Source organism: Bacillus sp. GW823-FHT06A11 (assembly GCF_058795355.1).
On the sequence record NZ_JBXAHS010000002.1, the window covers coordinates 130286 to 186263 of the forward strand.

General features: G+C 36.4%; 64 protein-coding genes, 1 pseudogene and 1 other annotated feature (1 of these 66 only partly in view). Of the genes and pseudogenes, 46 read left to right on the forward strand and 19 right to left on the reverse strand.

Translation table 11 applies throughout. The features are described 5' to 3' along the window. The 9 genes from AC1Q8L_RS09120 to AC1Q8L_RS09160 all read left to right on the forward strand — a co-directional run. A partial coding sequence (locus tag AC1Q8L_RS09120; RefSeq protein ID WP_492339429.1) for a DNA translocase FtsK occupies window positions 1-1711 on the forward strand: 1711 nt, incomplete at its 5' end. A 61-nt stretch (window positions 1712-1772) separates the two neighbouring features. Beyond that, window positions 1773-2891 (forward strand): nicotinate phosphoribosyltransferase, encoded by a 1119-nt coding sequence (locus AC1Q8L_RS09125; protein WP_000658372.1) that lies wholly within the window; start codon window positions 1773-1775, stop codon window positions 2889-2891. A gap of 252 nt (window positions 2892-3143) precedes the next feature. Next, window positions 3144-4454 carry a UDP-N-acetylmuramate--L-alanine ligase gene (gene murC, locus AC1Q8L_RS09130; protein ID WP_000219469.1) on the forward strand — a complete coding sequence of 437 codons (1311 nt, stop codon included), beginning with the start codon at window positions 3144-3146 and terminating at the stop codon, window positions 4452-4454. Between the two features lie 121 nt (window positions 4455-4575). Beyond that, on the forward strand, window positions 4576-4989 hold the full coding sequence (locus AC1Q8L_RS09135; protein WP_000276604.1) for a MerR family transcriptional regulator: 414 nt from the start codon (window positions 4576-4578) through the stop codon (window positions 4987-4989). Further along, the gene (locus AC1Q8L_RS09140) at window positions 4979-5884 is read left to right on the forward strand and encodes a DMT family transporter (RefSeq protein ID WP_098311926.1); all 906 of its coding nucleotides are present in this window, start codon (window positions 4979-4981) and stop codon (window positions 5882-5884) included. Before AC1Q8L_RS09135 ends, AC1Q8L_RS09140 begins: the two co-directional genes overlap by 11 nt. A gap of 57 nt (window positions 5885-5941) precedes the next feature. After that, entirely contained in the window at window positions 5942-6490 is a 549-nt protein-coding gene (locus tag AC1Q8L_RS09145) for a GNAT family N-acetyltransferase (protein WP_000494676.1), read from the forward strand. After that, window positions 6487-6990: a GNAT family N-acetyltransferase gene (locus AC1Q8L_RS09150; protein ID WP_001003160.1), complete on the forward strand. Its 504-nt coding sequence runs from the start codon at window positions 6487-6489 to the stop codon at window positions 6988-6990. The genes AC1Q8L_RS09145 and AC1Q8L_RS09150 overlap by 4 nt, the downstream gene beginning before the upstream one ends. Window positions 6991-7054: 64 nt before the next feature. Beyond that, the gene (locus tag AC1Q8L_RS09155) at window positions 7055-7459 is read left to right on the forward strand and encodes a PH domain-containing protein (protein ID WP_001010620.1); all 405 of its coding nucleotides are present in this window, start codon (window positions 7055-7057) and stop codon (window positions 7457-7459) included. Beyond that, the gene (locus AC1Q8L_RS09160) at window positions 7456-7638 is read left to right on the forward strand and encodes a hypothetical protein (protein WP_023523191.1); all 183 of its coding nucleotides are present in this window, start codon (window positions 7456-7458) and stop codon (window positions 7636-7638) included. The genes AC1Q8L_RS09155 and AC1Q8L_RS09160 overlap by 4 nt, the downstream gene beginning before the upstream one ends. Window positions 7639-7686: 48 nt before the next feature. Here AC1Q8L_RS09160 and AC1Q8L_RS09165 read toward each other — a convergent pair whose 3' ends face one another. Then, the gene (locus AC1Q8L_RS09165) at window positions 7687-8802 is read right to left on the reverse strand and encodes an aminopeptidase (RefSeq protein ID WP_000654729.1); all 1116 of its coding nucleotides are present in this window, start codon (window positions 8800-8802) and stop codon (window positions 7687-7689) included. A gap of 187 nt (window positions 8803-8989) precedes the next feature. Here AC1Q8L_RS09165 and AC1Q8L_RS09170 point away from each other — a divergent pair, with 187 nt between their 5' ends. From AC1Q8L_RS09170 to ccpA, 7 genes and pseudogenes are all read left to right on the forward strand, one after another. Further along, the gene (locus AC1Q8L_RS09170; RefSeq protein ID WP_001197721.1) at window positions 8990-9502 is read left to right on the forward strand and encodes a DUF948 domain-containing protein; all 513 of its coding nucleotides are present in this window, start codon (window positions 8990-8992) and stop codon (window positions 9500-9502) included. Then, entirely contained in the window at window positions 9502-9828 is a 327-nt protein-coding gene (ytxJ, locus tag AC1Q8L_RS09175; RefSeq protein WP_001057469.1) for a bacillithiol system redox-active protein YtxJ, read from the forward strand. Before AC1Q8L_RS09170 ends, ytxJ begins: the two co-directional genes overlap by 1 nt. 117 nt (window positions 9829-9945) lie before the next feature. After that, complete coding sequence (locus AC1Q8L_RS09180) at window positions 9946-10968, forward strand: CamS family sex pheromone protein (protein ID WP_000738029.1); 1023 nt, start codon at window positions 9946-9948, stop codon at window positions 10966-10968. Window positions 10969-11133: 165 nt separating this feature from the next. Then, entirely contained in the window at window positions 11134-11256 is a 123-nt protein-coding gene (locus AC1Q8L_RS09185; protein ID WP_000168213.1) for a chorismate mutase, read from the forward strand. A gap of 3 nt (window positions 11257-11259) precedes the next feature. Further along, entirely contained in the window at window positions 11260-11439 is a 180-nt protein-coding gene (locus AC1Q8L_RS09190; protein ID WP_000819174.1) for a chorismate mutase, read from the forward strand. 21 nt (window positions 11440-11460) lie between these two features. After that, window positions 11461-12089: pseudogene (locus AC1Q8L_RS09195) on the forward strand (bifunctional 3-deoxy-7-phosphoheptulonate synthase/chorismate mutase). Window positions 12090-12571: 482 nt separating this feature from the next. Continuing rightward, on the forward strand, window positions 12572-13570 hold the full coding sequence (ccpA, locus tag AC1Q8L_RS09200; protein WP_001103303.1) for a catabolite control protein A: 999 nt from the start codon (window positions 12572-12574) through the stop codon (window positions 13568-13570). A gap of 34 nt (window positions 13571-13604) precedes the next feature. Here the strand turns inward: ccpA and AC1Q8L_RS09205 are convergent, their stop codons facing one another. Beyond that, window positions 13605-13967, reverse strand: a complete 363-nt coding sequence (locus AC1Q8L_RS09205; protein WP_025118080.1) for a DUF4288 domain-containing protein — start codon at window positions 13965-13967, stop codon at window positions 13605-13607. Window position 13968: 1 nt separating this feature from the next. After that, entirely contained in the window at window positions 13969-14205 is a 237-nt protein-coding gene (locus tag AC1Q8L_RS09210; protein ID WP_000637898.1) for a DUF3949 domain-containing protein, read from the reverse strand. A gap of 453 nt (window positions 14206-14658) precedes the next feature. On the opposite strand from AC1Q8L_RS09210, the gene AC1Q8L_RS09215 reads away from it, so the two are divergent. Next, on the forward strand, window positions 14659-14931 hold the full coding sequence (locus tag AC1Q8L_RS09215) for a DUF3917 domain-containing protein (RefSeq protein ID WP_000636585.1): 273 nt from the start codon (window positions 14659-14661) through the stop codon (window positions 14929-14931). A 48-nt stretch (window positions 14932-14979) separates the two neighbouring features. On the opposite strand, the gene mscL is transcribed toward AC1Q8L_RS09215, so the two are convergent. The 3 genes from mscL to AC1Q8L_RS09230 form a co-directional block, all read right to left on the reverse strand. Next, on the reverse strand, window positions 14980-15378 hold the full coding sequence (gene mscL / locus AC1Q8L_RS09220; RefSeq protein WP_000267003.1) for a large-conductance mechanosensitive channel protein MscL: 399 nt from the start codon (window positions 15376-15378) through the stop codon (window positions 14980-14982). A gap of 128 nt (window positions 15379-15506) precedes the next feature. After that, a complete protein-coding gene (locus tag AC1Q8L_RS09225; RefSeq protein ID WP_001039712.1) occupies window positions 15507-16433 on the reverse strand; it encodes a Gfo/Idh/MocA family protein in 927 nt (308 codons plus the stop codon). Between the two features lie 79 nt (window positions 16434-16512). After that, window positions 16513-17193 (reverse strand): ankyrin repeat domain-containing protein, encoded by a 681-nt coding sequence (locus tag AC1Q8L_RS09230; protein WP_000474108.1) that lies wholly within the window; start codon window positions 17191-17193, stop codon window positions 16513-16515. Between the two features lie 149 nt (window positions 17194-17342). On the opposite strand from AC1Q8L_RS09230, the gene AC1Q8L_RS09235 reads away from it, so the two are divergent. From AC1Q8L_RS09235 to AC1Q8L_RS09245, 3 genes are all read left to right on the forward strand, one after another. Then, a complete protein-coding gene (locus AC1Q8L_RS09235) occupies window positions 17343-18797 on the forward strand; it encodes a HAMP domain-containing sensor histidine kinase (RefSeq protein ID WP_000023857.1) in 1455 nt (484 codons plus the stop codon). Between the two features lies 1 nt (window position 18798). Continuing rightward, complete coding sequence (locus AC1Q8L_RS09240) at window positions 18799-19488, forward strand: response regulator transcription factor (protein ID WP_003271808.1); 690 nt, start codon at window positions 18799-18801, stop codon at window positions 19486-19488. Between the two features lie 120 nt (window positions 19489-19608). Continuing rightward, on the forward strand, window positions 19609-19896 hold the full coding sequence (locus tag AC1Q8L_RS09245) for a hypothetical protein (RefSeq protein ID WP_098311925.1): 288 nt from the start codon (window positions 19609-19611) through the stop codon (window positions 19894-19896). Between the two features lie 66 nt (window positions 19897-19962). Here the strand turns inward: AC1Q8L_RS09245 and AC1Q8L_RS09250 are convergent, their stop codons facing one another. The 4 genes from AC1Q8L_RS09250 to acuA form a co-directional block, all read right to left on the reverse strand. Next, the gene (locus tag AC1Q8L_RS09250) at window positions 19963-20838 is read right to left on the reverse strand and encodes an alpha/beta fold hydrolase (RefSeq protein ID WP_115609912.1); all 876 of its coding nucleotides are present in this window, start codon (window positions 20836-20838) and stop codon (window positions 19963-19965) included. Window positions 20839-20994: 156 nt separating this feature from the next. Next, window positions 20995-22161, reverse strand: coding sequence for an acetoin utilization protein AcuC (gene acuC, locus AC1Q8L_RS09255; protein ID WP_000092833.1), 1167 nt, complete (start codon window positions 22159-22161; stop codon window positions 20995-20997). Beyond that, on the reverse strand, window positions 22158-22802 hold the full coding sequence (locus AC1Q8L_RS09260) for an acetoin utilization AcuB family protein (protein WP_000634583.1): 645 nt from the start codon (window positions 22800-22802) through the stop codon (window positions 22158-22160). The genes acuC and AC1Q8L_RS09260 overlap by 4 nt, the downstream gene beginning before the upstream one ends. Window positions 22803-22819: 17 nt before the next feature. Continuing rightward, the gene (gene acuA / locus AC1Q8L_RS09265) at window positions 22820-23452 is read right to left on the reverse strand and encodes an acetoin utilization protein acetyltransferase AcuA (RefSeq protein WP_000581393.1); all 633 of its coding nucleotides are present in this window, start codon (window positions 23450-23452) and stop codon (window positions 22820-22822) included. A 176-nt stretch (window positions 23453-23628) separates the two neighbouring features. Here acuA and acsA point away from each other — a divergent pair, with 176 nt between their 5' ends. The 7 genes from acsA (at window position 23629) to AC1Q8L_RS09300 (ending at window position 29150) form a co-directional block, all read left to right on the forward strand. Further along, entirely contained in the window at window positions 23629-25347 is a 1719-nt protein-coding gene (acsA, locus tag AC1Q8L_RS09270; RefSeq protein ID WP_000862059.1) for an acetate--CoA ligase, read from the forward strand. A gap of 80 nt (window positions 25348-25427) precedes the next feature. After that, window positions 25428-25988 carry a maltose acetyltransferase domain-containing protein gene (locus tag AC1Q8L_RS09275; RefSeq protein WP_002026426.1) on the forward strand — a complete coding sequence of 187 codons (561 nt, stop codon included), beginning with the start codon at window positions 25428-25430 and terminating at the stop codon, window positions 25986-25988. 66 nt (window positions 25989-26054) lie between these two features. Continuing rightward, entirely contained in the window at window positions 26055-26510 is a 456-nt protein-coding gene (locus AC1Q8L_RS09280; RefSeq protein WP_000066429.1) for a hypothetical protein, read from the forward strand. Next, on the forward strand, window positions 26491-27036 hold the full coding sequence (locus tag AC1Q8L_RS09285) for an RNA polymerase sigma factor (protein WP_000057198.1): 546 nt from the start codon (window positions 26491-26493) through the stop codon (window positions 27034-27036). Before AC1Q8L_RS09280 ends, AC1Q8L_RS09285 begins: the two co-directional genes overlap by 20 nt. Further along, window positions 27017-27262: a hypothetical protein gene (locus tag AC1Q8L_RS09290; RefSeq protein WP_001293784.1), complete on the forward strand. Its 246-nt coding sequence runs from the start codon at window positions 27017-27019 to the stop codon at window positions 27260-27262. Before AC1Q8L_RS09285 ends, AC1Q8L_RS09290 begins: the two co-directional genes overlap by 20 nt. 77 nt (window positions 27263-27339) lie before the next feature. Beyond that, window positions 27340-27567: a binding site (T-box leader), on the forward strand. A 70-nt stretch (window positions 27568-27637) separates the two neighbouring features. After that, window positions 27638-28894, forward strand: a complete 1257-nt coding sequence (gene tyrS / locus AC1Q8L_RS09295) for a tyrosine--tRNA ligase (protein ID WP_000512081.1) — start codon at window positions 27638-27640, stop codon at window positions 28892-28894. A 127-nt stretch (window positions 28895-29021) separates the two neighbouring features. After that, entirely contained in the window at window positions 29022-29150 is a 129-nt protein-coding gene (locus AC1Q8L_RS09300; protein ID WP_000050940.1) for a hypothetical protein, read from the forward strand. An 87-nt stretch (window positions 29151-29237) separates the two neighbouring features. Here AC1Q8L_RS09300 and AC1Q8L_RS09305 read toward each other — a convergent pair whose 3' ends face one another. Beyond that, complete coding sequence (locus tag AC1Q8L_RS09305) at window positions 29238-30386, reverse strand: type I restriction endonuclease (protein ID WP_098311924.1); 1149 nt, start codon at window positions 30384-30386, stop codon at window positions 29238-29240. 212 nt (window positions 30387-30598) lie between these two features. Further along, on the reverse strand, window positions 30599-31201 hold the full coding sequence (gene rpsD, locus AC1Q8L_RS09310; RefSeq protein ID WP_000135315.1) for a 30S ribosomal protein S4: 603 nt from the start codon (window positions 31199-31201) through the stop codon (window positions 30599-30601). Window positions 31202-31601: 400 nt separating this feature from the next. Between rpsD and megL the strand changes: the two genes are divergently transcribed. Further along, window positions 31602-32777 (forward strand): methionine gamma-lyase, encoded by a 1176-nt coding sequence (gene megL / locus AC1Q8L_RS09315; RefSeq protein WP_000726576.1) that lies wholly within the window; start codon window positions 31602-31604, stop codon window positions 32775-32777. A 62-nt stretch (window positions 32778-32839) separates the two neighbouring features. On the opposite strand, the gene AC1Q8L_RS09320 is transcribed toward megL, so the two are convergent. Further along, a complete protein-coding gene (locus tag AC1Q8L_RS09320; protein ID WP_000494338.1) occupies window positions 32840-33319 on the reverse strand; it encodes a GAF domain-containing protein in 480 nt (159 codons plus the stop codon). Window positions 33320-33466: 147 nt separating this feature from the next. Here AC1Q8L_RS09320 and refZ point away from each other — a divergent pair, with 147 nt between their 5' ends. Further along, complete coding sequence (gene refZ, locus AC1Q8L_RS09325; protein WP_000814914.1) at window positions 33467-34105, forward strand: forespore capture DNA-binding protein RefZ; 639 nt, start codon at window positions 33467-33469, stop codon at window positions 34103-34105. 11 nt (window positions 34106-34116) lie between these two features. Here the strand turns inward: refZ and AC1Q8L_RS09330 are convergent, their stop codons facing one another. Then, window positions 34117-35061, reverse strand: a complete 945-nt coding sequence (locus tag AC1Q8L_RS09330; protein ID WP_001036051.1) for a DMT family transporter — start codon at window positions 35059-35061, stop codon at window positions 34117-34119. A 124-nt stretch (window positions 35062-35185) separates the two neighbouring features. Here AC1Q8L_RS09330 and AC1Q8L_RS09335 point away from each other — a divergent pair, with 124 nt between their 5' ends. The 8 genes from AC1Q8L_RS09335 (at window position 35186) to AC1Q8L_RS09370 (ending at window position 44754) form a co-directional block, all read left to right on the forward strand. Next, entirely contained in the window at window positions 35186-36025 is an 840-nt protein-coding gene (locus tag AC1Q8L_RS09335) for a LysR family transcriptional regulator (RefSeq protein ID WP_000362523.1), read from the forward strand. A gap of 210 nt (window positions 36026-36235) precedes the next feature. Continuing rightward, a complete protein-coding gene (gene ezrA, locus AC1Q8L_RS09340; RefSeq protein ID WP_000377315.1) occupies window positions 36236-37948 on the forward strand; it encodes a septation ring formation regulator EzrA in 1713 nt (570 codons plus the stop codon). A gap of 230 nt (window positions 37949-38178) precedes the next feature. Beyond that, window positions 38179-39321, forward strand: coding sequence for a cysteine desulfurase family protein (locus tag AC1Q8L_RS09345; protein ID WP_000638982.1), 1143 nt, complete (start codon window positions 38179-38181; stop codon window positions 39319-39321). Between the two features lie 6 nt (window positions 39322-39327). Next, window positions 39328-40542, forward strand: coding sequence for a tRNA uracil 4-sulfurtransferase ThiI (gene thiI / locus AC1Q8L_RS09350; RefSeq protein ID WP_000989274.1), 1215 nt, complete (start codon window positions 39328-39330; stop codon window positions 40540-40542). 80 nt (window positions 40543-40622) lie between these two features. Beyond that, complete coding sequence (locus AC1Q8L_RS09355) at window positions 40623-40820, forward strand: alpha/beta-type small acid-soluble spore protein (RefSeq protein WP_000091640.1); 198 nt, start codon at window positions 40623-40625, stop codon at window positions 40818-40820. Between the two features lie 173 nt (window positions 40821-40993). Next, a complete protein-coding gene (gene mbcS, locus AC1Q8L_RS09360) occupies window positions 40994-42580 on the forward strand; it encodes an acyl-CoA synthetase MbcS (RefSeq protein ID WP_000817726.1) in 1587 nt (528 codons plus the stop codon). 102 nt (window positions 42581-42682) lie between these two features. Next, window positions 42683-43114: a VOC family protein gene (locus AC1Q8L_RS09365; protein ID WP_000600352.1), complete on the forward strand. Its 432-nt coding sequence runs from the start codon at window positions 42683-42685 to the stop codon at window positions 43112-43114. 71 nt (window positions 43115-43185) lie between these two features. After that, window positions 43186-44754, forward strand: coding sequence for an amidohydrolase (locus AC1Q8L_RS09370; RefSeq protein WP_061660079.1), 1569 nt, complete (start codon window positions 43186-43188; stop codon window positions 44752-44754). A gap of 193 nt (window positions 44755-44947) precedes the next feature. Here the strand turns inward: AC1Q8L_RS09370 and AC1Q8L_RS09375 are convergent, their stop codons facing one another. Beyond that, the gene (locus tag AC1Q8L_RS09375; RefSeq protein ID WP_000785186.1) at window positions 44948-45751 is read right to left on the reverse strand and encodes an NAD kinase; all 804 of its coding nucleotides are present in this window, start codon (window positions 45749-45751) and stop codon (window positions 44948-44950) included. A 205-nt stretch (window positions 45752-45956) separates the two neighbouring features. On the opposite strand from AC1Q8L_RS09375, the gene AC1Q8L_RS09380 reads away from it, so the two are divergent. From AC1Q8L_RS09380 to ackA, 5 genes are all read left to right on the forward strand, one after another. Continuing rightward, a complete protein-coding gene (locus tag AC1Q8L_RS09380) occupies window positions 45957-46595 on the forward strand; it encodes a DUF2953 domain-containing protein (RefSeq protein WP_002094156.1) in 639 nt (212 codons plus the stop codon). 12 nt (window positions 46596-46607) lie between these two features. Then, window positions 46608-47003, forward strand: a complete 396-nt coding sequence (gene ytfJ, locus AC1Q8L_RS09385) for a GerW family sporulation protein (RefSeq protein ID WP_000350007.1) — start codon at window positions 46608-46610, stop codon at window positions 47001-47003. A gap of 134 nt (window positions 47004-47137) precedes the next feature. Then, a complete protein-coding gene (tpx, locus tag AC1Q8L_RS09390; protein ID WP_000024527.1) occupies window positions 47138-47638 on the forward strand; it encodes a thiol peroxidase in 501 nt (166 codons plus the stop codon). Window positions 47639-47837: 199 nt separating this feature from the next. Next, window positions 47838-48824, forward strand: coding sequence for a class I SAM-dependent methyltransferase (locus AC1Q8L_RS09395; protein ID WP_000084363.1), 987 nt, complete (start codon window positions 47838-47840; stop codon window positions 48822-48824). 299 nt (window positions 48825-49123) lie between these two features. Then, on the forward strand, window positions 49124-50317 hold the full coding sequence (gene ackA / locus AC1Q8L_RS09400) for an acetate kinase (protein ID WP_000034575.1): 1194 nt from the start codon (window positions 49124-49126) through the stop codon (window positions 50315-50317). Window positions 50318-50340: 23 nt separating this feature from the next. Here the strand turns inward: ackA and AC1Q8L_RS09405 are convergent, their stop codons facing one another. Both AC1Q8L_RS09405 and AC1Q8L_RS09410 read right to left on the reverse strand, forming a co-directional pair. Further along, the gene (locus AC1Q8L_RS09405; RefSeq protein WP_000283498.1) at window positions 50341-50775 is read right to left on the reverse strand and encodes an NUDIX hydrolase; all 435 of its coding nucleotides are present in this window, start codon (window positions 50773-50775) and stop codon (window positions 50341-50343) included. 70 nt (window positions 50776-50845) lie between these two features. After that, on the reverse strand, window positions 50846-51481 hold the full coding sequence (locus AC1Q8L_RS09410; protein ID WP_001054296.1) for a DUF1796 family putative cysteine peptidase: 636 nt from the start codon (window positions 51479-51481) through the stop codon (window positions 50846-50848). A gap of 137 nt (window positions 51482-51618) precedes the next feature. Between AC1Q8L_RS09410 and AC1Q8L_RS09415 the strand changes: the two genes are divergently transcribed. Continuing rightward, window positions 51619-52452, forward strand: coding sequence for an EcsC family protein (locus AC1Q8L_RS09415; protein WP_001256853.1), 834 nt, complete (start codon window positions 51619-51621; stop codon window positions 52450-52452). A gap of 33 nt (window positions 52453-52485) precedes the next feature. Here AC1Q8L_RS09415 and AC1Q8L_RS09420 read toward each other — a convergent pair whose 3' ends face one another. Next, window positions 52486-53148, reverse strand: a complete 663-nt coding sequence (locus AC1Q8L_RS09420) for a YitT family protein (protein WP_001244515.1) — start codon at window positions 53146-53148, stop codon at window positions 52486-52488. Window positions 53149-54002: 854 nt separating this feature from the next. Between AC1Q8L_RS09420 and AC1Q8L_RS09425 the strand changes: the two genes are divergently transcribed. Continuing rightward, window positions 54003-54197, forward strand: a complete 195-nt coding sequence (locus tag AC1Q8L_RS09425; protein ID WP_000910278.1) for a hypothetical protein — start codon at window positions 54003-54005, stop codon at window positions 54195-54197. Window positions 54198-54225: 28 nt separating this feature from the next. Here the strand turns inward: AC1Q8L_RS09425 and AC1Q8L_RS09430 are convergent, their stop codons facing one another. After that, window positions 54226-54543 (reverse strand): hypothetical protein, encoded by a 318-nt coding sequence (locus AC1Q8L_RS09430; protein WP_000417220.1) that lies wholly within the window; start codon window positions 54541-54543, stop codon window positions 54226-54228. A 166-nt stretch (window positions 54544-54709) separates the two neighbouring features. On the opposite strand from AC1Q8L_RS09430, the gene AC1Q8L_RS09435 reads away from it, so the two are divergent. After that, on the forward strand, window positions 54710-55915 hold the full coding sequence (locus AC1Q8L_RS09435; RefSeq protein WP_000412336.1) for an argininosuccinate synthase: 1206 nt from the start codon (window positions 54710-54712) through the stop codon (window positions 55913-55915). After that, window positions 55912-55978 carry the 5' end (the start) of an argininosuccinate lyase gene (gene argH, locus AC1Q8L_RS09440; protein ID WP_000041261.1) on the forward strand. It continues 1322 nt past the right edge of the window, so 67 of the gene's 1389 nt are visible here — the first part of the coding sequence; its start codon is at window positions 55912-55914; its stop codon lies off the right edge, out of view. The genes AC1Q8L_RS09435 and argH overlap by 4 nt, the downstream gene beginning before the upstream one ends.

Below are 55978 nucleotides of genomic sequence, written 5' to 3' on the forward strand. Positions count from 1 at the left end.
AATGCAGCAAGTAGTAGCAGAACCACAAGTGGAAGAACAACCAATGCAGCAAGTAGTAGCAGAACCACAAGTGGAAGAACGCCCAGTGCAGCAAGTAGTAGCAGAACCACAAGTGGAAGAACAACCAATGCAGCAAGTAGTAGCAGAACCACAAGTGGAAGAACAACCAATGCAACAAGTAGTGGTAGAGCAAGTACAAAAGTCAATTTCAAGTACAGAACCAAAAGAGAAAGCATATGTTGTAAATCAAAGAGAGAACGATATGCGAAATGTATTGCATACACCACCGACGTATACTGTTCCGCCATTAGCGTTGTTGTCAATTCCACAGCAATCAGCGCTAGATAATACAGAATGGTTAGATGAGCAAAAAGAATTATTAGATACAACGTTTAATAATTTTCATGTTGGAGCACATGTTATTAATGTATCGCAAGGGCCAGCAGTAACTCGTTTTGAAGTGCAACCAGACCCAGGCGTGAAAGTAAATAAAATTACAAATTTAAGTGATGATATTAAGTTAAGTTTAGCTGCGAAAGATATTCGTATTGAAGCGCCGATTCCAGGGAAGAGTGCAATTGGAATTGAAGTTCCAAATAAAGAAAGTAAGCCAGTATTTCTTCGCGAAATTTTAAGAAGTCCTGTATTCACAAAGAGTGAATCACCGCTTACTGTTGCGCTTGGACTTGATATTTCAGGGGATCCAATTGTAACGGATATTCGAAAAATGCCGCACGGACTTATTGCGGGTGCAACGGGTTCAGGTAAAAGTGTGTGTATTAACGCGATTTTAACGAGTATTTTATATAAAGCGAAACCACATGAAGTGAAGTTAATGTTAATTGATCCGAAGATGGTTGAGCTTGCACCATACAATTCTGTTCCGCATCTTGTAGCACCTGTTATTACGGATGTAAAAGCAGCGACAGCTGCGTTAAAGTGGGCAGTTGATGAGATGGAGCGTCGTTATGAATTGTTTGCGCATGCTGGTGCTCGTGATTTAACTCGCTATAATACAATTGTAAGTGAGCGAGATATTCCAGGTGAGACATTACCTTATATCGTTATCGTTATTGATGAGTTAGCCGATTTAATGATGGTAGCACCAGGTGATGTTGAGGAAGCAATTTGTCGTATTGCGCAAAAAGCACGTGCTTGTGGTATTCATTTATTAGTTGCGACGCAGCGTCCATCTGTAGATGTTATTACAGGTTTAATTAAATCAAATATTCCAACGCGTATTGCGTTTACTGTATCATCTCAAGTTGATTCACGTACGATTATCGATATTGGGGGCGCGGAAAAATTACTTGGCCGTGGTGATATGTTATTTTTAGGGAACGGTACATCTAAGCCAGTTCGTGTACAAGGTGTATATGTATCGGATGATGAGATTGAAAAAACAGTTGATCATGTGAGAAAGCAAATGAAGCCGAATTACTTATTTAAGCAAGAGGATTTATTAGCGAAAACAGAACAGGCTGAGTCGGAAGATGAACTGTTCTTTGATGCATGTCAATTTGTTGTAGAACAAGGGGGAGCGTCCACATCTTCTGTACAGCGAAAATTCCGTATTGGTTATAATCGCGCAGCACGTCTCATTGAAGAGATGGAATCGCAAGGAATTATTTCTGAAGCGAGAGGAACTAAGCCGAGAGATGTCCTTATTTCTGAGGATGAATTTGCTGCTATGCAGGAAACGAATGTATAGTCCACGGTTTTGCTGTATACTAATAGAAAATGTTGGATAGTAAAGTAGGGAGTAAAGCGACATGAAAGAAATTGAATTAAAATTAAAAGGTGAAATAAATCGACTAACAAATAAAACATTTAAATTTGACGAACGCGTTGGGGAAGGTTGGTTCTCCGCCGTTTACTTTTTAAAAACTAGAGAAATTATTGAAGAATTTCGCCCAAAAAGTGTTGTAACGATGCAATTTTTCCAAAAAGAAAATGCAGTTCTTTGCGGAACAGATGAAGTAATTGCATTGCTGCAAACATTCGCTAAAAATCCTGAGGAACTTGAAATTAACTCTTTAAAAGATGGCGATAAAATTAGTCCATTTGAAACAGTGTTAACAATTCATGGTCCTTATGAGAATTTCGGATTTTTAGAAGGTGTTATTGATGGGATTTTAGCTCGTCGTACATCGGTTGCAACAAACGTATATAATGTTGTCCAAGCTGCACGTAGTGTAGATAAAGAAAAACCAGTTATTTTCATGGGAGATCGTGACGATCATTATACACAACAAGCTGGTGACGGTTATGCAGCATACATCGGAGGTATGAGCGCACAAGCGACGCATGCGATGAATGAATGGTGGGGCAGAAGTGGTATGGGAACAATGCCTCACGCATTAATTCAAATGTTTAATGGTGATGTTGTAGAAGCGGCAAAAGCATATCATAAGAAATTCCCAGAAGATGAATTAGTTGTACTAATTGATTACAATAATGATGTTATTACAGATGCACTTCGTGTAGCGCGTGAGTTTGGATCGACATTAAAAGGTGTGCGTGTAGATACGTCTCGCACAATGATTGATCAATACTTTATTCGCCACCCAGAAGTACTTGGAACATTTGATCCACGTGGTGTAAACCCATCTCTTGTATTTGCACTTCGCAAGGCGCTTGATGAAGAAGGATTCCAGCATGTAGACATCGTTGTAACTGGTGGATTTGATGAAAAACGTATTCGTGAATTTGAAGCTCAAAAGGTACCTGTTGACATATACGGGGTAGGAAGTAGCTTGTTAAAAATGAATATTGGCTTTACTGGTGATAATGTAGAATTAAATGGGAAACCAGAAGCAAAAGCTGGTCGTAAATATCGTCCAAACCCACGTTTAGAGCGTGTTCAATTAGAAAAAAGAGAAGATATGTAAAAGAGAGAAAAACTGATAGGTGATTGACCCTATCAGTTTTTCTGTTATCATAGTATAGCGGCTTCTTTTTTGCTATAATGGACTTGTTATGGACATATAAAGAAGTACGTACGAGTTTATCCTGATAAGTGAAGGGAAAGAATAACTTCACTACATCAAAAATGTATGATGATTACCAAAATAAGAAAAGATTCATATACTGTCTTATAGATAGGCCGTTGTATTAGTTCGAAATGTTGGAGGTTCTTTAAGATGACAGTTTACCATTTTGTAGGAATTAAAGGAACAGGAATGAGTTCATTAGCGCAAATTCTTCATGATATGAAGCATACTGTTCAAGGGTCTGATTATGAAAAGCGTTTCTTTACACAAACAGCGTTGGAAAAGCGTAGTATCTCGATCCTTCCTTTTGATAAGAATAATGTAGAAGAAGGACAAGTGATTATTGCAGGAAATGCATTTCCTGATACGCATGAAGAAATCGTAGCAGCAAAAGAATTAAACATCCCAGTCCATCGTTACCATCACTTCTTAGGTGACCTGATGAGCCAATACACAAGTGTTGCTGTAACTGGTGCACACGGAAAAACATCAACAACAGGTTTGTTAGCCCATGTAATGCAAGGTGCACACCCGACATCTTACCTTATTGGAGATGGAACAGGGCATGGGGTAGAAAATAGTAAGTATTTTGTATTTGAAGCTTGTGAGTATCGTCGTCATTTCTTGTCTTACAATCCAGACTATGCAATTATGACGAATATTGATTTTGATCATCCAGATTATTTTGCAGACATCAATGATGTATTCAGTGCATTCCAGGAGATGGCATTGCAAGTGAAAAAAGGCATTATTGCATGTGGAGATGATGAAGAACTTCAAAAAATTCAAGCGAAAGTACCTGTTATTTTCTATGGATTTGGAGAAGATAATGATTTCCAAGCACGTAACATTCAAAAGAGAACAGATGGCACGATATTCGATGTATTCGTTCGTAATACGTACTATGACACGTTCAAAATTACAGGATACGGCAACCATAGCGTATTAAATGCATTAGCAGTAATCGCGCTTTGTCATTATGAAAACGTTGATGTAGAAGCAGTAAAACATCAATTAACAACTTTTGAAGGCGTAAAACGTCGCTTTAATGAAAAGCCGATGGGAGAGCAAGTAATCATCGATGACTACGCACACCATCCGACAGAAATTAATGCAACGATTGAAGCTGCTCGTCAAAAACATCCAGAGCGTGAAGTTGTCGCTGTATTCCAGCCACATACATTCTCACGTACAGAAAAGTTCTTAGATGAGTTCGCAGAAAGCTTAAGCAAAGCTGACCAAGTATACTTATGTGATATTTTCGGATCAGCACGTGAAAACAAAGGTGAATTAACAATCGAAGATCTGCAAAAGCGTATTGACGGTGCAGAATTAATTACAGATACAACAACGGATGTATTAAAGAAACATAAAAACGGCGTTCTAATTTTCATGGGCGCAGGTGACATCCAAAAATTCGAAGCAGCTTACGTAAAAGAAGTTCAAGTTGCAGAGAAATAATAGAAAAGACGCATAGCGGTGGCTGTGCGTCTTTTTTGTTGTGTTCAACTTTTATTTATGTATTGACCTAGAGCTAACTCTAGGTTGTAAGATGAAAATGTAAAAACAAGGGGGAGAGAACATGTATAAAATCGGTGAAGTAGCAGAATTAACAGGGATGGGCATTCACACTTTGCGCTACTATGAGAAATTAGGTTTATTACCACCACCAACGCGATATAGCGGTATTCGTCAATATACAGAAGGCGATGTACGTTTATTAAAATTTTTATATTCATTAAAACAAACTGGGATGTCATTAGAAGAGATGGCTGAGTTTGCAAGTGATGGGTGCATTATAGAGGAAATTAGGCAGAAGAAAGAGGAAGTACCAGCGAAAGTAAAAAAGAGAATTTCCATTTTAACAACGCACTTGGAGCGATTAAAAGAACAGCAGGAACAATTGCAAAAAGTTGTTCAGCTAACGGAGGAGAAGTTAGAAATTTATTACGGTTTTCTAGAAGATAAGGACTTGGAGGCCGGCAATGAAAAATAAAGTATATACGCAGTTATTAGGTTTTGCGATATTTACTGGTGGGACATTTAATGCGTCGAAATATGCGGTGCAGTATTTCGACGTAATTCATATAGCAGCATGGCGTTTTGGGATTGCTGCATTTGTGATGTTATGTTTGTTAAAAATACGAAAAGATTTTGATTTGAAAGTATGGATGCAGAATAGGACCTATTATCTTTTGCTAGCTATTGTTGGTGTATTCGGCTTTAACTTCTTTTTCTTTTTAGGAATGAAATATACAGAAGCTGTTAATGGTGCACTTATTATGGCGACAAATCCTCTCGTTACGACGCTGTTAGCAAGTGTCATTTTACGAGAGAAAATTGTGAAGCGCCAAGCTATTGGAATGTTACTTGCACTAATTGGCGTTGTTTTTGTACTTACACAAGGTTCGTTTACAATACTACAACATTTATCATTTTCAAAAGGGGATTTTTATATTTTATTAGGGAATATTTGCTGGGCGTTATACGGCGTGCTAGGCAGACGGTTTATTAAAACTGGTAATCCAATACAAACGACGACATATACGATGACTATTGGTGCACTTGCCTTTATTATCATATCTTCTACACAAAAAAGTATAGTACCAGTTTTAGAAATTCCTTTGTTGGCATGGGGAGCAATTCTCTTTATGGCAATTGGAATGAGTGTGCTTGGTTACTTATGGTGGAATAATGGAATTGCTCAAATTGGTGCAGCAAGGACATCATTATTTTTTAATCTAGTGCCTGTTGTTACAATACTTATTTCTTTTATTGAAGGAGTCAATATAACATCTGCACAATCTGTAGGAATGATATTAGTTATTACGGGAGTATCGTATTCTTCTGGTTTTATACAAAGAAAATCAAAAGAAAGTGTTAATATTTAACTTTTTACACCTAAAAATGTTAGAATAATAAGAAAACTAAAAAGGGGACTAAAAAGCATGTTCACACTCCGAGTAGATGACGAAATCGAACTACAATTACTAGAAAAACATCATAAAGAGGAATTATATCAATTATTAGATCAAAACCGTAATCATTTACGAAAATGGCTCCCTTGGATAGATGGGACAAAATCTGCTGATGCTTATGATGAGATTTTTCCGATGTGGTTAAAGAAATTTGCAGAGGGAGACGGTTTTGAAAGTGGTATACGTTACAAAGGAAAGCTCGTTGGGATGGTAGGTATTCATCCAGTGAGCTGGGGGAAGAAAGCCGCGAGTCTTGGGTATTACCTTGCAGAAGATACTGGAGGAAAAGGCGTTATGACGCGTAGCGTGAAGGCTGTGCTTCAATATGCATTTGAGAATTTAAAATTAAATAAAATGGAAATCCGATGCGGTGTTGAAAATGTGAAAAGTCGCGCTATTCCAGAGCGTTTAGGGTTTAAGTTAGATGGTATTTTACGAGATGAAGAATGGTTATATGATCATTTCCATGATGTCGCTGTATATAGTTTATTAGCTTCAGAGTGGAAAGAAATTCGATGAACGAGAAAATTCGTATTGTTCCGTATGAAAGTACGTTTCAAGAGGAAGTAGTAGATCTTATCGTTCATATTCAGCAAAAAGAGTATAATGTTCCCATTACGAAAGAAGAGCAACCTGATTTACTTGAAATAGAAACATTCTATCAAAAGGATCACGGAAACTTTTGGGTAGCAATTTATGATGGTAAAGTAGTTGGAACAGTAGCTTTATTAGATATTGAGAATCATCAAGTAGCGCTAAGAAAAATGTTCGTACAAAAAGAGTTTCGCGGAAAAGAATGGGGCGCATCACATATGTTGCTTCAAACAGCAATTTCATGGGCTGAGGATAAAAAATTGAAAGATATTTACTTAGGAACAACAATAAAATTTTTAGCGGCACATCGTTTTTATGAAAAGAATGGTTTTCAAAGTGTGAGTATAGATCAGTTGCCGAAAAATTTTCCAGTGTTACAGGTAGATAAGAAATTTTATAGGTACATTGTGAAAAAGGTCATTTAGAAATGGCCTTTTTCTATGAACTAAAATGGAAATAGTGGTATAATTTGGATTAGGGGGTGTAGGTATGAACTTTCCAATTCAAAGAAGTAAGTCAGTAGTCATTTTTGTTTGTCTTACGTTAGCTTTTATGTGTATATATCCAATTGTCATGCTTTTCACTAATAAAGCGCATTGGATATCGGCGTTGATTGGGATGGGTTTATGCTTCATTGTAAATGTACCACTTGTTTGGGAAGTATTTATTAAAAAACATAAAGTAGAAAATGGCGTATTAAAGTACGGTGTTTTAAATGACGATATTGTATTGAAAGAGATAAGAATAATTCGTCAAGTTGGGAAATCGCTTGAAATTACGACGAATGCATATAAAGTACATATAATTGCGATGCCGCAAAATATGAATGAATTTTTGGCGCTTATCGAGAAAGAAAATCCACATGTGAAAATAGAAATGGTAGGTAAGAAATGAAATATGTAAAACCTTTGTTTTGTTTGGAAATTTTGCTTGTGTTTGCTATTTGCACTAGAGTATATATGAAATGGGATCTGCCCTTATATGAACCGATATTAATAGGTACTATCGCAGTGGCGCTTTTATATTATTTTCATTTTCAGCAAACAAAAAGTAAGAACAGTAGATCAATATAGGGTGAGGATAATAAAAAAACGCTCGGATATAATTCCGAGCGTTTTTTATTATTTTAAGTTCTCTGGGTTTAAAGCTTCTAATTCAGGTACAACGAAGCGTCCGTCTTTACGGATTAGTACGTCGTCGAAGTAAATTTCACCGCCACCGTATTCAGGGCGTTGGATGCATACTAAGTCCCAATGGATGTTTGAGTTGTTACCATTCCATGCATCGTCGTAAGCTTGTCCAGGAGTGAAGTGGAAGCTGCCATCGATTTTTTCATCGAATAGGATGTCTCCCATTGGATGTAAGATGTATGGGTTTACGCCGATTGCGAATTCACCAACGTAGCGTGCGCCTTCGTCTGTATCGAAGATTTTATTAATGCGTTCTGAATCGTTTGCAGTTGCTTCAACGATTTGGCCGTTCTCGAACTTAAGTTGTACATTTTCAAATGTATAACCGTTGTAAGGAGATGGTGTGTTGTAAGAAACTGTACCGTTAACAGAGTCACGAACTGGTGCAGAGTATACTTCACCATCTGGAATGTTTAAATGACCTGAGCATTTAATTGCTGGAATGTCTTTAATAGAGAATGTTAAGTCAGTTCCAGGACCAGTTAAACGAACTTTATCTGTTTTATTCATTAATGTAACAAGGCTATCCATCGCCTTATCCATTTTACCGTAGTCTAAGTTACATACTTCAAAGTAGAAGTCTTCGAAAGCTTCTGTACTCATTTTAGCAAGCTGTGCCATAGAAGCATTTGGGTAGCGAAGAACAACCCAGCGTGTTTTTGGAACGCGAATGTCTCTATGAACTTTTTTGCCAACTGTTTGGCCATGAACTTTCATACGCTCACTTGGAACGTCAGCTTGTTCATTAATATTATCGCCAGAGCGAAGACCGATATAAGCGTCCATGTCTTTCATTACGCTTGCTTCATATGCAGCGATTTGTTCGAAATGTTCTTCAGTAGCACCCATTAATAAAGAGCGATCTACTTGATGATCTTTTAAAGAGACGAATGGGAAACCACCAGCTGCATATGCTTCTTTTACAAGTGCAGTTACAAGTTCTTTTTGTAAGCCAAAGTTTTCAATTAATACTTTTTCACCTTTTTGTAAGCGGATAGAGTAGTTAATTAAATTGTATGCTAACTTTTCAATACGTGGATCTTTCATATGTAAAGCCTCCCTACTAATTATGTATCCTCTCCTATTGTAACCTACTTAGTGGAATTTGTTGAATGATTTATGTTACAGTTAACGAATAAGTATGAAAATTCTAATGATGAGATAGGGATTAGAATGAAACGGAAAATGATTGTATAATAGGGGAAAGTATGAAAAAGATAAAGGAAGTGATGAAATGCAAGTTCTTTTATATGTAAGTGCGGCTATTATCGCGGTTGCTTTCGCAGTATTAGTAGTGTATGTATGCAGAACGTTGTTATCGGTTCAGAAGACGTTAGAAAACGTTGCAAGCACGTTAGAAGGTTTAGAAAAACAAATGCAAGGAATTAGCGTAGAGACAGAGCAATTATTACATAAAACGAATGCGTTAGCTGATGATATTCAACAGAAGTCACAGTCATTAAATAAAGTGGTAGCGGGTGTAGATGGGATTGGAACGACAATCCAATCCTTAAATACGAAGCTTCGTAATGTATCAGACTCTGTAACGGACGAAATTGAAAATAACGCTGATAAAGTAGCGCAAGTTGTACAGTGGAGCAGTGCGGCGATTGAAGTATACAATCATTACCGTGCGTCGAGACAAGAGAAGAAGGTTGAAAAAGAAGAGCGTAAATTAGAAAGAATTGAGAAAAACGCTGAAAAGAAAGAGAAGCGCTCTAGATTTCGTATGAGAGGTGAATCGTGATGAATATGACAAAGCTTGAAACAATTGAAGAGCTTGAAGTCTTAGTAGAAAAGAATGAGCCGTATGTTCTTTTTAAACATAGTACGACATGCCCGATTAGTCACGGTGCATACACAGAATTTCAAGCGTATTGCAGTGAAGAAAGAGAAGTGCCAGCGTATTACTTATACGTACAAGATGCAAGAGATGTGTCAAATCGTGTTGCAGAACAATACAGTATTAGACATGAATCCCCGCAAGTATTATACATAAAAGATGGTATGGTAGTATGGAATACATCTCATTGGAATATTAAAAAAGATGCTTTAGAAGAGAATATAAAGTAAAAAGAAGCAAGCTAAAGGTGCTTGCTTCTTTTTTTTGTTTTTGTTGAAATATATTTAATGGTACACTATTAATAGTTCAAACTAAATAACTAGATTGTTGAAAGTAGGTTTTAAGTAATGAAGAAAATGGCATTATCCTTCGCAGTCGTAAGTTTATTACTGGGAGCTTGTAGTAACAATAGTAATACGATTAGTAAGAAGGATGAAGTTATACAAAAAGATACAAAAGAAAAAAGTATGATTCCGAGAACTGCTGTTTCTAAAGATTATTATAGAACTGTTATTCCTTTAAAAGAACAAAAGGTTATTAATACAGCTAATATAAAAACAAATTCTAAATTAGATTTAGCAGAGTATGAAAATGGTTTAATAAATATTGCAACGCAGCAATTTGATACAGAGAGCCACGTACTGCAATTAAATCAGTATATTCCAGAGAAACTAGTTGATGAACTAGTTGCGAAAGTAGAAGCGCCAGTTTTGACGAATATTATAGAACAAGACTATTTCGGAAAACAGAATTCAAATGAATTAAGTTTATCTGGTGTTATGATTGGCTTAGCTATGTCTTCAAGTGTATCGAATGAAGAAGCTATGTCTAAAGGGTCTGAAGTTGCTAAACAACTTATTGAAGCTATTAACAAAAATGATAAATATAACAAATCTCCAATTACGTTTGCTATCTTTAAGCAAGAAAGTACAAGTTCTTTAAAAAATGGTACGTATATTGCTAGTGCTACTGTTCAAAAGAATGATACGAACCTTGGAAATTGGAGTACAATTGATGAAAAGTCGTATTCATATCCTTCTGATGAATTTACACAAGCACATGGAGAAGATAATACAAAAATAACTAACTTTGCTAAGGAAATAAAAGGTTTTTCTACTGGAGATTTTATTCCAGTCAACGCAAAAGTTTCTTATAAGAAAGATCAAATGGATACATTAAATATGAATATTGTTATTAAATATAACGGTAAAACAGAATTAATGGCTCTTACCCAATTGGCTGCGCAAGGTATGTTGGACAAATTGCCTAAAGATGCGAAAGTACAATTACAGATCAAGTCCGAGAGTAAAATTGAGGCCGTTATTATAAAAGAGAAAAACAGTGATAAACCGTTTGTTTCCTTCTTGTAAAAAAGACAGTATGTAAACTGTCTTTTTTTTATTTTAAATGAAAATATACAATGTTTTTTGATGATAATTCATTGCTGTATATCGTGTGACAATCGTATATGTATCAACTATAATAAGTTATCTTAAAAAAGTAATATATAGGAATTTGAAAGAGGTGGCTTTTTTATGGCATCACAACAATTAGGTCGTTTACGTTCTGAAATTGATCAACTTAATTTACAAATATTAGAGTTATTAAACGAAAGAGGTCGTCTCGTACAAGAAGTTGGTACTTTAAAAGAAGTATAAGGTGTGAAACGTTTTGATCCTGTACGTGAAAGAAATATGCTGGATTTAATTGTAGAGAATAATAATGGTCCATTTGAAACTTCGACTTTACAACATATTTTCAAACAAATTTTTCAAGTTGGCTTAGAGTTACAAGAAGAGGATCATCGTAAAGCACTACTTGTGTCTTGTAAGAAAAAATAGAAGATACGATTGTTGAAATTAATGCGTGGTGGTGCTTTCAAGCCACATACTTCACCGTATGATTTTCAAGGTCTTGGATTAGCAGGATTACAAATTTTACGCCAAGTAGCAGATAAATATGATTTGGCTGTTATTAGTGAAATTTTAAATCCAAATGATATTGAGATGTCATTAGATTACGTTGATGTTATTCAAATTGGCACTCACAATATGCAAAACTTTGATTTGCTAAGGGCAGCTGGTGCTGTAAATAAACCAGTATTATTAAAACGTGGTCTATCAGCAACGATTGAAGAATTCATTAATGCGGCAGAATATATTATGGCAAAGAGAAATGGGAACATTATTTTATGTGAACGAGGTATTCGCACGTATGAAAGAGTGACGCGTAAGACGCTTGATATTTCCGCTGTACCGATTTTAAAGAAAGAAACACATTACCTGTTGTTGTCGATGTAACGCATTCTACAGGGCGACGTGACCTTCTCTTATCAACTGCAAAAGCAGCGATGGCAATTGGTGCAGACGCAATTATGGCTGAAGTACATCCAAATCCCGCTGTAGCTTTATCAGATGAGGCGCAGCAAATGAATATTCCGCAGTTCAATGATTTTATGAATGAATTAAAATCATTTGGAAGTAAATTATAAAAACTTTTAATGAGCTGTTCCAATAAGGCGTTTTGGGGCATCTGTATAGAGACTGTCATTGTCGATTTTTGTTGGTAAGTTGATATATTTAAAAAATCGCTGATATAATTAGAGTTGTGGTAGATATATTTGGAAAATCGCTGATATATTTCGAGTTACGGTTCATATATTCGAAAAATCGTCGATATAAATTTCATTTACTATCGTACCGCTTAAAATAAGATTTCTACTTAGGAAACATCTATTTTTTTACAAAAAATGCTCTTTTTTCATAAAAAATACGAAAATACGAGAAAAGAAGCGAATTTTTTCGAAACTTTTGCGGGAAAATATTGTATGAGCCTGCGTTTTTATCGTATCATTAGTAAAAGGAAGAACTCGGGACGATTGGTGGCATCTGCAAATAGAGTTGATGTCTTTTTTTCATTCAAGTAACCGATACATAAAAATAGATAACAAAAATAGAAGGAGTGTGCGATGAGATGAACGTAACAATCTATGATGTAGCGCGCGAAGCGAACGTTTCAATGGCTACCGTATCACGCGTTGTGAACGGTAACCCAAATGTAAAGCCTACAACAAGAAAGAAAGTATTAGAAGCAATTGATCGTTTAGGGTACCGCCCAAATGCGGTAGCACGTGGACTAGCAAGTAAGAAGACAACTACAGTAGGTGTTATTATTCCTGATATCTCAAATACGTTTTATGCAGAACTTGCACGTGGAATTGAAGATATCGCAACAATGTACAAATATAACATCATTTTAAGTAACTCTGACCAAAACAAAGAGAAAGAGTTCCATTTATTAAATACGATGCTTGGAAAGCAAGTGGACGGAATTGTTTTCATGGGTGAAGATATTACAGACATTCACATTGAAGAATTTAAAAAATCTCCAGTACCAATTGTATTAGCAGCGTCATTCGATGAGCAAAATGAAACGCCATCAGTAAATATTGATTATACACAAGCAGCTTACGATGCAATGAAGCACTTTATTGAGCAAGGACATAAGCGTATCGGTTTCGTCTCTGGTCCATTCATTGATAAAGCGGGAAGCGCGAAGAAGTTACAAGGTTATAAAAAAGCTTTAGAAGAAGAAGGTATTTCATATGATGAAAATCTTGTAATCGATGGAGATTACACATATGACTCAGGTATCGAAGCATTTGAAAAGCTTTGGAGCAATGATGAAAAGCCAACAGCAATCTTCGTATCGTCTGATGAAATGGCACTAGGTGTAATCCACGCAGCACAAGACGCTGGATTAAACGTACCAACTGACGTAGAAGTACTTGGTTTCGATAATACACGCCTTGCATTAATGGTTCGTCCGCAACTTTCAACAGTTGTACAACCGATGTATGATATCGGTGCAGTAGCAATGCGTCTATTAACAAAGTATATGAACAAAGAAAAAGTGGAAGATCACACTGTCATCTTACCTCACCGTATCCAATTTAGAGATTCAACGAAGTAAGTATAAAAAAGCTCACAGCGATTGCTGTGAGCTTTTATTCATATTCAGGATAATATTTTTCAATTACTGTATCTACGGTTTCATTTTTCTTAACGTGTAAAAATCTTGCGTACAATTCTTTTCCAGTTTCAAATGGGGTATCGTCTAATTCAAACACATGTAACACTTTTCGGAACGTCCATGTGATTTGCTCATCATATATATTATCGTATGTGTGCTCCGATTGTATAGCTATATTTTCACCTAGTTCATGAGCTTCTTCTAAACTGTTTGCTTTAACAAGAATAATACTTTCTTCAAAAAGTGTATCGTGATTCTCTTCATAATGCTCATCAATTTTCGTAGGATCAGGCTCACCAGCATGAACAGACTCAAACAATAATTTTACAGCGTACACATTATGCTGCATGTTTCACTTTATAAATAATACTTGCGACAAGCGAAGCAGGTATTGTAAATAAGTTACTTTGATAATGGTAATGCACTTGGGATTCTTCATAAGACATGTTGTCATATAGTTCGTTTTGTGAGACATTCATTTTTTTCTGTTTTTCTTTGAGCATTTTAATGTAGTTGTACTGTATTGGGACGAGAATGATGAAATAAGCTAATACGATTAGTGAAATCCAAATCATTATGAACACTCCCTTACAAAGAATATTTGTATATGGTAATTATATCAATTTATATGAAAAATATCCATATTTTCCTAGTGGTCAATTTCTTTTCAAAAATGCAAAAAGTTCTTCAGCGCTTCGTAAATTATGTTCAAGGCATGTTTGGGCAGTGCGTTTTAAAACTTTGTATTAACTGTTCTAATCTAGAAGGATCATATTGTTTCACATGGCCAGTAATAATGGTTTCATCTTTGTCTAAGTCAATTGTAATTTAATCGAATCGCTCTACTTGTTTAAAATATCCTACAATATCATCTTCCAATTGAAATTCTCCCTAGTTTATAGCTTATTTAGAAGATTTCTCTATAAATTGTATGATTCCTTGTTATATGTCACATAAGTGCAAATTTACCTATTATAGGGCAATGTCATGTATAATAGAAAGAAAAGGCTTGTGAGGGGGGAGAAGAGATGATCGTTCTTTGGATAATTACGCTTTGTATGACTGCTATTTTTGCATATATGACGTTAAAACAAAATGGCTTAAAGCGATTTGCTCCAGGAAGTATTCTTGCAGGAATTGCCCTTATCACGTATGTAATTTCTATTTTTATTGAAAGTGTATCAGTAGATATGAGCACAAGTTTAATGTTTATTGGTATTACACTATTTGCAGGTAGCATTATGGTACTTATGGTTGCTGGTATTATTTTATTTATTCATATGAATTCGGAAACGTTATAGCATATAGAAAAGGCATGTCCCGAGGGACATGCCTTTTTATCCGTTCAATTATGCTCTATCTTTAGAAGAGTTTTGCTGTTTTAGTAAGTCGCGAATTTCGCCAAGAAGTTCTTCTTCTTTTGTTGGTTCTGGAAGTTCTTCCTCTTTTTCTTCTTCTCTTTTAGATGTTAGTTTGTTGAAAACTTTAACAAACATAAAGATAGCAGCTGCAATAATTAAGAAATCAAAAATAGTTTGGATGAAGTTACCATACATAATAGATGATTTACCGAATGTAATTTTTAAATCTGTAAAGTCAACGCCACCTAATACCATACCAAGTAATGGTGTGATGATATCTTTTACTAAAGAACTAACGATTTTACCGAATGCAGCACCGATTACAACCCCGACAGCTAAATCGATTACATTACCTTTGAATGCGAATTTTTTAAACTCGTTCCACATGTGTTAATCCCATCCTTTCCACGATTCAATATGAAATTTATAATTCCTATCAACATATTCTATAGAAATTTACGAGAGAAATAAAGAGGAAATGGGAATGAAAGTAAATTCTGAAAAATGTATCCGTTTTACATTTTGTTTACATCATCTAGTAAAGATTGTAGCATTTGCTGAGTTTTTAATCCTTCTAATCCATCTACAACAGGCTTTGTATCGCCTTGTACACACTCAATAAAATGATGAACAGCATCTTCAAAACCACGTTGTTTTAACGTCGTATCCCATGATGGGGAACCACTTTGTGAAACTGAGTTTTCCTGTTCAATTTCAAATGTATTCATATTTTTTACGCGAATGATTTTCCCTGGCGTTACAAGTTCAATTTGTTCTAAATTTGTACCGGCATGGCGATGCATTGCAGTAGAAAGTAACAGTCCACTTGGAGTTGTATATGTATGATGTCCGTAAAGAAGTTCATTCTTTTCATTGATTTGCATCATATTGTGAACGACGTTAAGGTCATTATTAGCTAACCAGCGAGCTGTATCTACAATGTGTAAATAATCATCTAACATAGTGAAATCGTACGTATATGGCCCGACTTTATTTGTGCGATGCTTTTCAATTCGAATCCATGAAATATCATTAGCCTGTTCTTTGGCAGCGACATACATAGGAACGAATCTGCGATTAAATCCGACCATTAATTTTCGGTTGTATTTCTCGCTCAACTCGACTAGTTGCTCAGCTTGTTCCACTGTAGCTGCTAGCGGCTTATCAACATAAACGTCGATCCCTTTTTTCAGAAGTTCAGAAACGATTTCATAATGTGATGCAGTTGAACTATGCACGAAGATTGCATCGCATTCCGAAGCTAACATTTCAATAGAATGAAAGTCTTGAATCCGGTATTGCTGGCAAACTTGTTTTCTTTTCTCCTCGTTAGGTGTAAACGCCCCTACAAAGTTCCAATCTGTTTCTTTTGTAAGTGTTGGAAGATAGGCCTTTTGCGCAATACTTCCAAGTCCAATCATCCCAATTTTAGGTTTGTTCATTTTTAATCCCACCCTATTAATATTAATGTAACGGCTTAAATGTAGCATAGGGTGGGGGAGGAAGGCAAAAATTAGCTTTTTACTTACGGCCTTCTAACAAAATCTTCTCTATCTCTTCAAAGTGATAAGTGCGAGCATGCTCTAGCGGGGTAACACCATCATTGTCTGGAATATTTACATCTGCACCGTGCTCAATAAGAAGGCGAATGACTTGTTGCTGTGTTTCGTTTCCGTTACTTAGTACGATGGCTTCCATTAAAGCTGTCCATCCCAGGTTATTTACATGATTTACATCAATATTTGTTCGAGTGAGGAGTTCTTTTATAACGTCAATATAGCCCTGTTCTGAGGCTGGGATAAGAGCTGTTCCGCCGTAACGATTTGTAATCGTAGGATCTGCACCAGCATCAATTGTTAATTTTAAAATGTCTAAGTAACCTTCCGCACCGGCGTATAGAAAGGGATTATTTTTCATGTCATCTTGGATATTTACGTCAGCACCAGCTTCGATAAGTGCCTTTGTGGTTTTTACATCATTTTTGTATGTAGCAATCATAAGCGGAGTGCGTCCTTGATTATCCGTCGCATTTATATTTGCGCCTTGTTTTAGTAAAGATATAACAGTATTCGTTTCATTTTTTTCAGTAGCTGCTAGTAGTGCAGTCTCCATGTTTATCATCTCCTTTTTTACTTCTTGTTCTTGCGAGCATCCTTGTAAAAAAATTACGCAACATATCATACTGAATGTTTTTTTGAACATGGAATTTCAACCTCCTAATTTCAACTGTAAAATAGGAACATTAAATTTTTATAAACTGATGCTAAAATTACTATAAAATCGCTTGAGTATTTGAACATATATTTTTATGCTTATGAATATGAAGGATGGGTAAAGTGAGGATGTAAATGATGTCTATTAAAACAAGGTTTTTATTTTCTTATATTGCTGTAATTCTCGTTTCTATTACGCTCATATTAGTCGCGGGATTTTTAATTGTTTTTTCGATAACAGGTGACTTGGAAGCAGTGAAAAATTTCTATAAAAGTTCTTACATTCAAAAGCCGCTTACACCAGAAGAAGAGAATGCCTATCTTGAATTAAAATTAGCGGCAAAGCAACATCAATCTCAATTATTAGATGAATCGTTCGTTTCATCAATTGAAAAAGAAGGCGTGAAAATAATTGTAAGAAAGGGAGAAAACATTTCTTATGCTACAAAGGGTTTTGAAAGTTCGACTTTAACAGAAGCCCTTCCGAAATTTGAAGCAGCAAATATTAATAGTCGTGGTACAACGGAACTAGGTGATACATTTTATCGATATGTAAAATTTGATTTTTATTTTGCAGAGAAAGAAGAAGGGAGTATATTTGTACTAAAAAAGCAAAGTTCATTTGTAGACCTTACACAAAAATTATTTCCAATCTTATTCGTATCGCTTTTACTATTAGCTATTTTACTTATTGGGTTATTAAGTTATCTCGTTTCAAGAAGTGTAATAAAACCAATTTTTGTATTGAAAGGCGCAACAGAGAAAATTAAAGAAGGAAATTTAGATTTTCAAATGCCAGTTACATCGCACGATGAAATAGGTCAATTAAATCAAGGATTTGAGGAAATGAGGAAGAAGTTAAAAGAATCGATTGAAGTACAAACGCAGTATGAAGAAAATCGAAAAGAACTTATTTCAAACATATCGCATGATTTAAAAACACCGATTACATCTATTATCGGATATGTAGAGGGAATAAAGGACGGGGTAGCAAATACGCCAGAAAAAATGGATAAGTATTTAACGACAATTCACACGAAGGCAAAACATATGGACACACTCATTGATGAACTCTTTTTGTTTTCGAAGCTCGATTTGAATCGAGTTCCATTCCAATTTGAGACAGTTGAATTAAATACGTTTATGCAAGAATTAATAGAAGAGATGCAGATGGATTTAAGTGAAGAAGGTATAGAAGTTAACTTACAATTACATTCATCGCCATTATATGTAACGGCTGATTGCGAAAAGATAAATAGAGTTATATCAAATTTAATTCATAATAGTGTGAAGTACATGGATAAAGAAGAGAAGAAAATTACTGTAACAGTATCGAGTGATAACAATAAAGTTATTGTGAAAGTGATGGACAATGGATCAGGTATAGAATCTGATACGCTACCGTATATCTTTGAACGTTTTTATCGTGCAGAACAATCGCGAAATTCTAGCACAGGTGGAAGTGGACTTGGTTTAGCGATAGCGAAGCAAATTGTTGAAGAACATGGCGGGGAAATTTGGGCGGAAAGCGAGCTTGGTAAAGGCACAAGCATTTTCTTCTCATTGGAAAAAGTAGAGGAATGTGGTGAGTAAATTGAAAAGAATTTTACTAATAGAAGATGAAGTAAGTATTGCAGAATTACAGCGAGATTATTTAGAAATTAATGATTTCCAAGTTGATGTAGAGCATTCAGGAGAAACAGGTTTACAAATAGCACTGCAAGAAGAATATGATTTAATTATTTTAGATATTATGCTCCCGAAAATGAACGGATTCGAAATTTGTAAACAAATACGTGCTGTAAAAGATATTCCGATTCTACTTGTTTCAGCAAAAAAAGAAGATATAGATAAAATTCGCGGACTCGGATTAGGAGCGGATGATTATATAACGAAACCGTTTAGTCCAAGCGAATTAGTTGCAAGAGTAAAAGCACATATTGCCCGTTATGAAAGATTATCAGGAAATGTAAGTAAGCAACGTGATACGTTATATATTCACGGAATTTCTATCGATCAACGAGCGAGGAAAGTTTTTATAAACAATGAAGAAGTGGCATTTACAACGAAGGAATTTGATTTATTAACATTCTTTGTAACACATCCAAACCAAGTATTAAATAAAGAACAGTTATTTGAACGCATTTGGGGATTAGATTCCGCTGGTGATTTAGCCACTGTTGTCGTCCACATTAGAAAGCTACGTGAAAAAATTGAAAGAGATCCTGCCCACCCGCAATATATTGAAACAGTATGGGGAGCTGGTTATCGTTTTAATGTATAGGGAACCTGTCAAAGTTTTGGCAGGTCTTTTTGTATGTGATCAAAAGGGGGTAATAGGTAATTTATGTTAAAATATAAAGAGAGATAAAACATAGGAGAGAGTGAGAGGGCGTGCTACATTTTGGGGGATACATTAAAAGATAATAAATCAAACAAGGTTTTAAAGATTGTAACTAATATCGTACTTATCTTATTAATTATTGGTGCAATACAAATGTTTTATGATGAAGATTCTACGAATGATCATTTCGGTTGGTTATTTATGATGGTCTTTTTTGCAATTGAAATAATTTCTAGTTTTATGATAAGTTTAAAAGAAGGAGATAAAAAGTCAGTATTTATTGATTTAGGTTTAGTGATTTTCTCTGTTCTTTTTTTGGTTGTTACTAGTGTGAAATATTTCTTTTGAAAAAGCTCATAGCCTTATAGAGGCTGTGAGCTTTTTGTTGGAAAATTAGCTTGCGACCTTAACATACTATTTTAGAGTTCCTTGTTGCAATGATTTATAAAATGTTTGAGTAGTAGAAGTAAACTGAGTAGCCTCTTCTAAAAAAGGATAATGGTTGCTGTTTTCAAATGGAATGAAGATAGAATTACGTATCCCATCATGCATCTTGATAGAATACTGAATTGGGCACTGTACATCATATCTTCCGCATATAATAAGTGTCTTTGTTTGGATGGAAGGTAAATACTCTCTTAAATCAAATGAAGGATATTCATTGACGAAAGCATTCATCCGGCTAACGGACATTGTTTTTTTAATTGGTTTACAAAAATAAGAGTTGTAGTTTTCTGGTTTATACAATGATAATTTTGTTCTCTTAGTAGATAGTTTTTTCCGTCCTTCACTTGTAAGGTGAGGGCTTTTTAAGTTTTCGATGAGCTCTTGCATATAATGAAATTGTGAATGTTCGGGATGATAAATGCAAAATGGTGTTTCGGTATAGTTACTTGCTGCAGCTCCTGCTACGACTAATGATTGTAAGGAATTTGTATATGTAATCGCATATAAAAGTCCAAGCATACCACCTGTTGAATGACCAGCGAAATGCCATGTTGGAAGTTGTAATGCTTCTCGTATTGCTTCTAAGTCGTGGATTGTTTCAATCATGCTTAATTCGTTTTCTGAATGGGCGGTTACAGAGCGACCAGTATCTCGTAAATTAATGAGAAATACACGATGCGTAGCAGTAAAAACATCCGCAAAGTAATCACCAGTTTCATTAAATTGTGAATAGTGATGTGTAATACAAAGCGATTCGCCATCTCCTTTTGTAAAGAATTCAAATGTACCACGTTTCGTGTGGATTATTTGTCGTTTCCACATAATATCACTACCTTTTCTCATAAAAGTTGGGCCAGGCTGTTATGAAATTAAAATATATCGGCGCATCTCGAAATATATCAGCGATTATTAAAATATATCGACTTACCGACAGAAACCGACAATAATAGCCAAGCTATAAATAAAAGGAGGCTATTCAAAAACGAGCCTCCTTTTCGTTTAGTATAAAGATTTTGTCATATTATTCCGAATAATTTCAAGGGATTTCGCTACAGTTAATGCGTTTTTTTCTTCTATTTCTGGTTTACGGGGGATAGGTTTATACATGTTGTCTGGATCTTCCCATGTGAGGGGAAGTTCTGTTTCTGCTTGTCCTTTCCAAGCTTCAATCCATTCTGGAGGGAGATAACCTGAGATGTTTTGGATGTTGTTCATTTCGAGCCAAATGAGCGCCCATGCTCTTGGTACGACGCGCCAGTGGTCATAGCCGCCACCGCCGACAGCGATCCAGCGACCGTCGCAATATTCATTAGCAATTTCACGAGCAAGCTTCGGTATTTCGCGGTAAATATTCATTGTCGCACAAAGATGTGTAAGTGGGTCGTAGTAATGTGCGTCAGCACCATTTTGCGTTAAAATAATATCCGGTTTAAAGTACGCTGCAACTTCTTTTACAACAGTTCGATATGATTCTAAGAACGATTCATCTTCTGTAAAAGCATCGAGAGGAACATTAAAAGAATAACTATAACCATTACCTTGTCCGCGTTCGTTTACAGCGCCAGTTCCAGGGAATAAATAGCGACCAGTTTCATGTAATGAAATGGTGCATACGTTAGGGTCATCGTAAAAGGACCACTGTACACCATCACCGTGATGAGCGTCTGTATCAATATATAAGACGCGTAAACCGTATTTCTTTTGAATATATTTCATTGCGATAGAACTGTCGTTATAAATACAAAAGCCAGATGCTTTGCCGCGAAAGCCGTGATGTAGGCCGCCACCTAAATTGAGAGCGTGTTTTACTTTCCCAGAAAGAACAGCATCGACAGCTGTTAATGTACCGCCAACGAGCAATGCGCTTGCTTCGTGCATATTTGGGAACATCGGTGTATCTTCTGTTCCGAGTCCGTAGGTCATTGCAATTGATTTTTCTAACTTTCCTTCTCCAGCACGTTTTACCGCATTTATGTACTCCTCTGTATGAACGTAGGCAATCTCTTCATCTGTAGCCATCCGTGGTGTGATGATTTGGGAAGGAGAGATGAAACCGCCCTTTTGTAATAAATCATACGTAAGTGTGACGCGCAGTTGGTTAAAAGGATGATCAGGGCTAAATGAATAGCCCCGAAAGTCATCCGAATAAATAAACGCGCTACTCATGCTTGCATCCCCATGATGTTTGGCCATAATACGCGGTAGCCTTCTGCTTCAAGTGCATCAATCACTTTTAGAGGATTCATCGTTTGAATGCGGAAAACGAGTACTTTATCATTCTCATCTTTTGCTGGATAGACGAGAACGCTCACGATATTTATTTGTAAATCACTAAAAATAGCAACGACTTTTCCAAGAATACCAGGTTCATTTTTTACTTGAATTTCAATTTGTGAACTTGGTTGATGTGCTCCTGTTAATTTCACTAACGTGTGCAGTACTGTAGATTCTGAGATGATACCAACTAACTTACCAGCCTTTGTAACAGGAAGGCAACCAATTTTATTTTCAAAAAATAAAGTAGCAATTTCCTCAACGAAATCGAGAGGATGACAAGTCATAACAGGATGTTTCATAATAAGTTCAAGCGGTTGCTGTAGCATATCGAGTGAAACTTGTTCATCTAGAATAGACGGACTTGCATCTCTTACATCCCGATCAGAAATAATGCCTACGACGTGATTATTTTGATCGACAATTGGAATGTGCCGAATGCCTTTCGTGCGTATCGTTCGGATTGCTGTTTCGATTGTATCGTTTGGATGTAGTGTAACTACATTTTGATTCATAATTTCTTCTACAATCATTCCAGTTGCCCCCTTTATTAATACATAAAACGATTGTGAAAACGTAGACGATCAAAAGCTTGAATAGAATCCGTATCAACACGTTTACCGATGCGGACCATTAAACAGTTGGCAGGATGTGAACAAATTTCAGGGTCGTCTGTAGCCATCCATTGTAACCCGCCGGCATTCATCATCTTCTCCATTACTTTTCGGTATTCCCACACATTCAATCCTGTTTGTTTCAAATCCCAGTGCCAATAATATTCAGTCGTCAATATAATGTAATCTTCCATATAATCGTCCATCATAGAAACCTCTAGTAAGTTCTTTCCGACAGAACTCCCTCGGAAGGCTGGGACTACTTCAATTGCCCCAAGCTCAATTAAGTTTTCCATTTTTCCTTCTGACCATCGTTCAAGTGGATCAGGATATAAGTATGTAACATATCCAACAATCATTTGGTCATGTCTAGCAATAATAAGTCGAGCTTCTGGTAATTTAGAAATTTCGACAATTGCTTTATATTGCTGTTCAGCAGGACGAAACGCAACTAAATCTGGATGAAATTCATACATTTCGAGATTATGTGTAGAGACAGGGCCTTCAATAATTAAAGTGCCTTTCGCTGTTTTTAAGTTTCTAGCATTGTATATTTTTTTATGAATCAATGTATTGCTCACCACCTTGAGGGTTTGTGAATCTATTAATATCGTACTTTATAATATATGCGATGTGAATCGAATTTTGTCATTAAAAATTTGTCTAAAAATCAACAAATATACTGAAAATTTTAAATAATATCATTATAATAGATAATAGAATACATAGGAGGGGGATGTAAAGTATGAAAGTAGAAACGCTTCCTGTCATTAAAGGAGAAAATAATTTGCCGAATTATGATGAGGCATACGCGAATTTTAACTGGGAAGAGGTTAATAAAAACTTTACTTGGAATGAAACAGGCCGAGTAAATATGGCGTATGAGGCAATTGATAAGCATGCGAAATCCAATCGAAAGAATAAAGTAGCCCTTTATTATCAAGATGGATCGCGAAAAGAGAAATATACATTTAAGGAAATGAAGGATTTTTCTAATAAAGCAGGAAACGTCCTGAAAAATTATGGCGATGTAGAAAAAGGCGATCGCGTTTTTATTTTTATGCCACGTTCTCCAGAGTTATATTTCGCACTTTTAGGTGCAGTGAAATTAGGAGCAATTGTTGGACCGCTATTTGAAGCATTTATGGAAGGCGCAGTTCGCGATCGTTTAGAAGATAGCGAAGCAAAGGTGTTAATTACAACGCCTGAATTGTTAGAGCGCGTACCATTAAATGATTTACCTGCTTTAAAAACAGTTTTCCTTGTTGGGGATAATGTAGAAGAAGGCGGTAAAACGGTAGCGTTCAATCCTTTATTTGAACAAGCTTCAAAAGAATTACATATCGAATGGTTAGGCCGTGAAGACGGTTTAATTCTTCACTATACGTCTGGTTCTACTGGTAAGCCAAAAGGTGTGCTTCATGCGCAAAACGCAATGGTTCAGCACTATCAAACGGCGAAATGGGTATTAGATTTAAAAGAAGATGACGTGTATTGGTGCACAGCTGACCCAGGCTGGGTAACGGGAACTGCTTACGGCATTTTCGCACCGTGGTTAGTCGGAGCATCAAATGTTATTTTAGGTGGACGCTTTAGTCCAGAAGCTTGGTATGAAGCACTGCAAGATTACGGTGTGACGGTTTGGTACAGCGCACCAACAGCGTTCCGTATGTTAATGGGAGCTGGACAAGACGCAATTAAAAAATATGACTTATCACAAGTTCGTCACGTATTAAGCGTTGGTGAACCGTTAAATCCAGAAGTAATTCGCTGGGGTATGAATGCATTTGGACTTCGTATTCATGATACGTGGTGGATGACAGAAACAGGTGGACAAGTTATTTGTAACTACCCTTGTATGGAAATCCGTCCAGGTTCAATGGGTAAACCAATTCCAGGTGTAAAAGCAGCGATTGTTGATAATGAAGGAAATGAAGTGCCTCCATACACAATGGGTAACTTAGCGATTGCGAAAGGTTGGCCATCTATGATGCGCGGGATCTGGAATAACCAGCAAAAGTATGAATCTTATTTCATGCCGGGAGATTGGTACGTATCAGGTGACTCTGCATATATGGATGAAGATGGATACTTCTGGTTCCAAGGACGTATTGATGATGTAATTATGACGTCAGGTGAGCGCGTTGGTCCGTTTGAAGTAGAAAGTAAATTAATCGAGCATGCTGCTGTTGCAGAAGCAGGTGTAATTGGTATTCCTGATCCAGTGCGCGGCGAAATTATTAAAGCATTTATCGCACTTCGAGCAGGATACGAACCATCTGATGAATTAAAAGAAGAAATTCGTCAATTTGTAAAGAAAGGTCTAGCAGCTCATGCGGCGCCACGACAAATTGAATTTAGAGATAAATTACCGAAAACGAGAAGTGGTAAAATTATGCGCCGCGTATTAAAAGCGTGGGAATTAAACTTACCAACAGGTGACTTATCAACGATGGAAGATTAAGAGAGAAAGGTCTGAACGAAAAATGTTCAGACCTTTTTTATGTTATTATTAACTTATATATATAAGTTAAAGGGGGGAGTATGATGAAAACAGAAAAAGAAAAGATGATACTAGGAGAAATGTACATACCGGCTGATCCAGTTTTAGTACAAGAAAGAGAGCAAGCACGTATATTAACGAGAAAATTAAATGATACGCCAGAAGAGCAATTAAAAGAGCGTAGCGAAATCGTAAAAGAATTATTTGGAACGACTGGAGATAACATTCATCTTGAATCTTCTTTTAGATGTGATTACGGCTATAACATTCATGTCGGTGAAAATTTTTACGCGAACTTTGACTGTACGATTTTAGACGTATGCCCGGTAACAATCGGAGTGAACTGTATGTTAGCTCCAGGTGTTCACATTTATACAGCAACGCACCCGCTTGATCCAGTAGAGCGTATAAGCGGATCAGAATACGGAAAACCAGTTACAATTGGCGATAACGTATGGATTGGCGGAAGAGCAATTATTAATCCAGGTGTAACAATTGGAGACAATGCGGTGATCGCATCTGGTGCTGTCGTAACGAAAGATGTGCCTAATAATGTAGTAGTTGGCGGGAATCCCGCAAAGATTATAAAAAAATTAAAATAATATTTGAACGAAGTGTCTTCCTCGTCTGTATACATTTATGAAAGAATAGATGAGGGAGGCTTTTATATGTCTAATAAATTACTTCTTGCTTTTGCTTTAATTGGAATTATAGTTGTATTTTCTTGTGGTCTTTTCTTACCGATACCAATTGGATATAGAGTATCAATGCTTACAGCTGGAGTTATAATGGGTGTTCTGTTTTCAATCATTATTCCATTTGATAGAAAACATATAGTACGGAAAAATGGATATAAAATTGATTTTACAAAAACAAAAGTGTATTTTCGCTGGAATGTATTTGACACTATTTCTGTCTGCCTTGCGTTGTATGCATGCATATGTGTGCAAGCGTTAAATACTTTAGTTGCAATGGGATTTACGATTCAAAACCCATATGTGCAATTTTTTACAAATCAATCACAATTGTGGATTTTTATTGCGATTGCATATTTAATTTCCCGTATTTCATTAACGTTAAAAGGAATAAAGGAGATCAAAAATCATGGCGCAGATTGGGATTGAGGAGGAGCTCATGCTTGCGTATCAAAGTGGAGATAAACAAGCGGGAGAAAGACTATATATTTTAATCAAACCAGCGCTATACACATTTTTATATCGATTTAACCGAGATGAACAATTAAGTATCGATCTTGTGCAAGATACGTTTTTGACGCTAGAGCGTAAGAAACATATGTATGAAATTGAAAAAGGTAAAATAAAAACGTATTTATTTCAAATTGGTTATCGTCTTATGATTAATAAATTAAATAGGAGAAAAAAGTGGCGTACGCTTTTGCCATTTTTAGTGCCGATTCCGGAAAAAGAATTTTCTCACGAAGATCGGCTCACAGTAAGAGAAGCAATTTTGAAAGTTCCAGAAGAGCAAAGAGCGGTCCTAATCCTTTCTTATTATCATGATATGCAGCAAAAAGAAATTGCAGAAATATTAAACATTCCGATTGGAACAGTGAAATCGAGACTTCATAATGGAATAAAGAAATTGAAACAATTGCTGGAGGTGGACGAAATTGAGCGAAAATCCCTTTAAGAGTGAATATAAGTTAAAGCAACATTTAGATAGTGATCATGTAGAAATACCAGACTTTCCAAAAACGGTAAGTCGATTCGATCGATTAATCGGGTTTCTTGGTTCCCCGGCGAAAGATCCTGTGGAGGCGACCATTGGGAATGATTTATCGGTTGTGTTTCATGTATCGTTGTTAGTTGGGGTTCCAATTCTTTCTCTTATTACGATACTCTTTGTGACGTTGTAAAGGATTGGAAAGAAGAGAAATTCCACCTCTATTTGACACGCCTATATAAATGATGGTATAAAGAAAAGTATATGAATAATTGAGCGTGGAAAGGGAGAAGTAGTGATCATTTCCCTGTTTTAGAGAGCTGATGGTCGGTGGAAATCAGCACATAGATGATCGCGAATTACGCCCCTAGAGCATCTTTTTTCGATTGAATTGTATTCAAAAGGGAAAAGACGGTGCTAAGCCGTTATGTAAATAAGGTGGTAGGCTTTTTGGCCTGCAACTAGGGTGGTAACGCGATAATCAAAATCGTCCCTTATTTGAAGGGGCGATTTTTTTATGTTTTCAACCTTCACGCCAGTAATGAACTTAAAGGAGAGTATGTAGGATATGGGTATTTTACAAGATCTTGAATTTCGCGGTCTAATTAATCAGCAAACAGATGCTGAGGGCCTTGAGCAATTATTAGAAAAAGAAAGCGTTAAATTATACTGTGGTTTCGATCCGACAGCAGATAGCTTACACATCGGTCATATGTTACCAGTATTAATGTTACGTCGTTTCCAATTAGCTGGTCACCAACCAATCGCACTTGTTGGTGGTGGTACTGGTATGATTGGTGACCCAAGTGGTAAAAAAGCAGAGCGTACATTAAATACGAAAGATACAGTTGCTTACTACACAGAAAGCATTAAAAACCAACTTTCAAACTTCTTAGAGTTCGAAAACGTGGACAACCCAGCAACAATGGCTAACAACTATGACTGGCTTGGTAACTTAGATGTAATTTCATTCTTACGCGATATCGGTAAAAACTTCGGTTTAAACTATATGTTAGCAAAAGATACAGTAGCATCTCGTTTAGAAACTGGTATTTCATTCACTGAGTTCAGTTACATGATTTTACAATCATACGACTTCTTAAACTTATACCAACACCATAATTGCCGTCTGCAAATCGGTGGTAGTGACCAATGGGGTAACATTACAGCTGGTCTTGAATTAATCCGTAAATCAGAGGAAGATGCGAAAGCATTCGGTTTAACAATTCCACTTGTTACTAAATCTGACGGTACGAAGTTTGGTAAAACAGAAGGTGGCGCAATTTGGTTAGACCCAGAGAAAACAACTCCTTACGAGTTCTACCAATTCTGGATTAACACAGATGACCGCGATGTTGTTAAATACTTAAAATACTTCACATTCTTATCTCATGAAGAAATTCTTGAGCTTGAAAAGCAAGTAGCTGAAGCGCCAGAAAAACGTGCAGCACAAAAAGCATTAGGTTCTGAAATGACAAAACTTGTTCACGGCGAAGAAGCATTAGAGCAAGCAATCAAAATTTCAGCTGCACTATTCAGCGGTTCTGTAGCAGAACTAACTGCAAGCGAAATTGAACAAGGATTCAAAGACGTACCATCTGTAGAACGTACTGCAGAAGATACAGTATTAATCGACTTACTTGTAGAAAGCAAAATCTCTCCATCAAAACGTCAAGCACGTGAAGATGTAACGAACGGCGCAATCTACGTAAACGGTGAGCGTACACAAGCGTTAGACTACGTTGTAACAGAAAACGACCGCATCGAAGGTAAATTTACAATCATTCGCCGCGGTAAGAAGAAATATTTCTTAATTCGTTACTAATAAATAAAAAGCTTTGGGGAAATTCCTCAAAGCTTTTTTGTTTTAATCTCCTTTTCGAGTTCATACGGAAATCACATGTAAGCGGTATGATAAATGTATAACAACTAGAAAGGAGTGGTAAAACAAAATGTCACTAGAAGCGCTCATTATTTTTTCTTTGCTAAATGCGGGTCAGCTTGCAGAGAATTCGAAGGTTGATATACATAAAGAGCAGAAAGATGCTTATGTATATGTTCAAAAAGAGGAAAATAAATAACTTTATTTTATATATAAACTTCAAAAGCCAATCCATTGGATTGGCTTTTTGTCAGGTTGTTGGAAAAAGAGCGTACATTTTTCTCTTTTAAACATTAGCTAAAATTTGATCATAGCACGAAGTAATAAGTGCTTCCAGATCTTTTAAGTCATTAACGTTATCAATAAAAATTCTACTCACTCCCTGTGATTTTGGGGCTTGTTCAACCACAAAATTAGGGCATAGCTGTTTAGTAGCTTCTAAATCGAGTCTTACAACTAAGGATTTTGCATCGCCATCAAGGAAGAGACGTATAAACCATTTTGTGATTACACGATTCATGATACAAAAATAACTAATGGTATCTTTATATTTGAGGTTACTGATATCTCTTTGATGCTCAGTTAAAATCTCTTTAACAATGTTAAATGCGGTTAGTTCATTTTCTGTAGTGAAAACTCTATCTGTTTTGTCTTCTTTGTTAATGTCTTCAATTATTTCAGTAGAAGCAGCTGCAACTAGGCTTGTTTCTATTTTCTCCGATGTTTTTGTTTCTTTTGGTGTTAAACCATCACTGATTATTTCTAATAGTGTTCGATTAATTGCTTTTTTAACGATTGGTCGGAATCGCTCTAAAACGTTATTTGTAATTCTAGTTGAGCTAAAGTCTCTAATTAGAAAACGAAGGAAGTCATCTGAAGGATTTTTAAATAGTTCTTTAATTGTAGAGTTTAAATTGGTCATATAAATAAGCTCTTCAGCATATTTTACGATTTCTTCAGCTTCAAAATTTTCTTTTGTAAAAGTTTCAATCGTTTCAATATCTAAATTGGTTAAATTATCCATACTGAATGTGAAGAAAGGTTTTTCATCCATCACATTGTCATTTGTTAAATCAGTATAAAACTTGTATTCTACACCATTAGTTAGTACCCCTACTTTGACATCAGGTAAGGCATTGAAATATCTAGATAGTTGCGCATCGTGTTTAAGGAGATTTTCTGTTACAGATTTTGCCTCGATTAAAATAATTGGAACCCCATTTTTAAAAACCGCATAATCGACTTTTTCTCCCTTCTTAGTTCCGAAGTCTGCAACATACTCAGGTCTAACTTCTAAAGGATTAAAAACGTCATAACCTAGTTTTTGAAGAAAAGGAATAATTAATGATTGCTTGGTCATTTCTTCATTAGTTATGTACTCTGTTCGTTCTAAAAGTTGGTTAGCTATTTTGTTTATGTCATTTCTGAATTCCATATCAATGTCTCCTCGTTATAAAGTTTAAAAATCTTTAATATTATTGTTATTCCGTGAAAATTCATAATATAACAGAGTTCTTTATGGAAACAGGGAGGTTATTCTTTTTGTTTTAGATGGGAGTATAGGGTATTGGGATTTTTATGTTATGTAGGATATAAAAATAATGGGGGAATTGAAAAAAGCCAATCCACAGGATTGGCTTTTTGTCATTAACGAGAGTAGAACTCTACGATTAATGCTTCGTTGATTTCAGCTGGTAACTCAGCACGCTCAGCGTGACGAGTGTAAGTAGCTTCTAATTTGTCAGCATCGAAAGTTAAGTATTCTGGTACGAAGTTGTTAACTTCGATCGCTTCTTTAACAACAACAAGGCTGTTAGATTTTTCGCGAACGCTGATAGTTTGACCAGGTTTTACACGGTAAGATGGGATATCTACGCGAGCGCCATCAACCATGATGTGACCGTGGTTTACTAATTGGCGAGCTGCACGACGAGTGCGAGCTAAGCCCATACGGTAAACTAAGTTGTCAAGACGAGCTTCAAGAAGGATCATGAAGTTTTCGCCGTGCTTACCAGGCATTTTACCTGCTTGGTCAAATGTGCGACGGAATTGACGCTCAGTCATGCCGTACATGTGACGAAGTTTTTGTTTCTCTTGTAATTGTAAACCGTATTCTGAAAGTTTCTTACGTTGGTTAGGACCGTGAGGACCTGGTGCGTAAGGGCGTTTTTCTAATTCTTTTCCTGTGCCGCTTAGAGAGATTCCAAGACGACGAGACAGTTTCCAAGCTGGACCTGTATAACGAGCCATAGTTGACTCCTCCTTTAAAAATGTTTTTATTTACGTAAAATAAAAACAGACGTAATCGATATTTACGGGCATTTTGTTTTCATGTACCTTCGCTCCAGCAGCAGGGAGTTACGAGATACACCTCCGTAGAGGAACAAAATACAAACGATAAACTCACATTACAAGGCTGCCTTTTTATTTTACACAAACGCTATTATATCTTTTACCCAGAGTTTCGTCAAGCGAGTACGTTTTTGTTTTATGCATATAAATTTTGGAAATTAATATAAGAAGGAATTTAAAACAATATAAAAGAAGAGATAGAAACACAAATAAAACGCTTACATAAAATGTAGTAAAAACGTTCATCAGTTTTTTACTGGTGAATATGCGGTAATAAAAACATAAAGGGGATGTTTTTATGAAAAAGAAGCATATGGAGACAGCGTTAATTCATCACGGTTATACACCTGAGGAACATAAAGGAAGTTTAACACCACCTTTATTTCAAACCTCTACGTTTACATTTGAGACTGCGCAGCAAGGAGAGGCGAGTTTTGCGGGAGTGGATCCATCTTATATTTACTCAAGGCTTGGAAATCCGACTGTGAAATTATTTGAAGAACGTATGGCGGTGTTAGAAGGAGGAGAAGAAGCACTTGCCTTCGGATCTGGTATGGCAGCTATTTCAGCAACTTTAATCGGTTTTTTAAAGGCTGGAGATCATATTATTTGTTCAAATGGATTATATGGGTGTACGTACGGTTTTTTAGAAGTGTTAGAAGAAAAATTTATGATTACGCATTCGTTTTGTGAGATGGAGACAGAGGTTGATATTGAAAATAAAATTCGTCCAAATACAAAGCTTATTTTCGTTGAAACACCGATTAATCCAACAATGAAATTAATCGATTTAAAACAAGTTATTCAGGTTGCGAAGCAAAATGGTTTACTTGTCATTGTTGATAATACGTTTTGTTCACCTTATTTACAAAGACCGCTTGAGCTTGGCTGTGACGCTGTTGTGCATAGTGCGACAAAATATATTGGTGGCCATGGTGACGTTGTAGCGGGTGTAACAATTTGTAAAACGAAAGCGTTAGCTGAAAAGATTCGCCCGATGCGAAAAGATATCGGCGGCATTATGGCGCCGTTTGATGCGTGGTTATTATTACGCGGGTTAAAGACGTTAGCGGTAAGAATGGATCGTCATTGTGATAATGCAGAAAAAATTGTATCGTTCTTAAGAAAACATGATGCGGTAGAAGGTGTTTGGTATCCAGAAGGGGAATTAGCATCTCGTCAAATGAAGCGCGGGGGCGGTGTTATTTCTTTTTCAGTAAAAGGCGGAAAAGAAGAGACGCAAGCATTTATTAATGACCTCCACTTTATTACAATTGCGGTGAGTTTAGGAGATACAGAAACGTTAATTCAGCATCCAGCAACGATGACGCACGCTGCGATTCCAGCTGAACTAAGAAAAGAAATGGGCATTTTCGATAATTTAATACGCTTATCGGTTGGTTTAGAATCTTGGGAGGATATCGTTTCTGATTTAGAGCAAGCATTAAAGAAAATATCTACTGTTAATCAATAAAAAAAGAGTGAGCTATCGGTTTTGTACAGGACGTACTAAATCGATAACTCGCTCTTTTCTTTTTACATATGTTTTAGGAGTGTTTCCACAAACTTTTCTAAATAGCACTGATCTACTTCATCAAAACGATTCTTTTCAGGACTATCAATGTCAAGTACACCAATGACAGCTCCTTCTTTCACAATCGGTACAACGATTTCTGAATTAGAAGCACTATCGCAAGCGATGTGACCTGGGAATTGGTGAACGTCCGCTACAAGCTGCGTTGTTTTCGTTTCAGCTGCTACGCCGCAAACGCCTCGTCCAAATGGAATGCGTACGCAAGCAGGCATTCCTTGGAACGGTCCAAGGACAAGCTGATTTCCTTCTGTTACGTAAAAGCCAACCCAATTAACGCGATCTAAAAATTGGTTTAATAATGCGGACGCATTTGATAAGTTTGCGACTACGTTTGATTCGCCAGTTAATAACGCATCCAGTTGTTTAATTACTGTCTCATATTGCTGCACGCGAGATCCTGCATAACTTTCTTTAGTAAACATGGAAACAGCTCCTTTTTTATCGAGATGTGTAAAATATTAGCAAAATACGATGTATTTCACATGACTTTGTCGATAGAAAATTAAAGGAATTTGTCTTAAAAGTCAAGAAATTTAAACTATAGCTGTTCATTGAGAGGAAGTGAGCGCATGAAGCAGACGAAACAAAAAGTAATTGATGCGGCAATATCGTTGTTTAATACGAAAGGTTATGATGGAACGTCGGTGCGAGACATTGCAAAGCGAGCGGATGTGAATGTAGCGAATATTTCATATTATTTTGCTGGGAAGCAAGGTTTATTAGAACAGCTTATTACTGATTTTTTAGAAGGGTATATTCATGTGATTGAAATTTCGTTTGAACAGAGAGAGTATTTGTCGGCTAAAGATGTGATGGTGCAAATGGTGCGTGGGATGTTACGATATCAATTTGAAAATAGAGAACTAACACGTTTCTTCTACCGAGAGCTTTCGCTTGATACGACATTAATTCGTGAAGTGATGACCGTTTATTTTTCTAAAGAAAGATATTATATAGAGCAAATTATTAGACAAGGACAAATGAAACAAGAATTTCAGAAAGTATCATTTACAATGTTTATGACGCAATTAAAAGGTATGATAAATATGCCGTTTTTATATCCACAATATATATCAGAAGTACTGCATTCTTTCCCGTCTGAGACATTTTTCATAGAAATGTATACGAAAGAGATTGAGCAATGGATGGAACAAGCGTTATGTAAAGCAAATATGTACCATGAATGGCCAAGAGCTGTTCATATGTGAAGAATCCCCACCTAACGAACTGAGGTGGGGATTCTTATGTTTACTTTTCTTTGCCATAAATTGTTACATAATAGCGCGATAATTGTTAATGCAGCTCCAGCAATTTCGATTTTATCGACTGGATAACCTCGAAACATAGAACCAATCAGTGCAAGGATAGGAACTAAATTCATAAATAATATGCCGTTAATAGATGAAATATAGCGATTTCCCATATTCCAGCAAAATACAGCGATAACTCCTGCGATAATCGACATATAAAAGAGCTCAAAACGAACACTCACAACTGTACGCAGTGACGGCATAGTAACTATATTTGTATACGTTAAGAAAGTAACAATAACGATGAGTGAAATGGAGCCAAATAAACAAGTTAATGTCGTATATCGAAGTGGTGACCAAGATTGAAAACGAGCACCCCCGTTTGTATAAATGACCCAGCAAGTAACGCCGCATAGCATCAATATATTTGTCGATAAGTGGCTTGCAGCTCCAAATAATAAGTGAATATTTCCTTTTGAAATGACAAGCATAACACCGAGTAATGCAACGAACATACAAAGGAATGTGTAGTTTTGTGGGCGCTTGTTTTTTGTTATCCATTGTAATGATAAGGCAATTAGTGGCATGAGAGACTGAATCATCGCTGCATGGATTGCTCCCGAAGGCCCGGCAAGTTGTTGTCCGTAGAAAACGAGAAAACCATATCCTGCGAAACCGACTGTCCCGTAAAAGAACAGAGAAAGTGTTCTTTTTTCTAAGCGGAGTGAAGTCTTCCCTTCAGTAATTAATAGCAAAATAAGAAAAATAATAGCTGCTGATCCATAGCGAATCGTTGTGAAGAAGAACGGATCGATAAATTGCAGGGCATTTGCCATTACAGGAAACATAAATCCCCAGGCAGTTACGGCGAGTAAGCATAGAAAGGATCCGAGTAGCATTTGTTTTTTGTTCAAGAGTATCTTTCCCCTTTACATTTCGTTATAGTAAGTTGATGAAATAAGTATAAAGAGTAATTGTTTATAGGAGGAAATATCGATTTCTTATAACGGTTATAACTTTTTGTTAGAGGTGTGTACGATGGATTTGGAGGCAGTACGATCGTTTATCGAAGTGAAGCATACGCGAAGTTTATCAAAGGCAAGTAAGATTTTACATATATCTCAACCAGCGCTTAGTAAGCAAATTCAAAAGTTAGAAGCGGATTTAGAGGTTACTTTACTTAAGCGTTCTGCGCAAGGAGTGGAGTTAACGGAGGCAGGAGAGTTATTTATAAAAAGAATGCTACCGATTTTGGAACAAATAAATGAAGTGAAAACAGAAATGAGGGGGTATCAAGAGAACCGAAAGTTTTCAATTGGTATACTACCGAGTTTAGCAGAGCATTACATATTAGAGTGTAAAGATGTATTAGGTGATGAGTTCGAAGTAGAGTGGCAAATCGGACATACGGAAGTATTAAGAGCTTTATTTAAAGCGCGGGAGATCGACGCGATGTTCATCGATTCAGTAGTAGAAGGTGCTACGTATATAAAAGAAGTGCAACAAGAGAAAATTGTTTGTGTCATTTCAAATAATCATCCGTATAAAGAGAAGAAAGTCATTCAAATAGAAGAGCTGCAAAATGAAAAATTAATTGTATATCCAGAAATATGCGATGTAAGGAAAATGGTTATGAACATGTTTCATGAGATAGGTGTAAAACCAACTATAGCTGTGGAAACATCTTACGCAGAACCGATGCTTGCAATGGTAAAAGCTGGCCTTGGCATCACTTTACTTCCAGAAAGGGCAGTAGAGCAGTCTGTAAGGCAGGGAAATGTACATGGAATTTCTGTTGAACCACCACTCATGCGGAAAATTTATTTCGTATCTCATACGAAAGATTGTTTGTTATTACAATCATTTGAGGATAGGTAGTGAGGTAGGCGGAATATTGAGAAAGATTACAATCGCATTGAAAGAAACATGAAATTTTAAAAAAAACTAGGTCAAAAACAAGCCATTACATGGTATGATTAGTACATTGTTAGTTGTTAAATATAGGGGAATTCCCTTTTTATACATAATGCCTTCCATTTCATAAACGGAACGGACAAAAAAAGAGATATAACTAGGAGGCTTTTTTGCATGGATTCTATCCTGACGATCGTTATCATTGTAGTAAGCTCTATTCTAGTGCTGCTCATGATAGAGCTTGTGATAAGAAATCGTTCATATAAAGATATTGAAGCACTGGAGCAGTGGAAACAAGAGATAAAAGATAAACCTGTGGCAGATGAACTAAAACGGGTAAAAGATTTAAACATGACGGGTCAAACAGAAGAACTGTTTGGTAAATGGCGTGAAGAATGGGATGAAATTGTATCAACAACCCTTCCGAAAGCTGACAAAGATTTAGCGCAAGCGCGAAAATTCGCCTCGCAATTCTCCTTCCGAAAAGCAAAGCATGCGATGAACGAATCCATAAGTGGTTTAGATGACGCTGATAATCGTATTACAGGTGTTTTAAATGAATTACAGCAATTGTTAGAAAGCCATGAGAAAAATAGCTCGGAAATTGAAGGGTTACGTGATACATATCGTAGTATGAAAAAGAGTGTTCTTGCTCATAGACATATGTATGGGGCAGCAGAGCAGAAAATCGAAGAGATGCTAGACGCTGAATCTAATAAATTTAAAAGTTTTGAAGAAGCAACAGATAATGGTGACTACTTAAAAGCGAGAGAAATTGTTATTAGTTTAGAAGAAGGTTTAGCTGGTTTAGAAATCATTATTCACCAAATTCCAGATTTATTAGTAGAGTGTCAAGCGACGCTACCAGTTCAACTGGAAGATTTATTACAGGGTCATAATGATATGGTAAGACAAGGTTATGTATTAGAGTATTTGGAAGTCCCTAAAGAAGTTCGTGATATGACGACACAACTAAACACATGTTTAATGGATATACAGGAGCTTCATATAACAGAAGCGGCTGAAAAAGTGGAAGACTTAAAAACTCGTTTAGATGGTTTCTATGATCAACTTGAGCAAGAGGTGCATGCGAGACATTATGTGGAGCAAAAAACACTTTCTGTTTATGAAGACTTAGAAGAAATACGTATCGAAACGATTGAAACGAAAACAGAAACACAACTTGTGAAACAAAGCTATCAATTGCAAGATAAGGATATTGAATCTCAAAAAGTAATTGAAAAGCAAATGCACATTTTAACGAAACGTTTTGAAATGCTACAATTACGCGTTGCTGAACAAGATATTGCCTTCTCTATTATTCGTGAGGAACTAGAAGAGGTTTATGAGCAATGTGAAACGTTAAAAGTACTTCATGCAGAATATAAAGAAATGCTGCAAACGATGCGTAAAGAAGAATTTGAAGCGCGTGAGAAGTTACAAGAAATGCGAAATACTATTTTCGAAACGAAACGCTTTATGCAAAAGTCGAATTTGCCAGGTCTTCCAGAGAGTATTATGGAAGATTTAAAAAGAGGGCAAATGGCAATGCAAGCTGTATATGAACAATTAGAAGTGAAGCCGTTAAATATGAACGCTGTAAATAGCAGTTTAGAAGAAGCATACACAACTGTGAACGGTGTAGCTGAAATGACAGAAGAATTAATTGGACAAGCGTATTTAGTTGAAAAATTAATTCAATACGGTAACCGTTACCGCAGTCATGATGAAAGCCTTGCAGAAAGCTTAAATTATGCGGAGAAATTATTCCGTGAATATCAATACGATGCAGCTTTAGAACAAGCCGCTTCTGTACTAGAGCAACTTGAACCTGGTGTTGTTCAAAAAATAGCTGAATATGTAGACAATGAACAAACCCTTTCATAAAAGGGTTTGTTTTTTTGTGTAATTTTGCAGGCGATGTTGCTATAATGAATAGCGGAATACAGTAAGGTTATTCGTTTCAAAATAAAGTGAAACTGTAATCAGTGGGGGTATCTCACTAATTATTATTATTCACTAATCGGGATAAAACGGAACCTTTGCGTAGTCTTAGCGTAATGACACGTATTTATGATATGATTATATGATGTGATAGCGCTGAAAGGGGAAGAACGATGATCTATTTTGATAATAGTGCGACGACGAAGCCATATCCAGAAGCTCTTCAATCGTACGTGACGGTTGCTGGGAAATATTTTGGTAATCCTTCTTCTATTCATTCGCTTGGAGGAGAGGCAGAGCGTCTATTAACACAATCAAGAACGATTGCAGCGCAGCTTCTTCACGTTAAACCTTCTGAAATTATTTTCACATCAGGTGGAACGGAAGGGAACAACCTTGCGATTAAAGGGATAGCGATGAGGAATCGTTCGCGCGGCAAACATATCATTACAACAAATATTGAACACGCGTCTGTGTTTGAGGCATATAAGCAATTAGAAGAACTCGGATATGATGTAACATATTTACCGGTTAACGAGCATGGTGTTGTATCGGTAGAGGATGTAAAACGAGCACTTCGTGAAGATACGATTCTTGTATCAATTATTCATGTGAACAACGAAACTGGAGCAATTCAGCCCGTTGCTGAAATTGGAACGTTATTATCGAATCATCCGAAAATAAGATTCCATGTAGATCATGTACAAGGGATAGGAAAAGTACCGCTTGATTTATATGCTTCTCATATTGATCTTTGCTCAATATCTGGACATAAATTCCACAGTGTAAAAGGAACGGGTCTTCTTTATATACGTGATGGCGTAAGATTAGATCCGATTTTATCAGGTGGTCAACAAGAGCTTAAGTATCGCTCTGGTACAGAGAATTTACCTGGCATTGTAGCAATGGTGAAAGCACTTCGCATGACAATGGAACAAGTGAAAGAAAAGGTAGCTCATTTGCAAAGTTTACAAGCAGAGCTTGTCAGCTTCTTTAAAGAGATGGAAGATGTGACGATTAATACATCGCTTGCATATGCAGCACCGCACATTTTAAATGTATCATTTGTTGGTTTAAAACCAGAAGTAGTCGTTCATGCTTTAGAAGAGCACGGTGTATATGTATCGACGAAGTCTGCTTGTTCTTCAAAAGCAAATGAAGTGAGCAGAGTGTTAGTGTCAATGGGAGTGCCGCATGCAGCAGCTGCAAGCGCTATTCGTATTAGTTTGGCACCAGACAACACGATGGAAGAAGTAAAACAATTTGAAGGTATTGTAAAAGAGACGATGCCAAAATTATATGAAGTGATGAGGTAAAGAAATATGATGACATATGAATATATTTTAGTGCGTTACGGAGAAATGACGACAAAAGGTAAAAACCGTTCTAAATTTGTAAGCACATTAAAAGATAACGTGAAGTTCAAACTGAAAAAGTTCCCAAATATTAAAATTGATGCAACGCATGACCGTATGTACATCCAGTTAAACGGTGAAGATCATGAAGCAATCTCTGAAAGATTGAAAGACGTATTTGGTATTCATAAGTTTAACTTAGCGATGAAAGTACCATCAGAATTAGAAGACATTAAAAAAGGTGCATTAGCAGCGTTCTTACAAGTAAAAGATGATGTGAAAACATTTAAAATTACAGTGCACCGTTCTGATAAGCGCTTCCCAATGAAGACGATGGAGTTACTTCCAGAAATCGGTGGGCACATTTTAGAAAATACAGAGGATATCACAGTAGACGTCCATAATCCAGATGTGAATGTACGTGTAGAAATTCGCAGTGGTTACAGCTATATTATGTGTGGTGAGCACATGGGAGCTGGCGGTTTACCAGTTGGCGTTGGCGGAAAAGTAATGGTACTTCTTTCTGGTGGTATTGATAGCCCAGTAGCAGCGTACTTAACGATGAAACGCGGCGTATCTGTGGAAGCAGTTCACTTCCATAGCCCACCTTTCACAAGTGAGCGTGCAAAACAAAAAGTAATCGATTTAGCACAAGAGTTAACGAAATACTGTAAACGTGTAACGCTTCACCTTATTCCGTTTACAGAAGTGCAAAAAACGATTAATAAAGAAATCCCATCTAGCTATTCAATGACGGTTATGCGCCGTATGATGATGCGTATTACAGAGCAGATTGCTGAGGAGCGTAACGCACTTGCAATCACAACTGGTGAAAGTCTTGGACAAGTAGCAAGCCAAACATTAGATAGCATGCATACGATTAACGAAGTAACAAACTACCCAGTTATTCGTCCGCTTATTACGATGGATAAATTAGAAATTATTAAAATTGCTGAAGAAATCGGCACGTATGATATTTCAATTCGTCCATACGAAGATTGCTGTACAGTATTCACACCAGCTAGCCCGGCGACGAAGCCGAAGCGTGAAAAAGCAAATCGATTTGAAGCGAAATACGATTTCACACCGTTAATCGAAGAAGCTGTAGCGAACAAAGAAACAATGGTATTACAAACGGTTGAAGTAGTGGCGGAAGAAGAAAAATTTGAAGAACTTTTCTAAAACCATAAATTACCATATTTAAAACGTGTATGAAGTCATGTTATTTATCACACTCTATACTCACAAGGAGGTGATATAACATGTCACGTAGCACAAATAAATTAGCGGTTCCTGGTGCTGAATCAGCATTAGACCAAATGAAATACGAAATCGCTCAAGAGTTTGGTGTTCAACTTGGAGCTGATGCAACAGCTCGCGCTAACGGTTCTGTTGGTGGTGAAATCACTAAACGTCTAGTTTCACTAGCTGAGCAACAATTAGGCGGTTACCAAAAATAATCCCATATGATGGCTTAGAAAGAGCGGGTTCTCCCGCTCTTTCTTTTTGTTGTTCATATTAGTATAAATTCATTTCGACAAAAGCATAAAAAAATTGTCAAAAGAAGAGGGTTCAAAATTTACTGAAAATTCTTTATTATATAAGGGAGGCATAAAGAAAAAGGAGGATGTTTATGAAGAGAGAGGAATTGTTGGCACCACCATCTTATAATTTAGTTTCAGAAATAGAGAAATATACAGACGATAAAGAGAAGCTTGCTTTAATTTGGCAAGATGATAAAGGGAATAGACGAGAAGTTACATATTTTGAATTAATGCAAGGGGCAAATAAAATTGGAAACGCTTTTATAAAAAGTGGCTTACAAAAAGGGGACAAGCTCCTTATTATGATGCCGCGTTTAATTGAAGCGTACATGACGTATATCGCTGCGATTAAAGCGGGATTTGTCGTAATTCCAAGTTCGGAAATGTTGCGTAAAAAAGATATTGAATATCGAATTGGACATGGCGAAGTAAAAGCGATAGTAAGCTATGAGCCGTACATTGGACAGTTTGATGATATAGAAGCAATGGAATCCCTTCAAAAATTCGTCCTGAGCGAGCAGTCAGTAGACGGGTGGATCAATTTAAAAACAGCATTAGAAACAGAAAGTGACATGTTAGAAATGGCGAAAACAGATAAAGAAGATATGGTCTTTTTATCTTACACGTCTGGGACGACAGGAAACCCGAAAGGTGTTGTTCATACGCACGCGTGGGCATACGCTCATTTACGTACAAGCGCCCCGAATTGGCTCGGAATTGAAGAGAATGATGTTGTATGGGCAACGGCTAGTCCAGGGTGGCAAAAATGGATTTGGAGCCCGTTTTTAGCAACTCTCGGTTCAGGGGCAACAGGATTTGTGTACAACGGCAAGTTTGAACCGAAAACGTATTTAAATTTATTAGACGATAATAAGGTGAATGTGCTTTGTTGTACACCGACTGAGTATAGATTAATGGCAAAGGTAGAAGATTTAAGCGAGTACAATTTAGAGGCGTTACATAGCGCTGTATCCGCAGGTGAGCCGTTAAATAGAGAAGTCATTGGAACATTCCAAAAGCACTTTGATATTACAGTAAGAGACGGCTATGGACAAACGGAAAATACACTACTTGTTGGTGTAATGAAAGGGATGGATATTAGACCAGGATCAATGGGGAAACCAACGCCAGGTAACCACGTCGATATTGTAAATGAGGAAGGTATTCCAGTTAAAGTAGGCGAAGTTGGTGATATTGCAGTTCACATTGAAACGCCGGCCCTCTTTAAACAATATTATAAAGACGATGAACGTACAGCGATGCAATTCCGCGGTGATTATTATATTACAGGTGATAAAGCGAAGAAAGATGAAGACGGCTACTTCTGGTTTGAAGGGCGTGGTGATGATATCATTATTAGCTCTGGTTATACAATCGGGCCGTTTGAAGTAGAGGATGCGCTTGTAAAACATCCTTACGTAAGAGAATGTGCGGTTGTCGCAAGTCCTGATGAAATTCGGGGAAGTGTCGTGAAGGCATTTATCGTATTAAGAGAGAATATAGAAAAGAACGAAGAAACATTAATTCCAACACTCCAACAACACGTCAAAGAACTCACTGCACCATATAAATACCCTCGCAAAATTGAATTTGTAGATGAACTACCAAAAACGATTTCTGGAAAAATTCGCCGTATTGAACTTAGAAAACAAGAGATGGAGATTCCGTCAAAATAATTTTGAAAACAGTGAAGTAAATAGTTGAATGAAATGCAAAACAATGATAATATAAAAACGAACACAAGTTCGATTTTATAAACTTAAAAAAGAGGTGTCCGTATGATTTTAGGTATTAATCCGTACTTAGTTTTAGATGGTAGTGGGCAAGAAGCTGTACAGTTTTATAAAGAGGCTTTAGATGCAAAAGTAGAAGTCATGCAAACTTTTGGTGACATGCCTGAAAATCCAGAATACCCGATTCCAGCTGAAGCGAAAGAGCGCGTTTTACACGCTACTTTAAAAGTTGGTAATACGGATCTTATGATTTCTGATACATTCCCAGGTCAAGGGCATGCAATCGGATCTCAAGTAACAATCGCAATTCAAATTAGTAATGCAGAAAAAGCAAAAGAAGTATTCGATAAGTTACAAGAAGGTGGAGAAGTTATGATGCCACTTCAAGAAACATTCTGGAGCCCAGCATACGGACAAGTAAAAGATAAATTTAATATTGAATGGCAAGTTACAACGTCTACTACTGAACAAAAGTAATTTTTAGAAAAGCACCATGTTTTGAAATGGTGCTTTTTTTTATACAATAAAAAATAAAGGAGATGGGATATATGGGAGAAATTTGGTATGGCGGTACCATTTACACAATGAGAGAAGAAAATGAAAAAGTGGACGCTGTTTACGTTGAAAACGGTACGATCGTTGATTTTGGAAGTAAAGAAGAGTTAGAAAACCAATATGCCGCGGTTACATTGCACGATTTAAAAGGCAAAACAATGATTCCAGGTCTCGTTGATAGCCATATGCATCTTATTGGGCATGGAGAGAGATTACTCCGTCTAGATTTATCAAATTGTACATCTTATGGTGAAGTGCTTACTCTTGTTCAGAAGCGAGTGAAAGAAGCTCCAAAGGGCTCTTGGATTATTGGAGAAGGATGGAATGAAAATAACTTTACAGATACGAAAGATGTTCACGCGCGTGATTTAGATGAAATTTCGAAAGAACACCCCATTTTATTAAAGCGAGTTTGTCGTCACGTTACATGGGTGAATTCATACATATTGCAAGAAGCGAACATAACAGAAGCGACGCAAAATCCAAAAGGCGGGAAAATCGGTAGGGATTCATCAAATAAGTTAACGGGACTTTTATATGAACAAGGACAAGAATTAATTAAACATGTTCAGCCTGAAATTGATGAAGCGTATTTACAAAGAGCTTTGCAAACAGCGATTAAAGATTGCTGGAAATACGGACTTGTTGGCGGGCATACGGAAGATTTAAATTACTACGGTGGTTTTAGAAAAACATATAATGCGTTTTCTCACGTTATAAAAGAAATGCCATTTAAAGCACATTTGCTCGTTCACCATGAAGTAGCACATGAACGAAAAGAATATGAAAATGAACATTATATTGAATTTGGGGCAATGAAAATTTTTTCTGACGGTTCTTTTGGAGGAAGAACAGCATTATTAAGTGAACCGTATGAAGATGCGAAGGAAACAAATGGGGTTGCGATTTTCTCACGTGAAGAACTTGCGGAATTAGTGAAGAAAGCACGAGATTTACATATGCCAGTTGCGATTCATACTATCGGTGATTTATCGCTTGAATATGTCATTGATGCACTCGAATTATATCCACCAGCAAAAGGGTTACGTGACCGCATTATTCATTGTCAGCTTGCTCGTGAAGAGTTGATAGAAAGAATGAAAAACTTGCAAGCCATTATCGATATACAGCCGGTCTTTCTTTCATCAGATTTTCCGTCAGTCATTGAAAAACTAGGCAAGCGCCGTCTTCGTTATGCGTACGCTTGGAAGACGTTACTGGAAGCAGGATTACACTGCAACGGTGGCTCAGATGCTCCCATTGAACAAGTGAATCCGTTTTTAGGCATATATAGCGCTGTTACACGTAGAAGTTTTATTGACGGTGTATGCTATATGCCTGAGGAGAGATTAACGGTTTATGAGGCTGTTTCTTTATTTACAACAGGAAGTGCCTATGCAATCGGAAAAGAAGCGAAACGTGGGCAAATTACAAAAGGATATGAAGCAGACTTTACAATATTAGACCGCAATATTTTTGAAATTGAGGCAGAAGAAATAAAAGAAGTACAAGCAGAAATGACCGTAATAGATGGCCGAGTTGTCTATAGAAAAGATGTGTAAAAATATATCAGCGATTTTCGGAATATATCGACCGTAACTCGAAATATATCAGCGATTATTAAAATATATCGACTTACCGACAAAAACTGACAAGAATAACGGCCGGATAGTAAGAGATTATTGTTCGCGTCAATCGGGGTAAATAAATAACCGCAGAATTATGGAATTCCATAATTCTGCGGTTATTTTAATCCTATAAAAACGTTCTCTGTACTTTTTCCCAGAACGAATTATTTTTTAATTTAACTGTTTTAATTTGTTTATCGCTTAAGCGTACAACAGCTTTTTCCACTTGTTTAATGCTAAGCGCTTCGTTATCCATGCCAATAACAGGATAATCGTTACCGTCTGGTCTTAGTTTTAAAGTTAATGTACGTTCGTGATTTAAAATGAACGGTGAACCGAGCGTACGGTAAGTGTTGTTGTTTAAAGATGCTAGTTCGCTTACTTGGAAACATGGAATAAGTGGGTCAACAACTGCACCATGCAATGATTTATTGTAAGCAGTACTTCCTGTTGGGGTAGAAACTACTAAACCGTCCCCTCTAAATGTTTCGAAATATAAATCATCAACGTGAACATCTACAACGAATGTTTTAATAATGCTAGAACGTAATGAGAACTCATTTAAACAATGGAAAGATGTACTGTGATCTACATCTACCTGAATTGTTGGATATTTTCGCACTTCAATTTCATTTTTTGTAATTTCTTGAAGGGCTGTATCAACGTGATCAATGTGGAAATCGCAGTAGAACGAAGTTTCATCTTTCGTAGAAATCCCTGCGTATAAGCAATCTTCTCTAAAACCAGTTTTACGAACGGCTTGTAAGAAGGTTGCATCATCTCCAACACTGACGATAGCGTTTGCATTTTTTGGATGATCTAATATGGTAAATCCATTCTCTTCTAAAATACGATAGATTGGTTTCATTTTTTCAACGAGCGTTGCTTTGTCATCACCATAAAAGAAAAATAAATTGCGACGATCTGCCATTATGTATCCCTCCACTGCAGTTAAATTTTCTGTTTTTCGTGCTACATATCATTAGAGTCCGTTCCCTGATGATATGTTCAAATAATATATTTCGATACAAATTGTCAAAATACCTTTTTATTTTTAGAAAAATTTTTATATTCAATCTTATGGAACTCTGTTTAATGATGAATAAAGTTGTCGATAATGGGTACGGAGTGAAAGGATGATACGTATGAAGTGGCTCGTAATTGGAATAATAATTCTTCTCCTTTTTATTTTGCTTATACTATTGTCGAAAATATCGCTTAAGGTGACATTTTTATATTCAGAAATGGAAAAGCAATGTTTATTTCAAGTGAAAATATGGATGATTCGATATACATTTGATGTATTGGAAAGAATTGAAAAACAGCAGAAAAAAACAGGACAGAAAATCGAAAAAGCTGAAGAGGACGGCGGACTAGATAATAAAATTATGGCGCAACTTGACAGTATTGGGGAACTGATAAAAAGGCTTCAAAAAGTTCATACTATCGTTAAAGATTTTCTCAAACGAGTGAAAATCAATGGTTGGAAATGGCATACGCAAATTGGAGCAGGCGACGCAGCTAGTACTGGAATTGTCACTGGATATGCATGGGGGACAAAAGGAATGGCTGCTGGAGTTGTCGGACAATATATGCATATTGTCGATGTACCAGAATTTGAAATTACTCCTGTTTTTCAAGGGAAAGGATTTGCATCGAGATGCGAGTTAACAGCATCTTTTCGTATATTTCGTACTATAAAAACAGCGGTGAAATTGCTCATATTTATGAGGCAGCAAAAATCTGGTATGACAGAAAAATCTGTTCAAGCATAGGGGGGATATAGAATGGACCATCCAATTCAAGGTTTAATGACAACCGCAATGCAGCATTTAAAACAAATGACTGATGTAAATACAATTGTTGGTGACCCAATTAAAGCGGCAGATGGAAGTGTAATTCTTACTGTTTCGAAAGTAAGTTTCGGATTTGCTGCTGGTGGAAGTGAATTTGGTAGGGTAGAACATTCAGGCCGTCATCCATTTGGCGGAGGAAGTGGAGGAGGAGTTTCTATTAATCCTGTTGCCTTTCTTGTTATAAATGGAGATGGTGTGAAAGTATTACATTTAGATAAGCAAACGCATGTCATCGATAAAATAATTGAATTAGCGCCACAAGCTGTTGATAAAGTGAAAGAAATGATGGATAAACGAAAAGAAGATGATCCTGAATTTCAAATTTAACGAATAAAGAAGCTAATCAATAGGTTAGCTTCTTTTATTTTTTTGTAAATAAAGCGATTTTATTTGCATTATCGATAGGGACAAACTATCATTTACATTGTACATATTTTGTTTAAATAAGGGAGGATTTTCAAGTGGCAAACGTAACTTTTAAAGGTAATCCAATGACTTTAGTTGGAACAGAAGTTAAAGTTGGCGATCAAGCGCCAAACTTCCAAGTATTAGCAAACGACTTATCTCCAGTAAGTTTAGAAACATACAAAGGCGAAGTAAAATTAATTAGTGTTGTACCTTCAATCGACACAGGTGTGTGTGATGCACAAACACGTCGTTTTAACCAAGATGCAGCAGGTATTGAAAACGCAAAAGTATTAACAATTAGCGCTGATTTACCATTCGCTCAAAAACGCTGGTGTGCAGCAAACGGTTTAGAAAATGTTGTAACACTTTCTGACCACCGTGACCTTTCATTCGGTGAAGCTTACGGCTTAGTAATGAAAGAACTTCGTTTACTTGCTCGTGCAGTATTCGTAGTAGATAGCAACGACAAAGTAGTTTACGTAGAATACGTAGGCGAAGGTACAAGCCATCCAAACTATGAAGCAGCATTAGAAGCAGCTAAATCTGCAAAGTAATGTGAAGGAAATGACCTCTTATAAAGAGGTCGTTTTTTCTCATATATCGCTGCGTAACGGTGCCGATATATGAGAAAAAACGTTATATCATATATAACTTGAGAGGGAGCTCTTTACAGGAGGTCGCTTTTTCTTTTTGGAAAAAATCACTTTGTGGTATGATATAAGTTATGTGTAAAAGAGAGAAGGAGGAATGTACGTGAGTCAGACAGTGGAAACATTATTTTCTATTTTTGATTCTTCTGCGGTAGTTTTACGTAAAGAATTAGATGTGACATATTTAGAGGCGCTTGTAGAAACAGGTGATAACTTGTTTGAGGGAGCGATTTTACAAGAGGAATTATCCGAATCGGCAATTGAAAGGCTGAATCGTGAATATAGTACGTTTAATGAAGAAACATATAAAGGTGAAGAAATTCGTAAAGCATTTCAGTTAGCCATCTTAAAAGGAATGAAAGAAGGCGTACAAGCGAATCATGAAATGACGCCTGATGCAGTTGGGATGTTCATGAGTTACTTATTCCATAAATTTATGCAAGGTCAAAATGAAATTACAGTTTTAGATCCTGCAATTGGAACAGGAAATTTAATGACTACAGTGTTTAATAGCGCCAAAGAAGGACTAACAATGAGTGGATTTGGTGTAGAAGTGGATGAAGTGCTAATTAAACTTGCTTTAGTAAATGCAAATTTACAAAAGCATGCAATCGAATTCTTCCATCAAGATGGACTAGCACCACTTTATATCGATCCAGTTGATGCAGTCGTTTCAGACTTACCGATTGGTTACTATCCAAACGAAATCGGTGCCAGTGAATATAAATTAAAAGCAGATGAAGGAATGTCGTATGCTCATCACTTATTTATTGAACAAAGTGTGAAACATACGAAAGAGGGCGGGTACTTATTCTTCTTAGTACCAAACTTCATTTTTGAAAGTGACCAGGCACCAAAATTACATGCATTTATTAAAGAAACATGCTTTATTCAAGGGTTATTACAGCTTCCTGTTTCCATGTTTAAAAACGAGAAAAATGCAAAAAGTATATTTGTTCTCCAAAAGAAAGGCGCTAATGTAACAATGCCAAAACAGGCGTTATTAGTGGAGTTGCCTAAATTCTCTAACATGAAGGCGATGGAGAACATTATGGATCAATTAAATACTTGGTTTGCAACACATAAATAAAGCTGGGTGTATGTAACAGCATTAGTGATTCATGTAGTACAGTTTTATATAATATGTCATATTTTTAAATATATACTAGATTTAACTGAATTTTTTTGAAATCTGTAATATATATTTTTTCTTGGTGTTACAATTTTTTCACTTGAAATATATGTCGGACGATGTTTAAATTAAAATCGTGAGTATAAAATTTGCTAATGATGAAACGTTTTCATATTTGGTGAATTTGATCAGATAAAATCGAGCGGTTTGTGGAAACATCCACACAACTACCAAGAGAAAAAGGGGCGAAAGACTAGATGTCAAAAATCATCGCGATTAACGCAGGAAGCTCTTCCTTAAAATTCCAATTATTTGAAATGCCAAGTGAAACAGTATTAACAAAAGGTTTAGTAGAACGTATCGGTTTAGAAGATAGTATCTTCACTATTACTGTAGATGGCGAAAAACAAAAAGAAATTACAAACATTCCAGATCACGCAGTAGCAGTTAATATGCTTCTTAAAAAATTAACTGAAAACGGAATCGTTAAATCTCTAGATGAGATTGGCGGTATCGGTCACCGTGTTGTTCACGGCGGCGAAAAATTTGCTGACTCTGTTTTAATTACTGATGAAGTATTAGCTGATATCGAAGAATTAAGCGATTTAGCACCACTTCATAACCCAGCAAACGTTGTTGGTATTAAAGCATTCCAAGAAGTATTACCAAACGTACCAGCAGTAGCAGTATTCGATACAGCATTCCACCAAACAATGCCAGAATCTGCATTCCTATACAGCTTACCATATGAGTACTATGAAAAATTCGGCATCCGTAAATACGGTTTCCACGGAACTTCTCATAAATATGTAACTGAGCGTGCGGCTGAATTATTAGGTCGTCCAATTGAAAGCTTAAGCTTACTTTCTTGTCACTTAGGTAACGGTGCAAGTATCGCAGCAGTAGAAGGCGGTAAATCTATCGATACTTCTATGGGCTTCACTCCACTTGCTGGTGTAACAATGGGTACACGTTCTGGTAACCTTGACCCTGCGTTAATTCCATACATCATGGAAAAAACAGGCCAAACAGTAGAAGAAGTAGTTAACGTATTAAACAAGAAGAGTGGTATGTTAGGTCTTACTGGTTACTCTAGTGACCTACGTGACATCATTGCGAAAGAAGAAGAAGGCGACCACCGTGCGAAAGTAGCACTTGATGTATTCGTAAGCCGTATCCACAAATACATCGGTTCTTACACTGCTCGTATGAAAGGTGTAGACGCAATCATCTTCACAGCTGGTGTAGGTGAGAACAGTGCGATTATTCGTGAGCGCGTATTAGAAGGCCTTGAGTACATGGGCGTATACTTTGATGCAAAACGTAATAACGTATTCGGTGAAGAAGCATTCATCAGCTTCCCACACTCTCCAGTAAAAATTATCGTAATTCCAACTGACGAAGAAGTTATGATTGCTCGTGACGTACTACGTCTTGGAGATATTGGTTAATATATGAAAAGAAAGACGAGATCCTATAGGATTTCGTCTTTTTTCTTTTGGATATATTTTAAAACTCCATCCGGATATAATATTTTTTCTTTCTGAATGAATGCCGTAATAGGAATCCATTTCGCATACGCTACTGTTTCCTCATCTTGTATATTTAATATTTTCATTTCATATAGTGACGTGTCTAATAAACGCAAAGAATATAGTTGAATAATTTCATGACCAATGCCCCCATCTAGATGAAAGACATTTTCTAAACAACCTAAATAATTGATGATTTCTATCTCCGTATGAAGCTCTTTTGTAAACTCCCGAATAACAGTATGTGCTGATTTTTCACCAAGTTCAATGGAACCGCCAAGAGGACGATAATATGTTTCGCCTTCTGTATGATATTCTTGTACGAGAAGGCGATCTTGATGTACAGCAAGACCGAAAGCTTTTGCACGTGGATACATATAGAATCACTCCTTATTTGTTTCGTATAAGGACGATTATAATGTATGGTGTGATAAAAGTATCGTGTATTTAAGTGTGTGGTCTAACTGTAATTCCATCAAATAAGTCTTTCCAAAATGCTTCATTGTATTGGTATACATCCATAATAGGACATTTCATAACGCAAGTACGTTGTAATCCCCAATCTTCTTGGGTGATAGTTGGTATATCGGCAGGAATTAGTAATAGGACAGAGAATGTATGTGTAACGATTTGAGATAAAATTTGTTCTAGGGAACATGCTTCTTCATATGTTCCTCCAGTTCGAATAAACAATATGGATTCTGCCGTTTCAATTGTAGTTAGAAAACGATTAATTCGATGTTCATAGTTTAACTTAATTTCTGTATAAGAAGGCCAATAATTTGGTGTGTTTACATCTGTTTTAAAGTCATGACAGGAGTCAATTTCATAAAGGTTGTCCCTTAATCTTAATTTGGCATCATCATCCCAAAATGAGATGAAGGATAGATTTTCGAAATTTAAAAAACGGTCAAATCGATTTTGTAATAATAAATTTACTTTCGTTAATGAAGGACTTAGCATAAAATCAATAACGCCAAAAAATGGTGATAATTCTAATTGATATAATGCCCAAGCAGGCCAACAGTTTTGTCCTAAGCTGAATACTGCGTTATAGTTTTGTTTTAGATTGGATAGATTCATGTGAAGTATCTCATCCTTTTTGCTATTATTTTATGTCACTCATAAAGGGTATGTGAAAAGAGATATACAAGCATATTTGTAAAGAATAAGCAGAAATATGTTACAATAGAAAAAAATCGAACGAGGTGGTTGTTACGATGCGATCGAAGCGAGAACAAGCCATTTTAGACAATATAAAAGAATGGGAAGCGCAATTAGTTGAGCAAGAAGCGACCGATTTTCAAAAAGTGTTTGATAAATGGTTACATACTACAGTTGCGAAATTACCTGAGAAAAAGCGAAAAGAATTCTTCACGAAAGCAGATGGATGGCTCTTTCATTTGCATGCATTTATTCAAAGTTCACAAGCACAGTTAGACGCACGTAATCGGATTTTAGGAACATCGAGATTATTTGATGAATCGATTGAACAGCTTGAAGATTTGAAAGCATTATCTATTGATCAGTTAACATACATAGCAGAGCAGCAAACAGCACGTCATCGTCTATATTCATTTGTGCAAGGCGGGGCGACAGGTGCTGGAGGTTTATTATTATTAACGGCGGATTTTCCGGTTATGATCGCGTTAAATGTGAAGGCAGTCCAACTTATTGCAACATCATTTGGACATGATGTGAACAAGCCATACGAAATGATGCTTGCGTTAAAGGTGTTTCACGCGTCATTACTACCAGGAAGACTTCAGCAATACGCATGGTACAATTTATTGCAAGAGCTGGAACAAGAAGATTCGTTCTTTTATGAAGGAGACGAAGCAGTGTTACAAACAGCTTCTACTGAAGTTGTGTTAAAACAAATTTTGAAGACATTTTCGATTTATGCTCTTCGTCGTAAATTATTCCAAGGTATTCCGGTAATTGGAATGGCAATTGGATCTACAGTGAATTATCGTTTAACAAGAAACGTTACTGAATTTGCAAATAGATTTTATCAAGTGCGCCATATAGTCGAGAAAGAAAAAAGAGCATAAAAAAAAAGCGAGAGGCCGAAGCCTTTCGCTTTTTTAATTTGTTGCATGTTTTTTGGACATTGGAACAGATACTGGCTGCTTTTCTGCTGTTTTTTCTGTTTTTGGATAATAAATTAAATCCAATGTTTTTGCCTGTACGGCAATCGAAAGAATAGTAAAAGCAATTTCTGTCCAATTTAAATAATATAATGAAAGCGCAAGAACAATCGCGTCAAAGACGAAGAAAATTTGCCCAATTGTAAAACGAGTTCGTTTACTTAATACAATTGTTAAAATATCGTCTCCACCGGTTGCACCGCCAAATCGCAATATAAAACCGAGTCCAATACCAGCTAACGCACCGCCAACTACTGCAGCTATAAATAAGTTATTAGATAAATCTACCGTAAATGGAGAATAATTTTCCATAAAGGAATAAAATACTCCGAATGAAATTGAACCTAAGAATGAATAGCCAACCATTTTTCTACCTAAAAATGAAGCACACAGTAAAATAATTGGGATATCCATTAATACAGTTGAAATAGATGGTGAAATATCATAAAAGTTTTGAATGAATAGTGCAATTCCTACAAAGCCACCTTCTGTTAAGTGGTTTTGGAAGTGAATGTGATATAGCGCTGCTGCTAAAATAAATGAACCGATTAAAACCATAAAAATTTCTTTAATAATTTGCCGACTTTGGATGTTCCTCATCGTTATTCCTTCTTTCCGTAGTTAGTAGTCCTTTTTGTGTTGTAAACTAACTACGAGCTCACATGTAGCTTTCAGTTAGTTTACGAAAAAACTAACTACGCTATATGTCGCTGAAGAAATAACGAATAATCCTCTCGTCCATCAATTCTCCCTACCTTCGTTTTAGTTTAAGTCTTAAAACGACTAAACAAAACGTGGAGTAGGATTCGTCATTTAGCAATCCTGCTCTTCTTTGTTTTGTTTAGTTAGTAACAATTAAGTCCTAAACAAAACGCTATGTGTAAGAAGAGTCTTTTTTTTGCCAAATTATCCTTCGGGCAATCATAATTTCCCCACTCTCGTATTTTTTTCGCTAGACTAAAGTATCTGAGCTAAAAAATACGCTACGTGTATGATTCGTCAATACGATGCCACATGCTCCTTCGAGCGATCATGATATCAAAATCCCTTCCTTCAAGATTTATACTATTATATCATACTTTTAAAAAATGTATGCGGATGGAAACCGACAATAAACGGAGGGAATCTACAAAAAATGTTATGTTTAAATATTTTTGTAGAAAAGCCTAAGTTATTTCGGAGGATTGGACAGTTTGTAACGGTTTGTCCAATAAGTAAGAAAAAAAGGGTTTTATTCAGTTGTATTCTTTTCATCACTTTTATCTTTAAAAAACGCATCCCAACTAATCACACTTAAAAAAGTTAAAGCGATAATAACGAAAGCACGCATAAGCTTTAGACCTCCTTTTGTACATAGTATATGAATCATTCGATTCGGAATGTGTCATTTTTTTACAAGTCTTAACTATTATGAGAGTATATTAATATAGATAGATGAAGGGGAGAGTGAAGATATGTTAAAAGATATGTTCAAAAGAAAAGAATTAATATGCGTTTCATGTCAGAAAAAAATTCAATATGAAGAAGAGCTTGTTGCTTTTGTAAAGTTGCCGAAAGAAAGAAGTATATTAGTTGGTCCATTCGATGTATGTTTGGCGAAAACAGCACAAGAAATATATTGTAAATCATGTTACGACAAAAAAGCATGACCCAAAGTAATTGAGGGGCATGCTTTTTTCATTGGTGTGCTTTCCCCTCAGATACATTTTGAGTGAGGCGATACCAAAGCCAAAGGTCATTAATGATAGAAGCAAGATCGGCAATTTCTGAATTTAGTTTACAAGAAACTTCGAAGTCTTCTTCGTTATTTAAATAATGTTGTTTTGTATTAATATAGTACTCAAGTTCTTTTATACGATCAGGAATTTTCCCGCGAACTTGTTCCCATTTTAGTAAAATAGCATGTTGCATTTTTTCGGGGATTTCTTCCCAGTCTTCTTGTAAATGTGGAATTTCAATTCCTAGATGTTCATCGTATAAGAAATACTTTTCCATAAGTTCACCCCCGTTTTCCTGCTTATATTGTACAGAAAAACAGAAAGAAGTTCGACGAAATTGTTTGAAAAAATTTGAAAATGACTCTTGATACATTTTGTGAAAGGTGGTAAAGTGTGAATTATTATAAAAGAAAATGAATATTTATTCTTTAGGGGGATGCAAAATGGAGAAGAAAAAAGTTGTATTAGCATATTCCGGAGGTCTTGATACTTCCGTTGCAATTAAATGGTTACAAGAGAAGAATTATGATATTATCGCGCTTTGTTTAGACTTAGGGGAAGGGAAAGACTTAGGGTTTGTGAAAGAAAAGGCGCTTTCAGTTGGTGCAATTAAATCATATATGGTGGATGTCCAAGAAGAATTTGCGAATGAATATGCATTGATGGCGATGCAAGCACACACATTATACGAAGGGAAATACCCTCTTGTCTCTGCATTATCTCGTCCGCTTATTGCGAAGAAATTAGTGGAAATCGCAGAACAAGAAGGCGCAACTGCAGTTGCACACGGATGTACAGGGAAAGGAAATGACCAAGTTCGTTTTGAAGTTTCTATCCAAGCATTAAATCCTTACTTAGAAGTGATTGCGCCTGTACGTGAATGGAAATGGTCACGTGAAGAAGAAATTGCATATGCAAAAGAAAACGATGTACCAATTCCGATTAATTTAGATAGCCCGTTTTCAATCGATCAAAACTTATGGGGACGCAGCAACGAATGTGGAATTTTAGAAGATCCATGGGCAGCGCCGCCAGAAGATGCATATGAGATGACATTGGCATTAGAAGATACACCGAATAAACCAGAGTTTGTAGAAATCGGATTTGAAGCAGGCGTACCGACTACTTTAAATGGTACTGCATATTCACTTTCAGAATTAATTAAAACGTTAAATGCGCTTGCTGGAAAACACGGCGTTGGACGTATTGATCACGTAGAAAATCGTCTTGTCGGTATTAAATCTCGTGAAGTATACGAATGCCCAGCAGCAATGACGTTAATCACTGCGCATAAAGAGTTGGAAGATTTAACACACGTAAAAGAAGTAGCGCATTTTAAACCAGTGATTGAACAGAAAATAACAGAACTTATTTATAATGGTTTATGGTTCTCACCTTTAAAACAAGCGCTTCATGCATTTTTACAAGAAACGCAAAAGAATGTAACAGGTACAGTGCGTGTGAAATTATTTAAAGGTCATGCGATTGTAGAAGGACGTAAATCTGAATACTCTTTATACGATGAAAAATTAGCAACATATACTGCTCAAGATGAATTTAATCATGATGCAGCAGTTGGATTCATTTCATTATTCGGTTTACCGACGAAAGTATACAGCCAAGTGAATCAAAAGAAGGTGGAAGCGTGAGCAAACTTTGGGGCGGACGATTTACGGAAGAAGCGGAAGCGTGGGTTGAAGAGTTTGGAGCAT

What these genes read in the sequence shown, in the direction of transcription:
- AC1Q8L_RS09125 (WP_000658372.1), top strand. Translation starts at nt 1,773, where the DNA reads ATGAAAGAAATTGAATTAAAATTAAAAGGTGAAATAAATCGACTAACA.
- murC (WP_000219469.1), top strand. Translation starts at nt 3,144, where the DNA reads ATGACAGTTTACCATTTTGTAGGAATTAAAGGAACAGGAATGAGTTCA.
- AC1Q8L_RS09135 (WP_000276604.1), top strand. Translation starts at nt 4,576, where the DNA reads ATGTATAAAATCGGTGAAGTAGCAGAATTAACAGGGATGGGCATTCAC.
- AC1Q8L_RS09140 (WP_098311926.1), top strand. Translation starts at nt 4,979, where the DNA reads ATGAAAAATAAAGTATATACGCAGTTATTAGGTTTTGCGATATTTACT.
- AC1Q8L_RS09145 (WP_000494676.1), top strand. Translation starts at nt 5,942, where the DNA reads ATGTTCACACTCCGAGTAGATGACGAAATCGAACTACAATTACTAGAA.
- AC1Q8L_RS09150 (WP_001003160.1), top strand. Translation starts at nt 6,487, where the DNA reads ATGAACGAGAAAATTCGTATTGTTCCGTATGAAAGTACGTTTCAAGAG.
- AC1Q8L_RS09155 (WP_001010620.1), top strand. Translation starts at nt 7,055, where the DNA reads ATGAACTTTCCAATTCAAAGAAGTAAGTCAGTAGTCATTTTTGTTTGT.
- AC1Q8L_RS09160 (WP_023523191.1), top strand. Translation starts at nt 7,456, where the DNA reads ATGAAATATGTAAAACCTTTGTTTTGTTTGGAAATTTTGCTTGTGTTT.
- AC1Q8L_RS09165 (WP_000654729.1), bottom strand. Translation starts at nt 8,802, where the DNA reads ATGAAAGATCCACGTATTGAAAAGTTAGCATACAATTTAATTAACTAC.
- AC1Q8L_RS09170 (WP_001197721.1), top strand. Translation starts at nt 8,990, where the DNA reads ATGCAAGTTCTTTTATATGTAAGTGCGGCTATTATCGCGGTTGCTTTC.
- ytxJ (WP_001057469.1), top strand. Translation starts at nt 9,502, where the DNA reads ATGAATATGACAAAGCTTGAAACAATTGAAGAGCTTGAAGTCTTAGTA.
- AC1Q8L_RS09180 (WP_000738029.1), top strand. Translation starts at nt 9,946, where the DNA reads ATGAAGAAAATGGCATTATCCTTCGCAGTCGTAAGTTTATTACTGGGA.
- AC1Q8L_RS09185 (WP_000168213.1), top strand. Translation starts at nt 11,134, where the DNA reads ATGGCATCACAACAATTAGGTCGTTTACGTTCTGAAATTGATCAACTT.
- ccpA (WP_001103303.1), top strand. Translation starts at nt 12,572, where the DNA reads ATGAACGTAACAATCTATGATGTAGCGCGCGAAGCGAACGTTTCAATG.
- AC1Q8L_RS09210 (WP_000637898.1), bottom strand. Translation starts at nt 14,205, where the DNA reads ATGATTTGGATTTCACTAATCGTATTAGCTTATTTCATCATTCTCGTC.
- AC1Q8L_RS09215 (WP_000636585.1), top strand. Translation starts at nt 14,659, where the DNA reads ATGATCGTTCTTTGGATAATTACGCTTTGTATGACTGCTATTTTTGCA.
- mscL (WP_000267003.1), bottom strand. Translation starts at nt 15,378, where the DNA reads ATGTGGAACGAGTTTAAAAAATTCGCATTCAAAGGTAATGTAATCGAT.
- AC1Q8L_RS09225 (WP_001039712.1), bottom strand. Translation starts at nt 16,433, where the DNA reads ATGAACAAACCTAAAATTGGGATGATTGGACTTGGAAGTATTGCGCAA.
- AC1Q8L_RS09230 (WP_000474108.1), bottom strand. Translation starts at nt 17,193, where the DNA reads ATGTTCAAAAAAACATTCAGTATGATATGTTGCGTAATTTTTTTACAA.
- AC1Q8L_RS09235 (WP_000023857.1), top strand. Translation starts at nt 17,343, where the DNA reads ATGTCTATTAAAACAAGGTTTTTATTTTCTTATATTGCTGTAATTCTC.
- AC1Q8L_RS09250 (WP_115609912.1), bottom strand. Translation starts at nt 20,838, where the DNA reads ATGAGAAAAGGTAGTGATATTATGTGGAAACGACAAATAATCCACACG.
- acuC (WP_000092833.1), bottom strand. Translation starts at nt 22,161, where the DNA reads ATGAGTAGCGCGTTTATTTATTCGGATGACTTTCGGGGCTATTCATTT.
- AC1Q8L_RS09260 (WP_000634583.1), bottom strand. Translation starts at nt 22,802, where the DNA reads ATGATTGTAGAAGAAATTATGAATCAAAATGTAGTTACACTACATCCA.
- acsA (WP_000862059.1), top strand. Translation starts at nt 23,629, where the DNA reads ATGAAAGTAGAAACGCTTCCTGTCATTAAAGGAGAAAATAATTTGCCG.
- AC1Q8L_RS09275 (WP_002026426.1), top strand. Translation starts at nt 25,428, where the DNA reads ATGATGAAAACAGAAAAAGAAAAGATGATACTAGGAGAAATGTACATA.
- AC1Q8L_RS09280 (WP_000066429.1), top strand. Translation starts at nt 26,055, where the DNA reads ATGTCTAATAAATTACTTCTTGCTTTTGCTTTAATTGGAATTATAGTT.
- AC1Q8L_RS09285 (WP_000057198.1), top strand. Translation starts at nt 26,491, where the DNA reads ATGGCGCAGATTGGGATTGAGGAGGAGCTCATGCTTGCGTATCAAAGT.
- tyrS (WP_000512081.1), top strand. Translation starts at nt 27,638, where the DNA reads ATGGGTATTTTACAAGATCTTGAATTTCGCGGTCTAATTAATCAGCAA.
- AC1Q8L_RS09300 (WP_000050940.1), top strand. Translation starts at nt 29,022, where the DNA reads ATGTCACTAGAAGCGCTCATTATTTTTTCTTTGCTAAATGCGGGTCAG.
- AC1Q8L_RS09305 (WP_098311924.1), bottom strand. Translation starts at nt 30,386, where the DNA reads ATGGAATTCAGAAATGACATAAACAAAATAGCTAACCAACTTTTAGAA.
- rpsD (WP_000135315.1), bottom strand. Translation starts at nt 31,201, where the DNA reads ATGGCTCGTTATACAGGTCCAGCTTGGAAACTGTCTCGTCGTCTTGGA.
- megL (WP_000726576.1), top strand. Translation starts at nt 31,602, where the DNA reads ATGAAAAAGAAGCATATGGAGACAGCGTTAATTCATCACGGTTATACA.
- AC1Q8L_RS09320 (WP_000494338.1), bottom strand. Translation starts at nt 33,319, where the DNA reads ATGTTTACTAAAGAAAGTTATGCAGGATCTCGCGTGCAGCAATATGAG.
- refZ (WP_000814914.1), top strand. Translation starts at nt 33,467, where the DNA reads ATGAAGCAGACGAAACAAAAAGTAATTGATGCGGCAATATCGTTGTTT.
- AC1Q8L_RS09335 (WP_000362523.1), top strand. Translation starts at nt 35,186, where the DNA reads ATGGATTTGGAGGCAGTACGATCGTTTATCGAAGTGAAGCATACGCGA.
- ezrA (WP_000377315.1), top strand. Translation starts at nt 36,236, where the DNA reads ATGGATTCTATCCTGACGATCGTTATCATTGTAGTAAGCTCTATTCTA.
- AC1Q8L_RS09345 (WP_000638982.1), top strand. Translation starts at nt 38,179, where the DNA reads ATGATCTATTTTGATAATAGTGCGACGACGAAGCCATATCCAGAAGCT.
- thiI (WP_000989274.1), top strand. Translation starts at nt 39,328, where the DNA reads ATGATGACATATGAATATATTTTAGTGCGTTACGGAGAAATGACGACA.
- AC1Q8L_RS09355 (WP_000091640.1), top strand. Translation starts at nt 40,623, where the DNA reads ATGTCACGTAGCACAAATAAATTAGCGGTTCCTGGTGCTGAATCAGCA.
- mbcS (WP_000817726.1), top strand. Translation starts at nt 40,994, where the DNA reads ATGAAGAGAGAGGAATTGTTGGCACCACCATCTTATAATTTAGTTTCA.
- AC1Q8L_RS09365 (WP_000600352.1), top strand. Translation starts at nt 42,683, where the DNA reads ATGATTTTAGGTATTAATCCGTACTTAGTTTTAGATGGTAGTGGGCAA.
- AC1Q8L_RS09370 (WP_061660079.1), top strand. Translation starts at nt 43,186, where the DNA reads ATGGGAGAAATTTGGTATGGCGGTACCATTTACACAATGAGAGAAGAA.
- AC1Q8L_RS09375 (WP_000785186.1), bottom strand. Translation starts at nt 45,751, where the DNA reads ATGGCAGATCGTCGCAATTTATTTTTCTTTTATGGTGATGACAAAGCA.
- AC1Q8L_RS09380 (WP_002094156.1), top strand. Translation starts at nt 45,957, where the DNA reads ATGATACGTATGAAGTGGCTCGTAATTGGAATAATAATTCTTCTCCTT.
- ytfJ (WP_000350007.1), top strand. Translation starts at nt 46,608, where the DNA reads ATGGACCATCCAATTCAAGGTTTAATGACAACCGCAATGCAGCATTTA.
- ackA (WP_000034575.1), top strand. Translation starts at nt 49,124, where the DNA reads ATGTCAAAAATCATCGCGATTAACGCAGGAAGCTCTTCCTTAAAATTC.
- AC1Q8L_RS09405 (WP_000283498.1), bottom strand. Translation starts at nt 50,775, where the DNA reads ATGTATCCACGTGCAAAAGCTTTCGGTCTTGCTGTACATCAAGATCGC.
- AC1Q8L_RS09410 (WP_001054296.1), bottom strand. Translation starts at nt 51,481, where the DNA reads ATGAATCTATCCAATCTAAAACAAAACTATAACGCAGTATTCAGCTTA.
- AC1Q8L_RS09415 (WP_001256853.1), top strand. Translation starts at nt 51,619, where the DNA reads ATGCGATCGAAGCGAGAACAAGCCATTTTAGACAATATAAAAGAATGG.
- AC1Q8L_RS09420 (WP_001244515.1), bottom strand. Translation starts at nt 53,148, where the DNA reads ATGAGGAACATCCAAAGTCGGCAAATTATTAAAGAAATTTTTATGGTT.
- AC1Q8L_RS09425 (WP_000910278.1), top strand. Translation starts at nt 54,003, where the DNA reads ATGTTAAAAGATATGTTCAAAAGAAAAGAATTAATATGCGTTTCATGT.
- AC1Q8L_RS09430 (WP_000417220.1), bottom strand. Translation starts at nt 54,543, where the DNA reads ATGGAAAAGTATTTCTTATACGATGAACATCTAGGAATTGAAATTCCA.
- AC1Q8L_RS09435 (WP_000412336.1), top strand. Translation starts at nt 54,710, where the DNA reads ATGGAGAAGAAAAAAGTTGTATTAGCATATTCCGGAGGTCTTGATACT.